The organism is Mesorhizobium sp. P2_B11 (assembly GCF_056404855.1).
In genome coordinates, this window is sequence record NZ_JBFUDF010000011.1 from 1 (window position 1) to 56894 (window position 56894).

Below are 56894 nucleotides of genomic sequence, written 5' to 3' on the forward strand. Positions count from 1 at the left end.
CTTCAGCTCGGCCTTCGGCGCCGACGGCGCCGGCACGCTGACCTATGCGCTCGGCATAACGGCGGGCGCGACCGGCCTCGTCGACACCGCGACCAATGAGGCGGTTGTCCTCTCGCTCACTGGCGGCGTCGTTGAAGGCCGCACCGCCACCACCAACCTCCTCGTGTTCACCGTCTCCGTCAGCGCTGGGGGCAGCGTCACCCTCGATCAGATCCGGGCGGTGGTCCACCCGACAGCCGACCCCGATGAAAGCAAGACCCTGGCCGCCGACACTCTGGTCCAGCTCACCGCGACCATCACCGACAAGGACGGCGACCACCAGGCGGCCACCCTCAACATCGGCCAGAACCTCAACTTCAAGGACGACGGTCCGAACATCTCCACCACCGGCGTCGAGCCGACGCTGACCGTCGACGAGACGGTTCTTGCGACCAACGACACCAAGAGCTTCGCCGCAAACTTCAGCTCGGCCTTCGGCGCCGACGGCGCCGGCACGCTGACCTATGCGCTCGGCATAACGGCGGGCGCGACCGGCCTCGTCGACACCGCGACCAATGAGGCGGTTGTCCTCTCGCTCACTGGCGGCGTCGTTGAAGGCCGCACCGCCACCACCAACCTCCTCGTGTTCACCGTCTCCGTCAGCGCTGGGGGCAGCGTCACCCTCGATCAAATCCGGGCGGTGGTCCATCCGACAGCCGACCCCGATGAAAACAAGACTCTCTCCGCCGACACTCTGGTCCAGCTCACCGCGACCATCACCGACAAGGACGGCGACCACCAGGCGGCCACCCTCAACATCGGCCAGAACCTCAACTTTAGGGATGACGGGCCGTCGATCTCCACCACCGGCACGGAGCCGACGCTGACCGTCGACGAAACTGTGCTAGGCCCCGACGCTACGCAGAGTTTCTCGGCCAACTTCAGCCCGGTGTTCGGCGCCGACGGCGCCGGCACGGTGACCTATGCGCTGACCTTCAATGCCGGCGTAACCGGGCTCGTCGATACGCTGACCGGTGAGGCGGTCGTGCTGTCGCTCAATGGTGTCGTCCTCGAGGGCCGCACCGCCACCACCAACGCCCTCGTCTTCACGGCCTCCGTCAATTCGGCGGGCAGTGTCACCCTCGACCAGCTCCGGGCGGTGGTGCATCCGAACGCCAGCGACCCGGACGACACCAAGACTCTCTCCGCCGACAGCCTGGTCCAGCTCACCGCGACAGTCACCGACAAGGACGGCGACCACCAGTCGGCCACCCTCAACATCGGCACGAACCTCATCTTCAAGGACGACGGGCCGACGATCACGGTGCCCTTCGACGGTGACCCCATTGCCGGAGGTATCCAGAACGAGACTCTGGCCAACACGGTCAACGCAACGGGCACGGGAGCATTTGGGTACGACATCGGTGCGGATGCTCGCCCGAACGCATTCTACGACGCCACGCACTCTGACTTCGTCGACCAGAATGGAGCGCTTGCCGGTGTCCAGATCGGGCTCACCGGCACGGTCGACAACCCACAGAACCCGAACATCACCAATGCGGTGGCAACCCTCACGGCTGAAACCAATACATCCGCGTCGTTCAACTTCTCGTTCCATTACGACGCGGATCCGATCACGGCTGGCGTGCAGGACTCTACGGCGGGCGGTACCCTGGTCTTCGACAAGGCTGCCGACACCTACACCTTCACCCTGACCGACGTGATCGAAGGGTTCAGCTTCGACGTGCTGCACACCGCCGGGTTGGTCGCCAAGGAACCCACCGGCAACACCGGACACCCGCTGATCGTGGCGGAGCAGCTGACGCCGAACGGCGATCCGGATCCGTTCTTCGTGCAGTTCACCGCGAACTCGAAAACCAGCTCCATCGGGTTTGGCTTCAACTCTACCGGCGACGGAGCGGTCGCCGCCGGCCCGGACACTGCGTTCACGCAGGGTGCCCACGACATGATCACCAACCTCAACGAAGACTGGGTGTCTGCAACCCAGGCGACAAACGGGGTCGCCGGCGATACCATCCAGAAGGGTGAAGCCCTGACCTTGCGCTTCTTCCAGGAGAACATCCTCGGCGATGTCAACCCGGGTGCCCCCGGTGGTGGCACCGAGAAGCTTGACCCAACCGCGAAGGCCAGTGGTGTCGTTGTCAAGTTCGACGGCATCGGCAACAGCGAAGACCTGATCCTGATCCTCGACCTGAAGGATGCCAACGGGAACGAGGTGACGAGGGCGGTCAACGTGCAGAACTCGGACCTGATCAAAGGCAACGCCAATATTCCCGCCCCGTACAACACCGAGTTCACACTCGATAACAACGATGCCTTGCTCATCCTCGAACAGAACGACTACACGGTCGCCGGCGAGACCTACCAGATCCAGGGCATCCAGATCATGCAGAGCGCCAATGGGTTGACGGGCAACGCCATCAACCTGAATGGCGCCATCGGAGCCAATGGCGGCAGCAGTGCCACCAGCAACCTGACGGCTTGGGACCCGACCGACAACGATGTCCTGAAGATCGTGGACATCGGGTTTGTGCAGCAGACCAGTGGGACGATCGACGCCCACCTCAACTTCGCCTTCGAGGTGGCGGACGCGGACGCGGACCAGACAGCGACGCAGCACATACTTGTCGACGTAGCCTGACACTTGACCAACGGGGGCAGCAGCCATTGCTGCCCCCGTACCGCTCCCGCGATCTGTTGCACGGAGATGTCGTCCCGATGATGAAAAACAGACAACAGCCGCCTGCCCTGCAGGTGGTGATGAAAGAGGCCAGACGCGCCATCCGGCCGCTTATCTGGTTCAGCGGCGGCATCAACGTGCTGATGCTGACCGGGGCGCTCTATATGCTGCAGGTCTACCACCGCGTGTTGTCCAGCCACAGCCTGGAGACACTGGTGATGCTGTCGCTGATGGCGGCAGGGGCACTCGCGGCAATGGCGGGACTGGAGGTGGTGCGCGGGCGCCTGCTGGCGACCGTCGGATCGTGGATGAACGCGCGGCTGGCACCGGTTCTCCTGACGGCATCGGTGGAATATGCCGCCTCGGCGCCTGGTCAGGCCAACGCCCGGCCGCTGCGCGACCTGGATCAGGTCCGGAATTTCTTCACCAGCCCGAGCATCTTCCCGATCCTCGACGCGCCTTGGGCGCCGTTGTTTTTCGCCGCCATTTTCGTCATGCACCCCTGGCTGGGCTGGCTGGCGCTGTGCGGCGGAATCGTCCTGTTCGCATTGGCGTTGCTCAACGAATACCTCACGCGCAAGCCGTTGACCGAGGCCGCAAGCGCCCAGTCGCGGGCATACGCGCAGGCCGAGGCGGCGATCCGCAACGCCGAGGTCGTACAGGCGATGGGCATGTTGAAGCCACTGATGGAGGGCTGGAAGGCGCAGCAGGACGAGGCAAACAAAGGACAGGTTCTTGCCGCCAACCGTGGCGGCGTCATCGCTGCCATCGCGCGTTGTCACCGGCTGGCCCTGCAGATGGCCATACTGGGTCTTGGTGCCTATCTGGTCCTTCGCAACGAGGCTTCACCTGGTATCATGATCTCCGCCTCGATCCTGATGGGTCGCGCATTGTCGCCGGTCGAGCAGGCGATCGGCACATGGAAGGCGACGGTCGGAGCGCGTGCCGCTTACAAGCGCCTCACCGCGGTCGCCGGGCAGCACCGGGAGGCCACAGCGGTTATGCCGCTGCCACGACCGAAAGGCAGGTTCGAGGCCGACAACCTTGTGCTGGCCCGCCAGGGTGGCGAGCCCATCCTGAAAGGGATCAGCTTCCGGCTCAATCCGGGTGAGGCAATGGCGTTGATCGGCCCGAGCGGGGCCGGCAAGACAAGCCTGGCGCGCATACTGGCGGGCGCCTGGCGGCCGTCCGGGGGGCGTGCGCTGCTGGACGGCATGGACGTTGCCCAATGGGCGGCGGAGGATCGGGGTCACCATGTCGGTTACCTGCCGCAGGACATCGAACTCTTCGCCGGTACCGTCGCCGAAAACATCTGCCGCTTCGCGACACTCAATCCGGCGGCCTTCAACAACGTGGTCAAGGCCGCGCAGTTGGCGGGCGTTCACGAACTGATCAAGGGGCTGCCGAAGGGTTACGCCACCGAGATCGGCGAATCCGGTGCGGTGCTGTCAGGCGGGCAGCGCCAGCGCATCGGCCTGGCGCGGGCACTTTACGGCGATCCGCCGCTCATCATCCTGGACGAGCCCAATTCCAACCTCGACCGCGAAGGTGAGGACGCATTGATCGCAGCGCTTGGCGCGGTCAAGGCAGCGGGCGCGACGGTTATCCTGATAGCGCACCGACCAAACATCATGGAGAAAGTTGACAAGATACTGGTGCTCAACCGGGGCCAGCAAGACCTCTACGGTTCGCGCGACCATGTCTTCAACGAACTCGCCGCGCGCATCCGCCAGGTCAATCAAATACCGGCGACCCCGGCGCCAGAGATCTCCACCACCGTGATCGGCGTCAGCAATGGTCCAATTCCCTCATCAAAGCGTACGTCGCGTCCATTGGGCACGACTGTCGTGGCGAACCAGGCATGAAAACGAGAACCGATATGAACGTCGTGCCGTTACCCGTCCCGCCGCCCTCCCTGATGGAACCGGTACCCTTGCATCTTGCGGGCGTCACATGCACCGGTTTCGCGATCATGGTCCTGTTCTTCGGCGTCGCCGGGGGTTGGGCGGCGCTGGCGCCATTGGACAGCGCCGCCGTGGCGCCTGGCGTTGTCAAGGTCGCCGGCGATCGCAAGCTCATCCAGCACCTCGAGGGCGGCATCATCGCGGAGCTGAACGCCGCCAACGGTGATATCGTCGAGGCCGGCAAGGTCCTCGTCCGGCTCGACGACACACAGGCAAGGGCGCAGCTTGACCTGATCCAGAACCGGATAGCGACGCGTGACGCGTTGGCCGCGCGGCTGCGGGCCGAGCGTGACGACAGGGCCGAGATCGCGTTTGACCCGGTGTTGCTCGCAAACCCCGCCACAGCGGCAAAGGACGCGGTGGCCGCGCAGCGTGACGTGTTCGCGGCGAAGCACCACAATCTGAAGGACGAGCGGGAAATTCTCAGCCAGCGCCGTCAGCAGACCGAGGAAGAGATAACGGGACTGGAGCAGCTTATCGTCACCAAGGACAAGCAGATCGAGGCTATCGAGGGGGAAACCAAAGACCTTGAGAGGCTACTCAAAAAGGGGCTGACCACCCGCGAGCGGAACCTGTTGCTCAGACGACAACAGCAGGAGCTCGAGGGCGAGCGCGCCACCAACATCGCCGCAATCGCTCGTGCCAGAAGCGCCATGGCCGAGATCGACATGCAAATCCTGAACCTCGGCACTGTACGGCTGAATGAGGCCGTCGATGAGTTGACCAAGGTCGAGGCGGAGTTGTTTGACCTCAGACAGGGGGAGCGCGCCGCCAGGGACGTGCTTACCCGCACCGATGTCGTCGCACCGGTTGACGGCATCGTCATGGATCTGAAGGTCCACACGGCGGGCGGTGTCGTGAAACCCGGCGAGACGTTGATGACAGTCGTGCCGCTCGGGCAACAACTCGTGGTCGAGGCCATGGTCAAACCAGAGGATGTCGAGACGATCACCGCCGGTCAGCCCGCGCGCGTCAGCTTCCCGGCCTTCGCACGCTACAACCTGCCGCCGCTCGACGGCGTCGTGGAGATCGTGTCGGCCGACCGCATGGTGGACGAGCGCAGCGGGGCACCGTATTTCGCCGCGACCGTGTTGATCGACGAGAGCGAGCTCGCCAAGCTGGAAGGCCGCAAGCTGCTGCCCGGTATGTCGAGCGAGGCGATGATCCGGACGGGTGCTCGCACCGTGCTTGCGTACCTCGCCGAGCCGATCACGCAGAACTTCCGCCGGGCAATGCGGGAAAAATAGTCAGGCCGCTCTGCTGGCCCACAACGCCCCGCGCTCGAAGATGGTGCGCATTTGCGGCACGGAAAACTCATCCGCCGTGTGGCCGAGCGCGCTGAAGAAGACGCGGCCCTTGCCATAGCGGCGCTTCCAGACCACAGGCATGACGACGCCGTCGACGAAGTCGAGATGCTCGCCGCCAAACGTCGTCGTCGCCAGCACTTCGTTGCTCGGGTCGACATGCATGTAGTATTGCTCGGAATGGTAGGCGAAGCTGTCGATGCCCCTGACGATCGGATCGTCGCTGGTGATGTCGACACGGTAGTCGATGATGTCGCCGGGATGGGCGACCCATTGGCCGCCGGTCATGAAGTGATAATTCGTCTCGTTGCGGAAGCTGTCGCCCATGGTGCCGTGGAAGCCGGCAAGGCCGGATCCGCCGTTGACGGCGGCCACGAGGTTCTGCAACTCCGGCTTTTCGATCGTCGACATGGTGACCACCGGGACGATCAGATCGACTTTCGAAAGCTGCGGGTCGGCAAGCGCGGAGGTGCCCTCTTCTATCCGCACCTCGAAGCCATGCCCGGTCAATATCTCGCCGACGACAGCCGCGCTGCGGGCCGGCGTGTGACCTTCCCAGCCACCCCAGAAAATCAATGCCGTCTTGCCCATGCTCGTCTCTCCTTTGGTCGGCAATATTGATAGGCAAGCGAAACGCTTTTGTCTTCCCTTCCACGAGGGCCATTTCTGGTCGGGAAATCACGATCTGGCGATGAATTCCGTGGATGAGGAACGATTGGCCGCGCCTGGCGTCTTGTTTCAAGGCCGGGCTGCACTCAAATCAGCTGTCTTCATATTGCGCAGACATCGGTCCGACCCGCCGCACCACGGGAACGCCTTTGGGGAGACCGCCCTATGAGCTTCGCCCACACGACCGTCGCCGCCTATCTGGAAGTCATCACCATCAACCTCGTGCTGTCGGGCGACAATGTCGTGGTGATCGGCATGGCGGCTGCAGGCCTGGCCAAAGCGTTGCGGCAGAAGGCGATCGTGGCCGGCATCGCCGCGGCCGCGGTGATCCGCGTCGTCTTTGCCGTGATCGCGGTGCAGCTGCTGGAAATCCCTGGGATCATGCTGGTCGGCGGCATGCTTTTGTTCTGGGTGTGCTGGAACATGTTCCAGGAATTGCGGTCAGCCGGCGGCGATGAAGACAGCGATGCCGACGCTGACCCTGCCGCGACTACGCTTGCGGCGGTGCGGCCGGCCAAGGCGTTGCGCACGGCGATCCTGCAGATCGTGGTCGCCGACGTCTCGATGTCGCTGGACAATGTGCTGGCCGTGGCGGGCGCCGCCGCCCATGACATGAATGCGCTGGTGTTCGGCCTCATCCTGTCGGTGGTGCTGATGGCGGCCGCCTCGACATTGGTGGCGGCGCTGCTTGCCAGATACCGCTGGATCGGATGGCTCGGCCTGGCGATCATCGTCTATGTCGCCGGCAACATGATGCTGGACGGCGTCGAGCAGGTGAGAACGGTCGACTACCACGCGCTGCTTTCGCCGGCTGCGAGCTAGACCGTGCTGACGATCAGGCGATGTCGAAAATCCGTCCGGGGTTGAGGATGTTGTGCGGATCGAACGCCGCCTTGAGGCGGCGCATGGCCGATATTTCGGCGTCGCTGCGCACGAGGTTCAGCCATTTCTTCTTGTCGAGGCCGATGCCGTGTTCGGCCGAGACGGAGCCACCGCATGCGGCCACGCCGCGATAGATGATCTCATAGGCGGCCGCCGGCTCCCTGGTGTCGACCTGATAGTGCAGATTGCCGTCGCCAAGGTGGCCGAAGACGTAGATCTCGGCGCTGCCGTCCCTGGCGCGGATCGCCGCTTCGGCGTCGCGCAGGAAAGTTGCCATCGTTGTCAGCGGAATGGAGATGTCGACGCCGATCAGGCCTTCGATCGCAAACAGGAAGCGGTTGGCCTCCTCGCGCACGTCCCAAAGCGCGCGGAATTCGCGCGGCGACTGCGAGACGACCACGTCGTCGACGATGCCGTCCTCGACAGCCTGCATCAGCACCGCCGCGAAACGCTCGCCGTCCAGTTCGGTTTGGTTGCCCTGGATCTCGGCCAGGACATAGACGGGCGCGCCGGCAGGCAGCGGCGCCGGCGCGGCCATGCCGGCAATCATGGCGCCGTAGAGCGGCGAGAAATTCACCTCATAGGCCGACAGCAAGGGACCGAGGCGCTGCTTGAGCAGCCCGAGCAGCGCAATGGCCGCATCCAGGGAACCAAGCGCGCAGAAGGCGGCGACCTCGGTGGCCGGCTTCGGGTGCAGCCGCAGGCAGGCGCGCGTGACCACGCCGAGCGTGCCTTCGCTGCCAATGAACAGCTGGTTGAGATCGTATCCTGAATTGTCCTTGGCCAGCCCGCGCAGGGAGGTCAGGATCGATCCGTCGGCAAGCACCGCCTCCAGCCCGAGAACCTGGGCGCGGTACATGCCGTAGCGCAGCACGCGGATGCCACCGGCATTGGTGGCGATGTTGCCGCCGACCGTCGCCGTGCCGCGCGCGCCGATGTCGACGCCGAACATCAGGCCGGCCGCATCGGCGGCTTCCTGCACCAGTTGCAGCGGCGCGCCGGCTTCGGCGATGATGGTTGCCGCCTGGCGGTCGAGAGCCTCGACCGCGGTCATGCGCTCCAGCGACAGCACCGCTTCCCCCGGCTGCACGCGCGCGGCGCCGGCCAGTCCGGTGCGGCCGCCATGGACGACCAGCTTCTGGCCAAAGCCGCCGCACAGGCGCAGGATTTCGGCGACTTCGCCGGCGCTGCGCGGACGCAAGAGAAGTTCGGGCCGGCCTCCGCCCTTGCCGGAGAGATCGTCGCCATAGCGCGGATCGACGGCATCTCCGGTGACAATCGCGGCGGCGTCGAGCGACTGACAAAGCTGGGAAAGAAGCTGATCGATCTGTTGTGTCACGGTGCCTGGACCATTTCAGTGCTGATGTGACCCGGGACTTTGATGCGGGACAATTTTCTCGTCAATTGATTAAATTTACGCACGGTATAATTTGTCATTACGCGTTGAAACCACTGACGTTTCCTGTAAATTTCGCCTGAGGTTGCCTGGCGCCGCGCCGGCTCCAGGACCGTGGGCAGCGCCAAGGGATGACCGAAGGTTCTGGCGCCCGCCAGGCGAGGGATTGAATGCCTATGACGCACAAGACGATGGAGGATTTCGCCCGCTCCTGCGGCGTCTCCAGGCCGACGCTGTCGAAATATTTCGACGATCCGACCAGCGTCAAACCGGCGACGCGCAAGCGCATCGAAGAGGCGCTGCGCTCGTCCGACTACCAGCCCAATCTGTTTGCCCGCAACCTGAACCGCAAGCGTACCCGCAGCATCGGCATCGTCGTGCCGACGGTGGCCGATCCCTTCTATTCCGAGATGGTTAGCCGCATCGAGCTCAGGCTGCGCGACGAAGGCTACTGGCCGGTCGTCATTTCCTCGCACGGTTCGCGCGAGCTCGAAGTCGAGGCGACGCGCACCATCCTGTCGCTGAAAGTCTCCGGCGCGCTGATTGCGCCGCTCGGCTTTCGCTCGGACCGCAGCACGCTGGAGAAGCTGACGCAGACAATGCCGGTCGTCTATTTCGACACCTATCTCGAAGGCAGCGCGCCCTTCGTCGGCAACAACAACGCCCAGAGCGTCTCGACCATCGTCGACTATCTCTGCCGCTCCGGCGACGCGCCGGTCTATTTCGATATCCCGCACGTCAACCACAATTCGCCGGAGCGGCTGAACAGCTATCTCGGCGCCATGCAGCGGCTGGGCCAGGAGCCGGTCGTCATCGGCAATACGAGCGACTACACATGGGATTTCGAGCGCATCGGCTATGAGCAGATGGAACAGATGCTTGGAGCTGGCGGCCAGCCGGGCAAGACCGGGGGTCTGCCGGGCAAGACCATACTGTGCGCCAATGACCGCCTGGCCTTCGGCGTGATGGCGGCCGCCTTCGCGCAGGGCAAGAAGGTGGGGCGCAAGGCCGATTGCGACCTGCGCGTCGCCGCTCATGACGACCATCCGCTGAGCCGCTACACCTGCCCCGCTCTGACCACCATCGCACAGGATTTTGCCGCCATGGCGGGGCGCAGCGTCGAGACGTTGCTCGCCCTGCTCAACGAAGACACTGCGAGCGTCGCGCCGAAGGTCAGCCTCGACGCCGCCTTGGTGATGCGTCAGTCGGCCTGAACATTTTCAAAGGCGGGATCGAAGCCGCGCCATGCGGCGATCGCGATGATGGCGTTAGCGGCGATGTCGTCACGGACGAACCTTCTATCGGGCAAGCAGGGTTGCCGCTTCCTCCTCGCCAAGCAAAGGCGGCTGGTCGACCGTGCCGTTGACGGCAACCGAGCCCCGGCTTTCGCCCGAAGCCAGGATCGCCTCCATGATCTCCAGCACATGCAGCGCCAGCTCGCCCGAAGCGCGCGGCTTTCTGCCGGTGGCCAGCGCGCGCGCCAGATCGGCAACGCCGAGCATGCGGTAGTTGGCGCGATCGGGCGCGGCATAGGGCCAGTTGCGGGCGCCGTAGAGTTCGCTTTCGCTGGCGAAATCGGCCCAGTCTGTGCCACGCGCCGACAGCGAGACGGTGCCGCCGAACGTGTCTGGGTCAGGCAACCTCAGCGAGCCTTCGGTGCCGTGTAGTTCGATCGGATGGTTGGAGTGTTTGAACACATCCCAGGAGGCGCCGAAGGTGACGGTGGCGCCGGAGCGAAACTCGAGCAGCGACAATATGTTGGTGGGCGTGCCGACCTTGAAGGTCGTGTTCTTGAATGGACCCTCGGCGGTGATCAGCCGCTCCTCCTGGCCGCGCGTCGCCATTGCCATGACGCGCTCGATCGGGCCGAGCAGATTGACCAGCATGGTCAGGTAGTAGGGGCCCATGTCGAAGACCGGGCCGCCGCCGGGCTGGTAATAGAATTGCGGATTTGGATGCCAATGCTCCATGCCGCGCCCCATCATGAAGGCAGTGCCGGTCACCGGTTTGCCGATGGCGCCGTCATCCATCAGCCGGCGTGCCCGCCGGCCGGCAGCACCGAGGAAGGTATCCGGCGCCGAGCCGATCAGCAGCCCGCGCTTTGCCGCTTCGGCGACAAGGCGGCGGCCGTCCGCGGCCGAGGTCGCCAGCGGCTTTTCTGTGAAGACATGCTTGCCCGCCGAAAGCGCCGAAAACGAGACATCGAAATGCGCCGACGGGATGGTCAGGTTGAGCACAAGGTCGATCTCGGGATCGGCCAGCAGCGCATCGACGCTGACCGCCCGGATGCCGTATTCGCGGCCGCGCAGCGCCGCCAGCTCGGTGGAAATATCGGCGCAGGCACGCAGCTCGACCTCGCCGAAAAGTGCTGCATTGCGCAGATAGGTCATCGAGATGTTGCCGCATCCGACAACCCCGATACCGAGCTTGATCTTTGATTTTGCTTGCATTTTCGGTCTCACCTCGCAACGCCATCATACACTGGCTGTCCCGTTGCACCAGCAGCCGGCTCCGTTCGAAAACCGCTATACCGTATTTTAAAAGTTGACGCGCGTAAAATTTTTATAGAACATGTGGGAAAGCTGGCGAGACATTGGGAGGCTGCCAGCCCGGGAGGAGAAAATGACTGGTATGAAAGAACGGCCGACCGCCAGCTCGAAGCCCGTGGGTCATGCGCGCATTGGATCTTTCCGTCGCGGTCAGCGACCGAGACGGGTTCAGGCGTAGATCACCTTGGCCCCGGTCTTCTCGAGCTCTCTGCGTATTGGACCGGGCAGGCCGTCGTCGGTGATCACCACGTCGACGGCCGACAGCGAAAATGCCTTGGAGGTCCCGCTGACGCCCCATTTGCTCGAATCGGCGAGGAGGACAACGCGCCGGGCCATGCGAACGAGGATTCGCTTCGTTCGCGCCATGTCTTCGTTCACGTCGACCACATCCAGTGACGAGTCTATCGCATGCGCTCCAACAAAGACCTGATGCGCGACCAAGCCGCCGAGAGCCGTATCGGCATCGGTGATCAGCGTGCTCACCGTGTCGGGATAGACCCGGCCGCCGATCATATGAACATCGAGCCCGGGACGATGCATAAGATGCTGCACGATATTCATGGCCGTGGCCGCGACCACGACATTGCTGAGCGGCGGTAGCTGCATGGCAACCTGCATCAAAGTCGAGCCGCCGTCGAAGATGACCGATTGGTTGTCCTCGAACAGCTCTACCGCCGCCCGGGCGATGCGCTTCTTTGCCTCGAGGTTCGTTTGCATCCGCCGGGCGAACGCGGCCGAGGTCGAATCGGTGGTCCGGGTCACCGCCCCTCCACGGGTCTTGGTCAGCAGTCCTTTGCGGTCCAGTATCTCGAGGTCGGAACGCACCGTGACTTCCGACACGCCAAACTCGTCCGACAGGTCCTTGATGCGAACCTGTCCGCTGCGCTGCACCTCACCCAGGATCGATTGGCGTCTTTGCTCCGACAACATTGCCCTGCCCTTGCCTCCTTGCGCCAAGCAACCGCTTTGGCCTCGGCTCACCTTACCAAAAATAGGCGATTTCGAAAGATTTCGAAAGATTGTTTTTCGTGTTTCTTTCGGAAACACTGGATTCAGGGTTTTGAAATCAAACGATAAGGGAATTTTGCACTCATGAGCCTGGGAACCAAAGTGCGTCTGGCGCGCCTCTTCTCGCATCCATCGGGGAACCTTTTTGGCGGCGCGGTCGACCATTTCGTCGGCTATGGCGACGTGCGCAAAGGCGGCCTTGCCGACCTGCCCGGTGCGCTTGCACGTGTCATGGCGGGCAAGCCCGACTATGTCAGCATCCAGCCTGGCACCGCGCGCCATCTGTGGCCGCAATATGCGGGCAGAGCTTCCCTGGTGATTCAGGCGGGCTGCTTCACTCCCGACGATCGCATCAGCGAGTTGATCGCAACGCCCGAGGACGCGGTGCGCGCGGGCGCCGATGCGTTGGCCGTTGCCATTCCGGTGCGCGGCGCGACCGAGGGCAAATACATACGCTGGCTGACCGATTCGGTGAATGCGGCGGCCCGCTACGGCATGCCCGTGGTGGCGCATATCTACCCTCGCGATTTCACCGACGGCGTAAAAATCGTCTTCACTCCCGACGAGATCGCCTATGCGGCGCGCATCGGCTACGAGTCCGGCGTCGACGTGATCAAGATCGGCTACACGGGAGATTTCGAGTCGTTCCGAGAGACCGTCCGGACCTGCCCGGTGCCGGTTGTGATCGCGGGTGGCCCCAAAACCGATACGCTGCTCGGCGCGCTTCAGCAGACGGCGGACGCCATCCGTGCCGGCGCACGCGGCGCCGTGGTCGGCCGCAATCTCTGGGGGCATGGCGATCCGCAGAAAGCAGCGCTTGCCTTCCGGGGCGTCATCCATGACGGCCTTTCGGCGCAAGACGCCCTGGCGAAGGCGGGTGCCTGAACGATGCCGACCGTCCCTTCAATCCTCGGCTTCGGCGCGATCGCGATAGACGACATCGTCTATGTCGATCAGCCGTTGTCGGCGGGCAAGGGGAAGGTTCTGCAAAGCGCCCGAGCCTTCGGGGGAAATGTCGCGACGGCGCTGGTCGCCGTCGCGCGGCTCGGCGGAAGCGCCGGGTTCATCGGATGGCTGGGCAGTGCCGCGGACGACGCCATGCAGCTCGATCTCGTGGCGAGCGGTATTGAAACCGCATTCGCGCCGCGCCATCCCGACGCGCGCCCGGTGCGCTCGCGGATCACCGTCGGCTCGGACGGGGAGCGCTTCATTGCGTATGACGACGATGCGATGCTGGGCACCGCGCCGGACTTTCCGGACGATATCCTAAGCCGCGCGACCGTCCTGATCGTCGATGGCTATGCGATCCGGTCGCTGGATGTCGTGGCTCGGGCTCGCGATCTCGGCCTGGCGATCCTCGGCGATATCGAATGGAGCAGCGGCGCAGCCACGGAGCGGCTGATGGCGCTCTGCGACCATCTGATCCTTCCGCTCGGCTTTGCTCGGACGGCCACAGGGTGTCGATCGCCCGCCGAGATGCTCGATGCATTGTGGTTGCCGTCGCGGTCCGCCGTGGTTCTGACCGATGGCGGCAAGGGCGTCTATTATCGTGGACGCGACGAGACAGGGCTTTGGCACCTGCCCCCGCACCGGGTTGTCGTCGTCGACTCGACCGGCGCCGGTGACTGCTTTCATGGCGCCTATGCCCATGCGTTGACGCGCGGAGCCGATACCGCCGGGCGGGTGGCATTCGCTGCAGCGGCGGCGGCCCTTTCGATAACGGGGCGTGGCGGGCGCGAGGCGCTTCCGACCGCAGACCAGGTCACGGAACTCCTGGCGTCGACGAACGCGCCGTCGGCAGTCGAACTGAAATATGCGCAACTCGATACCGGAACATAGCCCGACCCATCCGAGGATATATTTCGCAGGTGAACATAAGCCGAGGACAACCATAAAAATCAGTGGCTTAGACTTGTGGAGGAGAGGAATATGGCAGAAGTCGTTCTTGAGAATATCTGCAAGACATACGGGAACAATTTTCACGCAATCGACCAATTGAACCTGTCGGTCAGGGACGGCGAGTTCTTGATTCTCGTCGGGCCTTCCGGCTGCGGCAAATCCACAGCGTTGCGGATGATCGCGGGATTGGAGGACATCACCAGCGGCAGCCTTCGGATCGGCGGTACCGACGTCGTCGACATGCCGCCCAAGGACCGCGACATCGCGATGGTCTTCCAGAGCTACGCGCTCTACCCGCATATGACGGTGTTCGAAAACATCGCCTTTTCGATGCGGCTGGCAGGCAAGCCAAAGGCCGAACGCAAGAAGCGCGTGGACGAGATCGCCAAAACCCTTCAGCTGACTTCTTTGCTGGACAGCAAACCCGCGAACCTTTCAGGCGGACAGCGTCAACGGGTTGCCATGGGCCGCGCCATGGTGCGTGAGCCGGCCGCCTTTCTCATGGACGAACCCCTTTCCAATCTGGATGCGAAACTGCGTGTGCAAATGCGCGCCGAAATCACCAGCCTGCAAAAGCAGCTCGGGGTCACGACCATATACGTGACCCACGACCAAATCGAAGCGATGACGATGGGGGACAGGGTCGCGGTGTTGAAAGGCGGCGTGCTGCAGCAGGTCGACACACCCAAGAGGCTCTATGAATCGCCGGTGAACGCCTTCGTTGCCGGCTTCATCGGCTCTCCTTCGATGAACCTTTTCGAGGCGACCCTGACCGGCGACGAACTGATGTCAGGCACCTTCGCCGTCCGGCTGCAGGATGCAGCCTTCGTGCGCAGGCCGGGCTTGCGGTCGTATGCGGGGCGCAAGGTCGTGTTCGGGATCCGGCCGGAGGATCTTTATGACAGCAGCCTCGAATCCGGTCGCAAGTATCAGACGATACCCGCAAAGGTGACTTCGATCGAAGAACTCGGCTCTGAACAGATCGTCCACCTGAACATCGACGCGGTCCGGGTGGACTCCGGCGATCCGGACGCGGTGGACGATTTCGGCCTGGCATCGAACGCGGTGGCCAGATTCGAGCCGATCAGCGCCGTCCGCTCCGGCTTGGAAATCCGGTTGGCCGTGGATGATGCCAAGTTCCATTTCTTCGATCCCGAAACGCATCTGGCGATCTGAAGATCTGCGGAAGACCGCGGGCGGGAGCGAGGTGCCTGCGGAAGAGACTGAAAAGAGGCTTCTGAACAAAACAGGCGATCGTCCGCATCGTGCGGTCGATCTTGAAGAAGGAGGAGAAAGTGATGTTTCGGATACAACCCGCGATGCTGAAAATGGCCGCGGCCGCATGGTTGCTTGGCGCAACCAGCGCCATGGCGGACACGACGCTGGAATTTACCCAATGGTGGGAGCCTGAATTGCCGGCCGGATCGCTCAGGGCAATCATGAATGACTTCGAGGCTGCAAACCCCGGAATCAAAGTGACGCTGGTCAGCGGCCCCTATGCGACCACGCGAGACCAGATCTCGGTTGGTGCCGCAACTGGAACGCTTAGCGACGTCGTCGGTCTCGACGGCGCATGGGTGAACAATCTGAACGCGCAGGGTGCGCTGGCCGACATGAACCCGATGATGGATGCGAGCAAGTTCGACAAAGCCCAAGTCGCGGACATCATCAAGGTGGACGGCAAGGCGGTGATGTTTCCCGTCGCTTCCTTCGTCTATCCTGTCTTCGTCAATTTGGACCTCGCCGCCCAAGCAGGCGTGACCAAGCTGCCGTCGACCCGTGCGGAGTTTCTCGAAGCCGCCAAGAAGATGACCCATGCCGACAAGAACCAGTATGGCTGGGTGCTGCCGCTGTCGCTGCAAACGCCGTCCGGCGTCCAGAACGATATGATGTCGTGGGTCTGGGCATCGGGTCAGTCGATGATGGCGGACGGCAAGCCCGCTCTCGAGGGCAAGCCCGTGGTGGACATGCTCACCTTCGTCAAATCGCTCAATGACGCGGGCACCATCTCGCCCGGCATCGCCACCAAGACCGAACAGGAAAAGGTCGAGGAATTCGTCAACGACCGGGTCGGGATGATGATCGACTCGCTCGCGCATGTGAACCTCATCCGCAAGCGCAATCCGAACTTGAACTTCGACCTCATCCCGGTCCCGGTCGTGGAGGGCTATACGGGCAAGCGCGGCCTTCCCTATGCCTCCTGGGGCATCGGTATCTCTGCTGCCTCGAAACATCAGGAAGAGGCCTGGAAACTCGTCCAGTACCTGATGAGTGAAAAGGTGAACGCCAAGCTCGTGTCGCTAGCAAACGCCTTCCCGGGCAACGTCAACGCCAAGCCCGATTTCGTGACCTCGGACAAGGCTTTTGGCAAGGCTTTTGAAATCTTCAAGACCGGTTATCTCGCCAATGAGTTCACGGGCCTGCCGGTGGCTGAAGACCTGATGACCCAGTTCGACGTGCAAGCCCAGAAGATGCTCGCCGGCGAGCAGTCTCCGGAACAGGCGGCCGCCGCCGCCCAGAAGGGCTGGATGGCGAAATTCTGATCGACCTGTTTACGATCTTCGACCGGGGGGCCTGACTTCGGCCAGGCCTCCCGGCAACAATGCACCGGCAACGCGAGTGTTTGCGAAGCTCACCTTCTCTTGAAGGCGTATCCCAAGGTTGGCACATGACCCGGCAAAAGCGCTCCCACCACAGACTGAAACGAGCGGTCGCACCCTACCTCTATCTGTCGCCCTCGCTGCTCATAATCGGGCTTCTGATGCTGCTGCCGATGGTGACGGTGATTGGCTATTCGTTCCAGAACAGCGCGGTGCTGCGTCGCGACCCGTCCTTTGCCGGACTGAAACACTACCAGGCGATCTTCAACGATCCGGTGTTCTGGGCATCGCTGTGGCACACGCTCTACTTCACATGCATGAGTGTCATTTTCCACATGACCATCGGCATGATCTTCGCGCTCATGCTGAACAGCGACCGCATCAATCCGATGCTGCGCAATATTCTGCGCGTGCTCTACATACTGCCCTGGCTGTTCACCGCGGTGATCATCGCAGTGATCTGGCGCCTGCTGCTCGAGCCGAACGGCGTCGTGAACAGCATTCTCCTGCAATTGGGCATCATCGGTTCCAAGGTCGAATGGTTTTCCTCGCCCGAGACCGCGCTGCACGCCGTCACCTTCGCCAATATCTGGGCGGGCTATCCGCTTTTCATGGTCAGCCTGCTCGCAGGCTTGCAGGGCATTCCCAAGGATTTCTACGAGGCCGCCGACATCGACGGAGCGAAGGCCTACCAGAAGCTGATCTTCATCACCATTCCGCAGCTGATGCCGATCATCATCAGCATCTCGCTGCTCGACTTCATCTGGACCATGCAGGTCTTTCCATTGATCTGGATAACGACGGGGGGCGGTCCGATCTACTCGACCGAGGTGCTAAGCACCTACACCTACAAGCTGGCGTTTTCGAGCTACAACCTGTCTCAGGCGTCGGCGAGCGCTGTGGTCATCCTGCTGATCTCTCTCGGCCTGACGCTGTTCTACATCCGCTATCAAAAGGCTCGGTAGTCACCATGAGGAAAAGGCACTCGCCGAAGGACAGGCTGATCACCGTCGCGCTGCATGCCGCGCTTGCCGCGGGGCTGTTTTTCGCGGCCTTCCCAATCTACTGGATGCTGAGCAGCTCGTTCAAATCGAACACCGAGATCTTTGCCCTGCCGCCAACCATCCTGCCGAAGGCCTTCACACTGGAAGCCTATGCGGCCATCCTTGGCGACCCGGTAAAGCTGCGCTTCTTCTTCAACAGCTACTTCGTGGCCGGAGCGGTGACCGTGCTGACGGTGCTGATCGCCTTGCTGGCGGCCTATGGGTTCAGCCGTTTCAATTTCCGCGGCAAGGGCAGCCTCAACACAATCATCATCAGCACGCAGACGATTCCGCCGATCACGCTTTTGATCCCCTTCTTCGGGCTTGTCGTCTCGTATGGGATCTTCGACACCTACGTCGCACTTATCCTGACTTACCTGGTGTTTACGCTGCCTTATGCGATCCTGCTGATGACGGGATATCTTAACACCTTGCCCCGCGATCTCGATGAAGCGGTGGCTGTCGACGGCGGCACCAGCTGGACCGCACTCTGGCGGGTGATCGTCCCGATTTCGCTGCCTGGTATCGTGGCGACGTCGGTCTACACCTTCCTGTTGTGCTGGAACGAATTTCTCTTTGCGCTGACGCTGACGAAGTCGACGTCCATGCGCACCGTCCCGATCGGCATCCAGCTGTTGATGGGGCAACACGCCTTCGAATGGAACCAGATGATGGCGATGAGCGTGCTCGGCTCGCTCCCGCTCTTGATCATCTACCTCGTTGCCCAGAGGTTCTTCCTCGCCGGCATGACCGCAGGCTCGGTCAAGTAGGATATCAAGGAATGAAAGGATGAACGTGAAAGACCTCAAAGTCGGTTGCCAGACCTTCACCTGGGAAATGCTCGGAGACCGTTTTGCCGGCGGCCCCGACGATCTGTTGAAAGCGATCGCCGATGGCGGCTATGCCGGCATCGAGATCACCGACACGATGATCGGCCACTATGGCAACTGTCCCGCGGAATTCGCCGCGGCGTTGAAGGCGACCGGCCTGACGCTGGTCTCCTTCGCCTTCGGCTCGAAGAGTGGTTTTACGCTGAAGGACAAGATCGACACCGACCTGGAGACCGCGCAGCGCTGGATCGATTTCGCCGCCGCCTTCCCCGGCGCGCTGGTGTCGATGGGTTCGGCCACGGTCGTCTCCGACGGGCCGCGCGATGACAAGTTTTCCATTGCCGCCGAGGTCTACAACAGAGCTGGTGAACTCGGCCGCAAGGCTGGCGTCCAGGTCGCGGTGCATCCGAGCTCACATCACAACACGCTGCTGTTCGACCGCGCCGACTATGACCGCATCTTCGCGTTGCTCGATGCCTCGCTGGTCGGCTGGGTGCCCGACACCGGCCACATCTTGCGTGGGCACAAGGACATGGCCGATACGCTCACCACCTATCGCGAGCGCATCCGCTATGTGCATCTGAAGGATGTCGACGCTAATGGCACATGGGCGATGCTCGGCAAGGGCGTCTGCGATACGGCGAAGGTGATCGAGATCGCCGGCGCTGCCCCCAATTTCAATGGCTGGCTGGTGCTGGAGGAGGAGTCCGAGACTGCGGCCGCCGATCCGGCCAAGGCGGTCAAGACCAACCGCCAGACCATGCGCGGCTACGGAGCCTGAAACGATGACCACGAGCAAATCCCTCTCCGGCCCCGCCGCAATCGCCGCCTTGCCGCGCAACCGTCTCATCGGCGAGTTCTCGCTGTGGTCGGCCGACCTCGCCAATATGGAGCGCGATTTGAAGCGCATCGAGGCCCACGCCGACATCCACCACATTGACGTCGCCGACGCCCGTTTCACCCCGGGCTTCCTGTTCTTCCCGGATCTGGTGGCGCGCATTGCCAAGCTGACGGCCAAGCCTATCCATGTGCATCTGATGGTCGAGGCCGAGATCGTCGAAGAACAGACGCGCCAGTTCATCGAGGCCGGCGCCGACCTGATCAGTGTGCATGCTGAAAACGGTGAAGCCGGCCTGCGCGCCGTGCGGCTGGCGCATGAGCTCGGCGCCGAGGCCGGCGTGGTGCTGCGGCTGGAAACGCCGGTCGCGTCCGTCACGCCTTTCCTTGCCGAAGTGGCGTTCGTGACGCTGCTCGGCACCTCCATCGGCGTCAAGGGCCAGGGCCTGTCGGAACAAGCCTGCCCGCGCCTGGTCGAGGCGCGCGCGCTGATGCGCAAAGCCGGTCGCGAAGCTGACATCGTACTCGCCGCGGATGGCGGCATACGCCACGAGACGGTGCCGCTGCTGCGCGCCGCAGGTGCGGAAACCGTGGTGTTGGGCTCGCTCGCCTTCGGCGATCCCGACCTTGCCCGGCGCATGGCTTGGCTGCACGGGCTGGAGGTCGCGGCCTGATGAAAAACCTTGCGCTGGCCTTCGATCTCGGCGGCACGGCGCTGCGTGGCGCGCTGGTCGAAAGCGACGGCCGTATCGTCGCTCATGCCTCGGCGCCGACGCTTGCCGGCGCGGGATCGGAGGCGGTGATCGGCCAGATCATTGCGCTCGCCGGCGATCTCATAGCGCAACAGCCGCAGTCTGAAATTGCCGGCATCGGCGTCGGCGCGCCAGGCCCACTCGACCCCAAGGCGGGGATCGTGATTGCGCCGCCGACACTGGCCGGCTGGCACGACGTGCCGCTGATCGACATTCTGGGGCAGCATTTCGGCCTGCCGGTGCGGCTGGAGAACGACGCCAATGCGGCAGCGCTCGGCGAGTGGCGCTTCGGCGCCGGACGCGGCAGCGGCTCGCTGGTGTTCGTCACGGTGTCGACCGGCATTGGTGGTGGCGTCGTCGCCGACGGCCACATCTATCACGGCCGGCGCGGGCTGGCGGCAGAGATCGGCCACATGACCATCACCGGCGAAGGCGACCGCTGTTTTTGCGGCGCCATCGGCTGCTTCGAGGCCGTCGCTTCGGGAACCGCGCTCGGACGTCGCGCCACGCGGCTGACCGCAGCGGGCGATGGCTCGCTGCTGCGGCGGCTTGCCGCCGATGGCGACGTGTCGGCCAGGCATGTTGTCGAGGCAGCCCAGGCCGGCGACGCCAACGCTCTCGAGCTGATCGAGGCGGAAGCGAGATGGTTGGGCATCGGCTTCACCAATCTCTTGCATCTCTATTCGCCCGACCTGATCGTCATGGGCGGCGGCCTTTCCAATGGCTTCGACCTGCTGGCGCCGTCGATCAGAACGGTCGTCCAGCAGCGGGCGATGCCGGCCTATCGCGACGTGCCGATCGTGCGCGCTGAACTTGGCGATCGCGCCGGGCTGATCGGCGCCGCCAGCCTGATCCTGTGGGAAGGCGAACCGGGTTTGCCTGTGGCGATGGCGCAGGACGACAAGGACAGCGGCGCAACCGCCGATGCCAGGGAGGCAAGCCATGGCTGAGCTCAAACTGCGCGGGGCGCGCAAATCCGCTGGCGCCGCTGCCTGGAGCCTAGATCCTTCACTGCGTTCGCGGATATTCTAGCTGCATGGCCACGAAGTCGGTCGTGCGGGCGCCGTAGCGGGCCGAGATGTCTCGAAGCGTCTGGTCCAGCGCCTGCACTGGCCGCGCGTCGGCAGCGTTCGGCGCCAGGCGCTCCGTCGGCCAGGTAGCCGCAATCTGGTCAGGTAAGATGCGGATGCCGTCACGGCTGACGATCGCGCCGTCGGCAAATGTCACGGCGCCGGAGCGATAGGTTCGTGACCAGGCATCCGCCACCAGTGCCAGCGATACCTCGTCCATGCCTGATGTCAGCTTGATACCGAGCTGTTCGTGATTGAAAAAGGCCAGCGTGTTGCCGATCGCGGTCAACGCGAAAGGCCGGGTGAACCTGAAGGCGCCGCTGTCGTGGCGGGCATCCCAATGCACCAGGCCAAGATCGCGGGAAACGGCTTCGGCTTTGGCGCGGCCGCCGATCGCCTCGATCAACGTCAGCATCATCGGCATCGACGCGGTGATCCCGGTTGTCGTCGCGATGCCTTGATCGACGACGAAGCGCCGGTCGGCGACATAGCGGATCGTCGGGTGTTTTTGGCGCAATTCGCTCAGCGAATACCAATGCGTGGTCGCCCGCTTGCCATCGAGCAATCCGCTGGCGCCGACGACCTTGGCGCCTGCGCATACACCGATGACGATGGCGCCTTTGGCTGCCTGGCTCCTGATCCATTTCATCACGTCGGGGTCGTCATCGCGCATCATGGCGGGAACGATGACGTAGTCGGCGCCTTCGGGATGCTCGGCGTCGAACGCCGCTGTCGTCGCGTCGGGCTCGACCTCCAGAGCCGGATGCAGTTTCATCGGTCCCGGCTGCGTTGCCAGCGCGACGACATCGGCGACGTCGGCGCGCCGCAATATGCCGTAGGGCATCAGATAGTCGGTGGTCTCGGTTCCGTCATTGATGCCGATGATCGCGATGAGCGGGCGTCGGCGCCTGGCCGGCTTCAGCGCGGCAAGCGTGGCTTCGGTCTCCCTGGCGTCGATGGCCGGCTGGACTGTGGCCAGAGATTCCGAGGGCAGCGACAGCAGCCATGCGGCGCCAGCGGCCGCGACAATCAGCACGATGCCCAGACAGATCCACAGCATGATGCGCAGCCTCATCGCCCCCATCCTTCCGATCTAAATGCTTGACCGTGAGCCTAGCTCCATTAGGCTTTGTCCGAAATGACGTAGATCGGGCAAAAACTGCCATGCGTAGGGCTATCGGCATCATCATCCATCCAGGATTCCAGCTGCTGGACGCAGCCGGTCCGGCAGCGGCGTTCGAACTGGCGGAACATTTCTGCCCCGGCAGCTATGCGCTCGAGATGCTGGCGCCTGGCGGCGGCGAGATCGAAAGCTCGTCCGGAATGCGGCTTGCAGCCCGACCGCTGTCTGTTGCGCCACCGCTCGACACCGCGGTGATTTCGGGCGGCGAGATCATACGCTCGCGGTCTGCGGCCGAGGCGATCGTCGCCTGGCTGCGGCACGCGAGCCCCCGCCGCACGGCAAGCGTGTGTACGGGCGCCTATCTGCTGGCTGAAGCCGGGCTCCTGGATGGCCGGCGCGCCACCACCCATTGGTGGAGCACCAGTGATTTCGCCCGCCGCTATCCGAACGTGAAGCTCGACGGCGAGCGCATCTTCATCCGCGATGACGGCATCTGGACTTCGGCCGGGATTTCAGCCGGCATCGATCTGGCGCTGGCGCTGATCGAGGATGATCTCGGTCCGGCAATCGCGCGGCGCACGGCCCAGCAGCTTGTCGTCCATCAGCGCCGGCCGGGCGGCCAGTCGCAGTTCTCGGCGCTGGTCGATCTCGGCGGGCGGTCGGGACGTTTTGTCGAGCTGGTCGAATGGATGCGAACCAAGCTCGCCGAGCCATTGACCGTGGAGCGTCTTGCCGACCAGGCCGCCATGAGCCCTAGACATTTTGCCCGCGCCTTCACGGCGGAGACCGGCATCACGCCCGCCAAGGCTGTCGAGCTGCTGCGCCTGGAAACCGCGCGGATGGCGGTGGAGACCAGCCACACGCCACTCGATCGCATCGCCGACGAAAGCGGCTTCGGCGATGCGGGGCGGATGCGCCGCGCCTTCCTGAGGAGTTTCGGCCAGCCGCCGCAGGCGCTCCGGCGCGCCGCGGTCCGAAGCTGAAGCGATAGCGCCAAACGACGGATTTGGCCGGCCGACTGCTATTCCCGCTCCGCTATTTCCCGCAATGGTGGTCGTTGACCTTGTTCAACGCATTCGCGTCCGGCCCGACCCGGTTGTAGGAGCAGGCGCCGGCGGCCGTGGTGGTCAGCATGGTGTCATAGTAGCGCGGGCCGCCGAACAGGTCGTACAAGAGGTCTCCATGGGCGGGAACGTAGCGTTGCTCAGGTTCGGGCTGGCGATGGCGGTGCTTTTCCTTGGCGATGGCCGCGCTGGACAGGCTGCAGCCGACAGCGAGGACGAGCGCGCAGGTCGCAAAGATCTTGGTGGTCATCGGCAACACCCTTCTGTTCGGAATCGCAGCATAGCCAAAAGCGCCGGCCGAACAAAGGTTCCCTTTTTCAGCGTTGCCGGCTGGCGCCGAAATCAGCCCGCGCTGCGCGCCCGCCGCCTTTCGGCCGCCACCAGCAGGTCGACGAAGGCACGCACCTTGGCCGGCCTGAATCGCGCCGGCGGGAAGACGGCATGCATGCCGCCGGACGGCAAGCTCCAGTCCGCGAACAGCCGCACCAGCCGCCCCCGCGTGATGTCGTCGGCAACGCTGTAATCCGGGAAGATACCGAGCCCGATGCCGGCCAGCACGCAGGACAGCACGCCCGGTGTCTTGTCGCAGGTAACGACGGGATTGAGTTCAGTCAGCACCGTCTCGCCGCCCCTCGAGAACACCCACTGGCCGATGCCGCGCAATTGGGCATTGGCGACCCATGGCAGCGATTTCGCTTGGCCAGGACTGACGTCACGCGGCAGCCTCCCGGCGAGCTCCGGGCTGGCGACGACGAATTGTTCATGGCTTCCCAACCGCCGCGCCAGATTGCTGGAATCGGCCAGCCAGCCGACGCGGATGCCAAGGTCTATCTGCTCGTCGACCAGATTGCTGACAGCATCGTCGAAGATCGTTTCGACCCGCATTTTTGGATATTTTCTGAGATAGGCGGCGATGGTCGGCGCCACGACCTTCTCGCCATAGTCGAGCGGCGCCGTCAGCCGCAGCATCCCTGTCGGCTGCGCAGCCCGTTGCGAGATGTCGCCATAGGCGGCTTCCGCATCGCGCAGGATGATTGCGGTCCGCTCATAGAACAGGCGCCCTTCCTCGGTCGTCGTCACGCGCCGCGTCGTGCGCCGCAGCAGCGTTGCACCAAGCTCCTCCTCGAGCTTGGCGACCTGATGGCTGACCACCGCCTTGGCGACATCGAGCCGGTCCGCGGCGGCGGTGAAGGATCCGGTCTCCACCACGGTGGCGAAGTAGACGAGCCGGTTGAGGTTGAGAAGTTCGGTCATGTCAATTGTCTGATTTGATCAGACAGTTTGTATGATTGATCACTGTTTTTCGCAAGCGGCCGGGCTGCCATCTATTGCTCGACCCAAGACGAAAGGAACCTCTCATGAAAATCGCACTCATCGGCGCGTCCGGCCAGGTCGGCTCGCGTCTCCTGAAAGAGCTTTCCGACCGAGGCCACACGATCACCGCCGTCGCCCGCAACCCGGACAAGATCGCCGCGCTGCCGGGCGTGACCGCCAAGAAGGGTGACGTCTTTGACCGGGACGGCCTTGCCGCGCTGATCAAGGGGCATGACGCGGTGATCTCGTCCGTGCATTTCCTCGACAGCGATCCGGACACGCTGATCGCCGCGGTGCGTGCTTCCGGCGTCAAGCGCTACCTCGTTGTCGGTGGCGCCGGCAGCCTTGAGGTCGCGCCGGGCAAGCGCCTGGTCGATACACCGACCTTCCCGGCAATCTACAAGGCCGAGGCGCAGAAGGGCGCCGACTTCCTCGACACGCTGCGGACGGTCGATGACCTCGACTGGACCTTGCTGTCGCCGTCGGCACTGTTCGTTGCCGGCGAGCGGACCGGCAAATACCGGATCGGCAAGGACACGCTGCTGACGTCCGACAAGGGCAGCAGCATTTCCTTTGAGGACTATGCCATCGTCATGAGCGACGAAATCGAAAAGCCGGCGCATATCCGCCAGCGCTTCACCGTCGGTTACTGATCAGGCTTATCTGCACAATGACGACAAAAGTGCCATCGGAGCCTCCGATGGCACTATCGTTTTCTTCCGTTTCCACTCCTGCCGCCGGCCTGCGAAGTCTCGCCCGAAACGGTTCAGGATCGGAACGGACATGGCAGACACGGATAACGCGAAATCAAAGATCGTCATCGTTGGCGGCAGCTCCGGGATGGGGCTGGCGCTGACAAAGCGCTGCCTGGACTCAGGCGCCGAAGTCGTCATTGTCGGACGCAGCGAAGACAGACTGGAGCGCGCCCGCGAGGCGTTGCATAACCCAGCCGGTTTGAGCGCCATCGCGGCCGATATCGCTGATGAGGATCAGGTCGCTGACCTGTTCGCGCGGGTCGGCCGGCTCGACCATATCGTCAGCACCGCGGCTGACATTGAAGGCGCCTATGAATTGCTGCCCGCGGTCGACCTGAAGGCCGCGCAGCGGGTCGTCGAAAGCAAATTTTATGGACCGCTACTGCTGGCCAAGCATGGCGCACCGCAGCTTTCAGCCAATGGCTCCATCACCTTCACCTCCGGCATCGCCGCCTACCGGCCGGTGGCGCGCGGCTCGGTCGTAGCGGCCGTCAACGCGGCGCTGGAAGGGCTGGTGCGGGCACTGGCGGTCGAACTGGCGCCGATCCGCGTCAACGCCGTTTCGCCCGGCTGGGTCGACACGCCGATCTGGACGTTCGTGGCCGGCGACAGGAAGGATGAGACGCTCGATGCCATGGCCAAGCGGCTGCCGGTCGGGCGCATCGGTCAACCCGACGATATCGCCGACGCCATCGCCTTCCTGATGGGCAACGGCTTTACGACAGGGACGATACTGCATGTCGAGGGTGGTCACCGGCTGATCTGACCGGCGCGAACGTCTTACTCGCTGCCGCCAACAGCAGCTTCAGCGCCGGCGGCTGCACGCGCCGGCGGCGCCAGATCATCACCAGTGACGCTGTGCGGGTGGAACCCGGCCACGGCAGTTCGACGACCTCGCCGCGATCGAGCGCGTCGGCGACCGCCAGCCGCGGCACCAGGCCCATGCCGACACCCTTCGCCACAAGGCTCGCAATGGCGCCGATGCTGCCGACTTCCGCGGCAAGTTTTGGTGCGGCAACACCTGTCTCGGCGAAGGCCCTGTCGAACAGATGCCGGTAGACGCACCCGGTTTCCGTCACCACGAAACGCATCGCGGCGAGACCGCCCTGCCTCGCCGCAGCGGCGTTTTCGGCGGACGCGACAAGGACCAGCGGCTCGGCCGATATCGTGCGCCTGGCCAGGCGTTCATCGAGCCCGCCCCTGTTGAAAACGCCCTTGTCGAAACAGAAGGCGACGTCGATCTCGCCGTCTTCCAGCTGGCGCAGCAGAGCATCGCTGCCGGCGATTTTCAGCCGCAGACCGATCTGTGGTTGGTCGTCTCGAAAGGCCGCCAGCCATTGCGGAAGTTTGACAGCGGCAATCGTCTCCAGCGCGCCGATCGTAACAGTTGTGGCGGTCGCTCCCGTCGTTGCCTCGACGGCAATTCGCGCCTCGTCCGCCAGTTGCAGGATCTCTTCGGCATAGGGTTTCAGCGCCTCGCCGGAAGCCGTCAGGTCGAGTCCCTGCCGCGAGCGGGTGAAGAGCGTCACGCCGAGTTCGCTTTCCAGCGACTGGATCTGGTCGCTGACGCTCGACTGCGCCAGATGAACCTCCCGCGCAGCGCGGGTGATGTTGCGGTGCCTCGCCACGGCGAGGAATGTCTTGAGCAATCTTGGATGCATTGCCGTTTCCGGACTCGTTTGTCTCGGACATTTCGGGTCTTGCTGGTCCTTTTGCAACCACTGACGCCAGCGTCGCCGGAGTGCAGCCGAGCGAAGGGCCAGAATTTCGCGGCCATTGCGCGGCGAGTTTTTGCTTGTGAACGCGCCGGCGGCTTGTAGCTTTGTGTGAGCCGGGTCCAACAGAGGCAGTTCGGGGGAATGATCGCCAGCAAGATTGTCCGGGATACGGCATGCCTTTGAAAGCTGCCGCCCATATCGAGGCGATGGCGGCCTTTGCGCTGGCGAATTTCGGCGGCTATGACCGGGCGACGCTCGCCCAGAACGAAAGCGCTTTCCCACCAAGCCCCAAAGCGATCGCCGCCGGCCAGGACGCGATTGCGCGCAGCCATCTCTATCCCGATCCGGACTGGACCGTGTTGCGCGAAACGATCGCGCAAGCCTATGGCGTTGAGTGCGAGGCGATCCTGTGCGGCGCGGGTTCGATGGACCTGATCGCCTGCACCATCGCGGCCTTCGCCGGTCCCGGCGACGAGGTGCTGGCCACCGCCTATGCCTATAATTTCGCGGCCTCCGCCGCCTCGCGTGTCGGTGCCGTCTATGTCAAGGCGGCGGAGCACGACTTCATCGTTTCCGTCGACAGCATTCTGGCCGCCGTCACGCCGGCAACGCGGATCGTCTTCGTCTGCAATCCCGGCAATCCGACCGGCACCCGCATCCGCAATGCCGAACTTTTGCGCCTGCGCGCCGCCTTGCCCGGCGACATTCTGCTGGTCATCGACCAGGCCTATGGCGAGTTCGACGACCAGGATCCTCAAGCCATCTTTGCGCTCGTCGCGCGTGGCGACACCGTCGTGTTGCGCACGCTTTCCAAAGCCTATGGCCTGGCCGGCGCGCGCGTCGGCTGGGGGTTGTTTCCGCTTCAGGTCGCGGTCGAAATTCGCAAGCTGCAGAACTCGAACCAGGTCACCACCGCGAGCCTCGCAATGGCGGTCGCTGCCGTGCAGGACCAGGCCCATATGCGCGAGACGGTGGCGCGCACCGCCGCGATCCGCGACGGCTTCGCGCAGGATCTGAGAGCGGCAGGCTACGGCGTTCCCGAAAGCCGGACCAATTTTGTGCTGATCCGCTTTCCTGATGCAGCGACTGCTGCGGCTGCCGACGCCGCCTTGCGCGACGCAGGCATCATCGTGCGCAGCCTCGGCGGCTACGGCCTGACCGACTGCCTGCGCGCAACGGTTGGCCCGCAAGAGATGATGGACCAAGCGCTGCGCATCCTAACCGACCAGCGCGGCGGTTGATTTAGCGATCACGAGGAGACTTCAGCGATGTCCTATGTCCCGGCCCGTGACTTCATCGGCTATGGCGAAAAACCGCCGGCAGCCGCGTGGCCCGGCGGCGCCAAGCTGGCGCTCAACATCGTCGTCAACTACGAGGAAGGCGCTGAATACAGCATCGACGAGGGCGACGGTGTTTCCGAGACGATCCTGTCGGATCTTGCCGTGTCGCCGGCGGTGCCCGGCCTGCGCAACCGCAACATGGAATCGCTCTACGAATACGGCTCGCGCGTCGGCGTCTGGCGGCTCGCCTCGCTGTTTCGGGACAAGGGCATCGTGCCGACCTTCTACGTCGTCGGGCGAGCGCTGGAACTCAACCCGGCCGCCGGCAAGGCGATCGCCGAGCTCGGCAGCGACATCGTCTGCCATGGCTGGCGCTGGATCGACTACGCGCCGCTGAGCGAGGCGGAGGAGCGCAATCACATCGCCATGACCGTCGATACGGTGCAGCGGCTCACCGGCATTCGTCCGCTCGGCTGGTACACCGGCCGGCCCAGCCTCAACACCAGGCGGCTGGTGGCCGAGCATGGCGGCTTCCTGTTCGACTGCGACGACTACAATGACGACCTGCCCTATTTCGTCGAGGTCGATGGCAAGCGGCATCTGGTGGTGCCGCATTCCTTCGACAACAATGACAGCCGTTTCTCCCGCGGTTCGGGACTGGAGACCGGCAGCCAGTTCTTCGACTATGTCAGCGACGGGGTGGACTGGCTGCTGGCCGAGGGACAGACGACACCGCGCATGATGACGGTGTCGCTGCACTGCCGGCTCGCGGCGCGGCCCGGCCGCATGGTTGGCCTCGCCCGCTTCCTCGACAAGATCAAGGCCAATCCGGACATCTGGATCTGCCGCCGCTCCGATCTCGCCCAGCATTGGCTGGATCGGTTCAGCGGCTGAGCCGCCGAACGCCAGTCCAATCGCCTACCTATGCCCGCAGCCGTTTGCCCTGGGGATCGAAGGGCGGCTCGCTCAACAGCACCGCCTCATGCGGCCTGCCGAGGATCGCTACCGACACCTTGTCGCCTGCCTTGGCGGAGCCGGCCTTGACGTAGCCGAGCGCCAGCGACTGCTCGACGAAATAGCCATACGCGCCTGACGAGACCTGGCCGATCGGCGTGCCGTCCGGCAGGAAGATCGGCTCGCCGCCGGTGGCGTCGGCATCCTTTGCCGCGATCGACAGCATGATCAGTTGGTCGCGCGCCGGCTTTTCGGCGATGGCCGCATAGGCGTCGCGGTTGAGGAAATCGCCCTTGTCCATCTTGACCAGGCGGTCGAACTTGACCTCCTGCGGCCAATATTCGGGCGAGTATTCGCGGCTCCAGCTGCCATAGCCTTTTTCGACACGCAGCGACATCAGCGCGCGCGAGCCGACCGGGCCGGCGCCGACTTCGCTGCCGGCCTTGAGCAGCGCGCCATAGAGCGCGACCTGGTCGGCGACCGGGCAATAGAGCTCCCAGCCGAGATCACCGGTGAAGGAGACACGCAACGCAACGACATCGACGCCGCCGACCGTGATCCGCTTCGAGCGCATGAAGGGAAAGGTCTCGCTCGACAGATCGGCATTGGTCAGCCGCTGCAGCAATTCGCGCGATTTTGGGCCGGCGACGTTGAAGCCGCCCATCTCCTCGGTGCGCGAGCGGAAGCTCGTGCCTTCCGGCAACGGAACGGCCTTGAAGAACCTCTGGTGGAAGCGCTCGGCCATGCCGGAACCGAACACCATGAATTCGTCTTGGCCAAGCTTGGTCACGGTGAAGTCGCCGGCGATGCCGCCGCGCTTGCCGATCAGCGGCGTCAGACAAGAGCGGCCGATTTCGGCCGGCATGCGGTTCGCAAACAGCGCGTTGAGCCAGGCTTCGGCACCCGGCCCTTTCACTTCATATTTGGCGAAATTCGAAACGTCGATGATGCCGGCATGTTCGCGCAGCATGCGCGCTTCGCGGCCGACCGGACCCCACCAGTTCTGCCTGGTGAAACCATTGGTTTCCTCGCGCGGCTCGCCCTCGGCGGCGAACCACAGCGGATGCTCCCAACCGAAATTGAGGCCGAAGACAGCGCCCATCTGCTTTTGCATCTCGTAGGCCGGGCGAGTGCGCACCGGGCGGCCGGCGGCGCGCTCCTCATTGGGGAAATGGATCTTGAAACGGTGGCTGTACTGGTCCTGCACGCGGGCCTTGGTGAAGGCCTTGCCGGCCCAGTGGCCGAAGCGCGCCATGTCCCAGGCGAACATGTCGAGCGACGGCTCGCCCTCGATCATCCATTCGGCCGCCAGCTTGCCCATGCCGCCCGATTGCGAGAAGCCGGGAATGATGCCGTTGCAGCAGAAATAGTTCTGCAATTCCGGCACCGGGCCAAACAGCACGGCGCTGTCGGGCGACCAGATCATCGGGCCGTTGATGACGCGCTTGACGCCCGCCTTGCCGACCGCCGGCACACGCGCGATGGCGCGCATCATATTGTCCTCGATGCGGTCGAGATCGTCGGGAAACAGTTCATGGCCGAAGTCGAGCGGGGTGCCATCCTCGGCCCAGAACTTCATGTTGCGCTCATAGGCGCCGATGAGCAGGCCGAGGCCTTCCTGGCGCAGATAATACTCGCCGTCGCGGTCGGCGACCGAAGGCAGGCGGCGACCCATGGCCGCGATTTCGGGGATGGTCTCGGTGACGAAGTACTGATGCTCGGTCGGGATCAACGGCAATTTCAGGCCGGCCATGGCGGCGACCTCGCGGCCCCACAGGCCGGCGGCATTGACCACCCATTGCGTGCGGATCTCGCCTTTGGGCGTGCGCACGATCCAGCTGCCGTCGGCTTGAGCTTCCGTGGCGATGACCGGGGTGAAGCGATGGATCTCGGCGCCGCGCTGGCGCGCGCCCGCGGCGTAGGCCGCGGTGACACCGGACGGATCGACATTGCCGCCTTCGGGCTCGTACATGATGCAGCGTATGCCGTCGAAATCGACCAGCGGGTGCAGCCGCTCCGCCTCGTCGCGCGCGACCTCATAGAAATTCATCTTGTAGCGCCGCGCCTTGGCTTCCTGCAGCCGCAGCTGGTGCTCGCGTGCCTCGGTCTGGGCGAGATAAAGCGAGCCCGGCTGGAAGATGCCGCAGCCCTGCCCTGTCTCGGTCTCCAGCTCCTTGTAGAGCGCCATCGTGTAGTGCTGCAGGCGGCTGATGTTGGTCGAGTCATGCAGGCCATGAATGTTGGCGGCGGCGTGCCAGGTCGAACCGGAGGTCAGCTCGTCGCGCTCCAAGAGGACGACATCGGACCAGCCATGCTTGGCCAGATGATAAAGGATCGAGCAGCCGATCAGGCCGCCGCCGATGACAACGGCTTGTGCATGGGTACGCATATCGAGATTTCTTCCCTTTGTGTTCGGCGACTTGTCGTGTTCCAGATCAATGAATTCGCATCCGTCGCCTTGGCGAATTCCAGGGGGCGACCGGGCCGCCCCCTGGATGCTTACGGTTCAGGCCTTGTCGAGCCAGACCTTGTCCAGTTGCAGTTCGAATGTCTGATGCATTTTGAGGTTTTTCACATAGCTGGCGTGATGGCGGTAGAGCGAGCGCCAGAATGACTGAACCAGAACGCCGGAATCCTGCAGGATGAACTCGACATCCTTCATCAGCTCCTTGCGCTTGGCCGTATCGGCGATGGCGAGCGCTGCATTGAGCTTCTTGTCGAACTCGGGATTGGCATAGGCCGTTTCGTTCCAGGCTTCGCCGCTGCGATAGGCCAGCGCCAGCACCTGGACACCCAGCGGACGCATGCCCCATTCGGTGGTCGACCACGGATATTTCGTCCAGTCGTTCCAGAACGAGGTGCCGGGAATGATCGTCCGTTTCACCTTAAAACCAGCCTCGCGCATCTGCGCGGCAACGACGTCGGCGGGATCCTTCACATAGTCCGAGTCATAGGAGATCAACTCGAACTCGTGGTCTAACTGGCCGGCCTCGGTCATCAGCGCCTTGGCCTTGGCGAGATCGCGCGAGACTTTCGGCAGCTCGTAATATTCGGGATGGATCGGGCAGACATGATGGTTTTCGGCGACCTGGCCGAGACCGCTATAGCCGAGCTTCAGCACGGTCTCGTTGTCGACGGCGAGCTGGATGGCGTTGCGCACCCGCTTGTCGTCATAGGGTTTGTTGCTGACATTGGTGCGCAGCACGATGGTTCCGGCGGTGACGACGGATTCCTTGACCAGGCCCATGCCGTCATAGAGGTCCACCGTGCCGCCGACGGTCTGGTAGTTGCAGTCGATCTCGCCGGCTTCGAAGGCGCTGGCGATGGCGGGGTTGGAGGCGTCGGTGCCGTAGTCGGTCCAGTCGACGCCGTCGAGATAGATTTCACCGCCAAACCAGGTGAAGTCCTTGCGGCGCCGAACCGAGGCCGAGTCCCCGACCTTGTAGGAGATGAGTTCATATGGACCGGTGCCGGGCGTCTTGGTCATGTCGGCGCCGTTCTTGTCGAAGTCGCGGTGGACGATGATGGCCGGATAGTCGGCGAAACCGGGGATGATGGTGACATCGGACTGGCCACATTTCAGCTTCACCGTGTGGTCGTCGACCTTCGTGATGGCGCCGGCGATCGCCTTCTTGGTGGCAGGATCGATCAGCGTGGCCATGCGGCCGGCCATCGAATTGCCTTCGGCCGCCTTGTCGCACCAACGCTCGATGTTGAAGACGATGTCGTCGGCGTTGAGCTCGTCGCCGTTAGACCATTTCACGCCCTTGCGCACATGCAGCGTGTATTCGGTGGCGTCGTCGCTGACCTCCCAGCTCTCGATGAGATGGCCCTCGAAGGTGAAGTCCTGGGTGTAGCGGATCATGTAGTCGTTGCACTGGCGCAGCACATTGGCCATCTCCGACCAGTCCCATGTGCGCGGATCCTTCATGTCCTTGATGATCATCTGCATCTTCAGGATGCCGCCCTTCTTGCCGGGCTCCATCGTTGCAGCTTCGGCCGGCGTGGGAAGGCCGGCCATTGCATAGGCGAACGCCGTGGAGGCGCCCATCGCGCTCGCCATGGCGAGGAATTCGCGGCGGTCCATCCTGCCGCTTCGGACTTCATCTGCGTAGCTTTCGATGACCGCCGGGACGCGGTCACCGTTGCTCCTGAAAAGTGCCATTGTTGCTTCTCCGGTTTGGGCTTTCCGCCCGTTCATTCCCCATTACGCAGGGAATGTTAGAGGCGATGCAAAAATCCCGGAAGGGCTTGAGAGCTCACAAACCGCTGAAAACCGGCCCGTGAGGCCTAATAAAACGATGCCATTGGCGTCTCAAATTTTTTCGCGTGCGGCCGCCCCTATGTCGGCGACCACTCCTCAGGCGCTGTCTTCCTGCGCCCTCGCCACGATCCATTCGCGCACCGTGCGGGCGATGTTGCCCTTGGAGACATGGGTCTCGGTCAGGTAGTAATTCCAGGGGCTGGGCGGCCGGACCGGAAACGGTTCGACGAGCAGTCCGCGCCGCAGATACGCGTGGGCGAGCGAGCGCTGGGTGGCGACCAGACCCGCGCCCATGGCGGCGAGTTCAAGCGCGATGTTGGACGCATTCGTCGACAGGCCCTTGTCGAAATCCTGCATGTCGACGCCAAGCGCGGTGGCAACGACCTGCCAGTATTCCTGGCGGCCGTGCACAAAGATCCGGTCCACCTTGAGGATATCCTCCGGCACTTTGACGGCGTGCTCGCCTTCGAGCAGCGCAGGCGCGCACAGCAACACCAGCTCGTCGTTCCAGAGGGGAATGGCGGCGGGCGGGCGATCGTCGAAGCGGCGCGTCGAAATGGTGATGTCGGCGACCTGTTCGCTGAGATCTTCCCAGATCGTGCCGTGCAGCACGATCTCGATTTCGGGATGCTTCTTGCGGAAGGCGGCCATGCAGCCGGCCAACCAGTTCTCCGCCAGGCTCATCGGGCAGGAGACGACCACGGTGCGGTTGCGCGACGACGTCACGATCGCCTCCGTCGCCTGGTCGATCTGGTCCAGCGCCTGGCGCAGGGTCGGCAGAAACGCCTCGCCCATCTCTGTCAGCTTGAGGCTGCGCGGATAGCGGATGAACAATTGCCGGCCGATGTAATGTTCGAGCGAGCGGACATGCGTGCTGACCGCGGCCTGCGTGTAGCCAAGCTCCTTGGCGGCCATGGTGAAACTGAGATGCCGGGCCGAGCTTTCGAACGACCTGATATAGTTCAAAGGCGGGGGTGGCTTCATCTCCGGCTCCTGCGCTGTGCCAGAATAGGTAGACCATGGAGCCGCCGGCGTTCAATTGCACGCAAGCGACATGGCATAGATATTTTTGGTCAAAGCCGCTGAACTAATTGCGTGAATGCACGATGAACCCAAATTAATGATGGCGTGACGACAGAGGGAGTGGAGCAAGTGGCTGTGTCGCCCCATCGCCGTGAAGGGCCGGACGCAAGCGCTGAGACTGCCTTGCGCCTGGCCGACTTCGTGTTACGCCGGCCGGCATCGGTTTTCCCTCAGGCGGTGCTGGAGCAGGCCCGCTACCTCTTGCTCGACACGATCGGAATAGCGATTGCCGCGGGGCCGATGGAGGCCGGACGGATCGCCAGGGATACCGCGACCCTCCTCTACAATTCGAGCGACCCCAGGCATTCCGCCCGCATGCTCTTCGACGGCCGCCGCGCTTCCCTGGCGGGTGCCGCCTATGCCTGCGCGACGCAGATCGACAATCTCGATGGCCATGACGGGTATAGCCCGACCAAGGGTCATATCGGTGTGGTGGTGGTGCCGGCGCTGGCGGCGCTGGCCGAACAGCTTCCGGAGCTTAGCGGTCCGGAGGCGCTGGCAGCCCTCACCGTCGGCTACGAAGTCGCCGGCCGCGCCGGCATTGCACTGCATGCGACGGTTTCGGACTACCACACGTCGGGCGCGTGGAATGCGCTGGGCGTCGCTGCAGTGGCGGCGCGCTTGCGCCGGCTGAACGACGGACAGTTGCGCGAGGCGCTGGGCATTGCCGAGTATCACGGCCCGCGCAGCCAGATGATGCGCGAGATCGCCACGCCGACGATGCTGCACGACGGCTCGGGCATCGGCGCGCTGACGGGCCTGTCGGCGGCGGTGCTGGCCGAACGCGGCTTCACCGGTGCGCCGGCGATCACCGTCGAGGCGCCCGAAGTCGCAGTGCATTGGCAGGATCTCGGCAGCTTCTGGCAGGCGCTGAACCAATATGTGAAGCCCTATCCGATCTGCCGCTGGGCGCATGCGGCGATCGATGCGACGCGCGGACTGGTGCTTTCACATCATCTGACGCCGGCCGATATCGGCCATATCAAGGTCAACAGTTTCCACTATGCCGCGACGCTGTTCGACGGCATGCCCGACACGACGTCGAAGGCGCAATACAGCCTGCGCTTTGCGGTTGCGACCTTCATCCTGAATGGCCGTATCGGGCTGGAGCATATTTCCGGCGCCGGACTGGAGGATGCTGCCGTTGCCGAGATGCTCACCCGCATCAGCGTGTCGGAACAGGAGCGCCACAGCGTCCGCTTCCCCGAGGGACGCTGGGCCGATGTCGCCATCACCACCACCGATGGTCGGATGCTGACTTCGGGCGACGTCCATGCGCGTGGCGGACCGGAAGCGCCGCTGATGCCAAATGAGATCGAGGCCAAGTATCTGGAGTTCGCGTCACCGGTGCTCGGACAGGGTCGGGCCATGGCGATCCGCGACGCCATCCTGTCGCTCACCGATCCCGACAGCCGCTTTTCCGATCTCTCTGCGCTGCTCTACGATCCTCCGGTGATCAGCAATATCCTCCAGCGGCCGGCGTGGTAGACTGACATGCCGCTCAGGCTGCTGAAATACGGTCTCAGCCGGGACTATCCGGTCAGCGAGGACATTCCCGCCACGCCGGAACTCAAGCCATCCTACGATGTCGTCATCATCGGCGGCGGCGGCCACGGCCTGTCCTGCGCGCATCACCTGGCGAAGTACCACGGCATCACCAGCGTCGCGGTGCTCGAGAAGGGCTATCTCGCCGGCGGCAATACGGCGCGCAACACCACGACGATCCGCTCCAACTACATCACGCCACAAGGCATCGCCTTCTACAAGGAAGGCGTGGCGCTGTTCGAGACGCTGTCGCAGGAACTCGACTTCAACGTCATGTTCTCGCAGCGCGGCCAGCTGACGCTTGCGCATACCGAAGCGACGCTGCGCAGCTTCCATTCGCGCGCCGAGATGGGCAAGCATCTCGGCACCCGCACCGAAGTAGTCGACCAGAAGACGGTCCAGGAAATGGTGCCGTCGCTCAACATGGATTTTGGCGGCGCGCTCGAGATCGTCGGCGGGCTCTGGCATGCCGATGGCGGCACGGCGCGGCATGACGCAGTGGCCTGGGGCTACGCCGCGCAGGCGTCGCGGCGCGGTGTCGAGATCCACCAGCGCACCGAGGTGCAAGGGTTTGAGGTCACCGGCGACAGGGTCCAGGCGGTGAAGACAAACCGCGGCCGCATTGCCTGCGGCCAGGTTCTGATCGCCACCGGCGGCATGAACTACGACGTCGCGCTGATGGCCGGCGTCGAACTGCCGATCCGCTGCTATCCGCTGCAGGCGATGGTCACGCAGCCGCTGAAGCCGTGGCTGAACACACTGGTCTCCTCGGTGTCGCTGCATACCTATCTCGTGCAGTCCTCGCGCGGCGAGGTGGTGATCGGCGGCGGCTCCGATCCCTACCAGCTCTATTCGACACGCTCGACGCTGGACATGAAGGAGCACCTGGCCGAAGGCGCGGTGCATCTCTTCCCGTTCCTGCAAGGTGTGYGGTTGCTCAGGCAATGGGCGGGCATTACCGACATGACGCCGGACTACAGCCCGATCATGGGCGCCAGCCCGCTCGACAATCTGTGGCTCGATTGCGGCTGGGGCACCTGGGGCTTCAAGGCAACGCCGGTTGCCGGCAAGCGTATGGCCGAGGCCATCGCCACCGGCCGCGTGCCTGATATCCTCAAGCCGTTCGCGCTCGAGCGCTTCGAGACCTTCCAGCTGCTCAACGAAATGGGCGCGACGGCAGCGAGCCATTGACGATGAAGATCCTGACCTGCCCGATGAACGGCCCGCGCAACATTGACGAGTTCCAGTCCTTTGGGCCGGTGCGCGACGAGTTGGATCCTGAGCGGACCGCCGATGCCGACTGGTCGCGGCATCTGTTCCGCGCCGAGAACCGCAGAGGCGTCGTGGTCGAGTGGTGGCGGCATGTGCCGAGCAATTACTTCTTCCTCGCCGAGCGCGATCTCGTCAGCAACGAGATCATCCGCACTTTCGACGCCTCGCAGCGCAGCGGTCAGTCATGAGCCGCCTGCCCGCCCCTTTCGGTACCCGCATCGACCGGACGCGTCCGCTGCGTTTCAGATTCGAAGGCAAGAGCTTCGAGGCCTATGCCGGCGACTGCATCGCCAGTGCGCTCGCCGCCTCTGGGCAATGGATGCTGTCGCGCTCGTTCAAATACCACCGCCCGCGCGGCGTTTTCAGCATGAACGGCGCCGAGGCCAACACGCTGGTGCAACTGCCTTCTGAGCCGAATGTCGCCGCCGACCGGACACCGGTCAGCGAAGGGCTGCAGGTCAGCGCGCAGAACGTCAACGGCTCGCTGGCGCGTGACCGCGACGCCATCATCGACAGGTTTGGGCGCTTCCTGCCGGTCGGATTCTACTACCGCACCTTCATGGGGCCGCGCCGCGACAGCTGGCTGAAATTCTGGGAACCGATCATTCGCCGCAAGGCGGGGCTCGGCGTGGTCGACACCAAGGCAGCACACCGGCATTTCGACAAATCGCATCTGCACTGCGACGTGTTGGTCGTCGGCGCCGGTCCGGCCGGACTGAATGCGGCGATTACCGCTGCCGAAGCGGGTGCGGATGTCGTACTCTGCGATGAGAACCCCGAGATCGGCGGATCACTGACCTATGGTCGCCATGACCCGGCGGTGCTTGCGGGTGTGACGGCGCGGCTCAAGACGCTTCCCAATCTCCGCGTGATGATCGGCACGGTTTGCAATGGCTGGTACGAGGACAATTGGCTGCCGCTGATAAAGGGCGACCGGCTCTATCGCACACGGGCGCGCGAGGTGATCCTTGCCACCGGCGCGATCGGACAGCCCGCCATCTTCCGCAACAACGATCTGCCGGGGATCATGCTGGGCAGTGCCGCGCAGCGGCTGATCCGCCACTATGGCGTGCGCCCCGGACAAAAGGCCGTGGTGTTGACCGGCGGTGACGAGGGCTATGCCGTTGCGCTCGACCTGGTCGAGGCCGGCGTCTCGGTCATGCTGGTCACCGATCCGCGATCCGGCGGCCTGCCCGGCCCGCTCGAAGCCGAACTGCACGGCAAGGGCGTGGCGATCCAGAAGGCCGTGACGGTTGAAGCCGCCGAAGGCAAAAGTGGACACCTTGCTCGCGTTCGCGTCGGTGGCCGCTGGGTAGAATGCGACCTGCTGACGATCTCCGCTGGCGAGGTGCCGGCGTGGCAACTGCCTTGTCAGGCAGGCGCCAAGGTTGGGTACGATGACGTCACCGGATCGATGACGCTCACACTGGCGAAAGGGCCCGTACAGCTTGCCGGCTCCGTCGCCGGTGACCATGGCCTTGAAGGTGCTGTTGCCGGCGGCCGTCGCGCGGCTGCGCTGGCGTTGCAGCGGCTTGGCCATGCGGTCGTACAAGACACAGTCCTCGGCAAGATCAAACCATCCTGCCCGGTCCATGTGCAGGCGATCGCGGCCGATGCGAAAGGCCGCGATTTCGTCGACTTCGATGAAGATCTGCAGGTCAAGGATCTGCACAACGCGATCAAGGACGGCTATCGCGAGATCGAGCTGGTCAAGCGCTTCACCACGGTCGGCATGGGACCGAGCCAGGGCCGCCATTCGGCGCTGGCGACGGCGCGGATCGTCGCCGAGGCCACCGACCGGACAGTGGCCGAAGTTGGCATCACCACAGCACGGCCGCCGGTTGGCCCGGAGACGATCGGCGTGCTTGCCGGCCATCACGAGGTGCTGGAACGGCGCACCGCGCTGCATGCCAGGCATCTCGCGCTCAACGCGGTGATGAAGCCGGTCGGCGCCTGGTGGCGGCCGTATTTCTATGGCGATGCCAGAAATGCGCAAAAGGCGATCCGCGACGAGATCATGGCGGTGCGCGAGGGTGTCGGCCTGCTCGACGTTTCGACGCTCGGCAAGCTGGAACTGCGCGGACCGGATGCCGGCGAGTTCCTCGACCGGCTCTACACAATGGCGCATGCCAACCAGCCGGTCGGACGCGTACGCTATTGCCTGATGCTCAACGAAATGGGCTCGGTGGTCGATGACGGCGTCGCTTACCGCATGGCCGATGATCGGTTCTATGTGACGGCCACGACGGGTGCGGTCGCACGCGTCTATGCCGACATGCTGTTCTGGAACGCACAGTGGCGGCTCAAGGTCGATGTGCTCAACCTCACCGGCGCGTTCTCCGGCTTGAACGTCACCGGTCCCAAGGCTCGTTCGGTGCTTGAAGCCCTGGAAAGCAACATCGATTTCAGCCGCGAGGCCTTTCCCTATCTCAGTGGCCGCGCAGGCGTCGTCGCCGGCGTGCCGGTGCGGGTGATGCGGATCGGCTTCACCGGCGAACTCAGCTTCGAATTGCATTGCCCGTCCAGCCTCGCGCCGGCGCTGTGGGATGCGGTGATGGAAGCCGGCAAGCCACATGGCCTCACGCCCTACGGATTGGAAGCGTCACGCATCCTGCGGCTGGAGAAAGGTCACATACTGATCGGCCAGGACACGGACGCGATCACCACACCGGACGAGCTCGGTTTCGGCTGGGCGGTGTCGAAGAAGAAACCGTTCTTCGTCGGCAAGCGCTCCATCGAAATGCGCGCGAGGCTCGGCCAGTCGCGCAAGCTGGTCGGGTTGCAATTTCCGGCCGGCGCCAAAAACATACCCGGCGAGAGCTGCCTGGTGCTGCGTGGCAATGATCCCGTCGGCCAGATCACCTCGATCGGCTTTTCGCCGACGCTCGGCTGTTCCATTGCGCTCGCCTATGTCCACGCCGACGATGCCGCACAGGGAAGCCGGGTGACGGTGAAGTGCCGCGATGGCGCGCTGGTCGAAGTCCCGGTCGTCGGGCACGCTTTCTTTGACCCGACCAATGCGCGGCAGGAGATGTAGATGGCGGGCCTCGACGCACAGCCGATCTTTCCCTTCGAGCCTGGTGGCGCGGCGCATGGTACGGCGTTGCCTTCCGGCGCTGTTGCGCTGACCTATCTCACCGTCAGCCCACGCTTCGGTCTCAAAGGTGGCGGGAGCGCTGCCTGGCTCACCGCGCATGGCGTTGCCTTGCCCGCGATCAACCGCATCGGCAGCCATCGCGCCCTGCGCGTGCTGCGCCTCGGCAATGAGGATATCCTGCTGCTTGGCGAAGATGCCGGCGACGCGCTGGCCGAACTCCGGAGTGCCTGGGAAGGCGACAGCGGACCGAAGGGCTATCCGTCCTGGCGCGAGGAAGGCTGGGCGTGGATGCGGCTTTCCGGTCCCGCAATTGCCGAAGCGATGAGCCAGCTCTGCGCACTCGATCTGCGCGCCGACAAATTCAGTGCCGAAGAGATCGCGCAGACGCGTGTCGGCCATATCGAAGCGGTTGCCTTCCGCGCGCCGGGCGGTTTCGATGTACTGTTCGACATCACCGCGTCGGCATACTTCGCCCGGACCGTCTCGTCGGTGGCCAGGCACGGCACGCAACATCAGGCATAGAGGATATCAATGACCCGCCCGCAAGGAACCATCGCCCCGATCCTGACGCCGTTCGAGAACGATGGCCGTATCGCTCGCGACCTCTGGATCTCGCACGCCAAATGGGTGCTGGACCAGGGGGCGCATTACCTGTCGCCGTTCGGCACCACGGGCGAGGCGCTGTCGCTCTCTCTCGATGAACGCATGCAGGCGCTGGAATGGCTGGTCGAGGCCGGCATCTCGCCCACCCGGATGATGCCCGGAACCGGCGTCACCGCGCTGCCCGAAACCGTCGAGCTGTCGAAGCATGCGGTCGGCCTCGGCTGCGCCGGCGTGATGGTGCTGCCATCGTTCTTCTACACCGCCGCCGGCGACAACGGCCAGGCGCGCTACTACAGCGAGCTGATCGAGCGGGTGGGTAACCCAGCGCTCAGGATGATCCTCTACCACATTCCGCAGAACTCCGGCGTGCCGGTGAGCCCGGCTTTGACCGCCCGGCTGAGCGCGGCGTTTCCCGAAACGGTGGTCGCCTACAAGGACAGCGCCGGCGACTGGAACAACACGGCGGCGGTGATCGCTGCAGCACCTGCGGTCGCGGTGTTCCCGAGCTCGGAAGCCCAGCTGACCAAGGGCCTCGCCAGTGGTGCTGCGGGCTGTATCTCGGCGACCGTCAATCTCAACGCCGCCGCCATCCGGGCGCTTTACGACGCAACCGTTGCAGGCAAGGACGTCACCGAGGCGGATGCCGCGGTGAAGGCGTTCCGCAAGATCATCCAGGATGCCGGCCTGATCCCGGCGATGAAGGCGGTGCTGGCGGTTCGCTCCGGCGACAAGCGCTGGCTGAACCTGCGCGCGCCGCATGAGAATGCGACGCTGGAACACGGCAAGACGCTGCTTGCCGCGCTCGGTCCTGCAGCCGACCACATTGGCCGCGGCTGAGGCGCAGGACATGTCGGCTCACCCCATCGTCATCCTGCACACCGACCGGCCGGCGGCAGCGATGGCGGTGCTCGGGGAGACGCATCCCGACCTCATCGTCCACGCCTGTGATACCTATGCTGCCTTGCCCGGCCTGATCGAGCAGATAGCCGCGGAGGTGGTCTACACCGTTCGCTTCGACGGCACGCCGCGCTTTCCCCGCCAGGCGCTTGTCGAAAGCGCCACCGTGAAGTGGGTGTCGGTCGGTGGGTCCGGCACGGATCATCTTGGACGTTGGGACCCGGCGCGCGTCACGGTGACCAATTCGGCCGGCGTCGCCGCCGGCATGCTGGCGGAATATGCGCTCGGCGCCATGCTGTCCTTCTCGCTCGATTTGCGCGGCTTCCGCCGCCGCCAGCAGGCGCGCCAGTGGGGCGGCGGCCGCGTCGAGCCGATCGAAGGCAAGACAGTTCTCGTCATCGGCCTCGGCAAGACCGGCGCGGCCGTCGCCGGGCGCGCCAAGGCGATGGGCATGCAAACACTCGGCATCCGCGCCCGGCCGAAGCCGATGCCCAGCCTCGACGAAGTGCACGACCCGGATGCCCTGCTTGCTCTGCTCGGTCGCGCCGACTTCATCGTCTGTTGCGTGCCGCTGCTGGCCAGCACGCGCGGCCTGCTCGGCAAGGCGGCCTTCGCGGCGATGAAGCCGTCGGCGGTGCTCATCGATATCTCGCGCGGCGGTGTGGTTGAGGAGACCGCGTTGCTCGAAGCCCTCGACAGCAAGGGAATCAAGGGTGCAGCGCTCGATGTCTTTACGACGGAGCCGCTTCCGGCGGACCACCCTTTATGGGGCTACGACAACGTCGCCATCACCCCGCACTGCGCGGCCGTCTACGAAGGCTGGGACATCAAATCGGTGCGGATGTTCGCCGACAATCTGAAGCGCTACCGCAGCGGCCAGACGCTGGAAAACACAGTCAATCCAGAGCGCGGCTACTAAGCAAATTCAGGAAAAGTGTGAAGCGGTTTTCCGTCCGGAATTGCGTAACAACAAAGAGAGCCGAGGGGAACAAAGAAATGACGCAGGACAGGCGCGGCGGGGGGCGCAGATCGAAGATCGGACGCAGCGGCGGCGGCATCGCGCAGCTGCCCTGGCAGCATGTCGAGAACCCCTATCCGCCGATGCAGCTGCTGGACGAGGATCGAATGCAGCGTTTGCACGACACCTCGATGCGCATCCTGTCGGAACTCGGCATTCGCGTCATGAGCGACAAGGTGATGGATCTGTTCGCGGCCGCCGGCGCCATTGTCGACCGCGAGGAAAAGACCATCAGGATCGACGAGAGCCTGGTTACCGAAGCGCTGCGGGCGGTTCCGTCCTCCTTCACGCTGACCAGCCGCAATCCGCAAAAGCAGGTCCATCTCGGCGGCAATTCGCTGGTGTTCGGCCTGGTTGCCGGCCCACCCAATGTGCATGACCGCATCAATGGTCGCCGCCAGGGCAATCTGCCCGACTACCAGAACTTCATCCGGCTGGCGCACCACTTCAACGCCATCCACATCATCGGCAACCAGGTGGTGGCGCCGATGGAATTGCCGGCCAATGCGCGCCACCTCGACACCTATTACGCCAATCTGACGCTGAGCGATCTCTCCTTCCACTGCACGGCAATCGGCCGCGGCCGGGCGATGGACGGCATCAACATGATGGCGATCGCGCGCGGCATCAGCGTCGAGGAGATGCGGGCATCGCCCGGCGTCACGACGATCATCTCGATCAACTCGCCGCGCCTGTTCGACGACGCCATGGCCGAGGGCCTGATCGCCATGGCCGAACACGGCCAGCCGGTGACGGTCACACCGTTCACGCTGATGGGCGCGATGACGCCGGTGACGCTGGCGGCCGCGCTTTGCCAGCAGAACGCCGAAGCACTGTTCGGCGTGGTGCTGACGCAGCTGGTCAATCCGGGCACGCCGGTGATGTATGGCGCCTTCACCTCCAATGTCGACATGAAGTCGGGTGCACCGGCCTTCGGCACGCCGGAGAACGCCAAGGCCAACATCATCGCCGGGCAATTGGCGCGGCGCTACAATCTGCCCTACCGCACCTCCAATGCGAATGCCTCCAACGTCGTCGATCTGCAGGCCGCTTACGAAACCGAGATGGCGACCTGGGGCGCCGTGCTCGGCGGCGCCAATCTGATCTATCACGCGGCCGGCTGGCTCGAAGGCGGGCTGACGGCGTCCTACGAAAAGCTCGTGCTCGATGTCGAGATCCTGCAGAACATGATGGAGTTCCTGCGGCCGCTGCCGTTTCAGGAGGACGATCTCGGCTTCGAGGCGATCAAGTCGGTGCCGGCCGGCGGCCATTTCTTCGGCGCCGAGCATACGATGTCGCGCTACACCACCGCCTTCTACCAGCCGATGCTGTCCAACTGGCAGAACCATGGCGCCTGGGAGGAAGCCGGCGGCAAGGATGCGCTGGAGCGCGCCACCGAACTCTGGCAGCAGGCGCTGCACGATTACGAGGAACCGGTGATGGATCCCGCGATCCGCGAGGAGCTCGACGCCTATGTCGCGCGCCGCCGCGAGGAGATCGCGGCCAATCCGGACGGCTGACCCGGTGCCATACGATCTCGTCATCCGCCATGCGACGCTGATCTGCGGCGACGGTTCGGATCGTTTCGAGGCCGATCTCGCCATAGACGGCGACAGGATCGCCGCCATCGGCGATCTGGCCGATGCGCAAGGCAGGCAGGAGATCGACGCCGCCGGCAAGATCGTCGCCCCGGGTTTCATCGACGTGCACACGCATGATGACGGCGCGCTGCTGGCGCCCGACGGCATGGTGCCTAAGATCAGCCAGGGCGTGACGACGGTGATCGCCGGCAATTGCGGCATCAGCCTTGCGCCGCTGTTGCTGGACCGCGCACCGCCGCCGCCTTTCACGCTGGTCGGCGGCCAGGAGAACTTTCGCTTCGACCGTTTTGCCGACTATGTCGCTGAGCTGAAAGAGCGCGGCATCGCCACCAACGCCGCTTTGCTCGTCGGCCACACCACCTTGCGCCAGCGCTGCATGCCGGTGACGGACCGGCCGGCCAACGAGATGGAGACGGCGGCGATGCAGGAGGCGGTCGCTGAGGCGATGGCCGAGGGCGCGTTCGGGCTCAGCACCGGTCTCGACTATCCGCCGGCTGTGAAATCCTCGACTGAGGAAGTGAAGGCGCTGGCAGCGACGGCGGCAAGCCTCGGCGGGCCGTACGTCACCCACACGCGCAATTATTTCGAGACGATGGACGAGGCGATCGAGGAAGCCATCGACATTGCCGACCATGCCGGCGGCAAGCTGTTCATCTCGCACCATCAATGCACCGGTCGCGCCAATTTCGGCAAGAGTCGCCCTTCGCTGAAACGCATCGACCAGGCGCGCGAGACGATGGACATCGGCATGGATGTCTATCCCTATGCCGCGAGCTCGACCGTGCTTCGCCTGGAGCGCTGCGACACCGGACTGAAAATCCTCATCACCTGGTCCGACCCGCATCCCGAAATGGCGCGGCGCGAGATGGCCGACATTGCGCGGGAATGGAACTGCAGCGAGCGCGAGGCGGGTGAGCGCGTGCTGCCGGCAGGCGCGGTCTATTTTCAGCTCGACGAGACGGATGTCCAAAATATCATCGCGCATCCGCGCACGATGATCGGTTCGGACGGCCTGCCGCACGACATCCACCCACATCCGCGGCTGTGGGGCACGTTTCCGCGCGTGCTCGGCCACTATGCCAGGGATGTCGGCCTGTTCAGCCTGGAAGAGGCCGTGTTCCGGATGACCGGTCTGCCGGCGCGGGAGTTTGGCATCGCGCAGCGCGGCACGCTGGCGGTCGGCAATTTCGCCGATCTGACGATCTTCGATCCGCAGACAATCATCGACACCGCGACCTTCGAAGAGCCGCGCCGGCCTGCCGCCGGCATCGCGCATGTCTTTGTCAACGGTGTTTCCGTTTGGAGCGGCGGCAGAGCGACCGGGGCGTTGCCGGGTGCGGTGCTCAAACCCGCTGCTTCAAAACCGGTCGTCAGCGGCGCATGCGGCTGCGGTGCGGATCACAGCGCTTCGTAGAGGCCGTCGACCGTCTCCAGTGTGTAGACGAATTCGACCGGCCTTGTGTAGCGCCAACTCTCAAAACTATGGCCGGCGAGCGCCTTCACAGCCTCAGGCATGCGCAGGATGCCGCCGCCATAGAGACGGTTGGCCATGTCGAGCATGCCGGTGCGGTGCATGGCCTCGCTCATCGAGCCGCAGGCGTCCTTGACCAGCCAGACGCGAAAGCCCTGATAGACCGCATCGAACACGCTTTCGGTGACACAGCTGTCGGTGAGCACGCCGGTGATAACAAGGTTTTCGATTTTGAGATCGGCCAGCCGCTGCGAAAGGTCGGTGCGGCGAAAGGCGCTCGGCCAGTGCTTGTGGATGACGATGTCGCTGGGCAGCGCCGCCACTTCGGCGCAGATGTCGGCGCCCTCGCTGCCGGCCACCGCCGAGCGGAACTCCTCGGTCAGGATCTCCTCCTGCCTGGCGTAACCGTCGCGCTCCTCCGGCTTGACCCAGGCCTGCGCGTGGATGACCGGAATGCCGGCGGCGTGCGCGGCTTCGATCAGGCGGGCCGCATTGGCAAGCACCGCATCGTAGCCGACGACCGGCCAGGCTGCGCCGGGGCGATATTCGTTCTGCAGATCGATGACGAGCAAGGCGGCGTGGTTCATGGCTGGTCCTTGTCGAAATCGGTGACGAAGCGCAGGAGCAGACGGATCGCCTGATCGAGGTCGGCGATCTCCATCGCCTCATGCGGATTGTGGCTGCCATTTTCGTTGCGCACGAACAGCATGGCGGTTGGAATGTTGGCGCTGGCGAAGGTGGCGGCGTCGTGCCCTGCCCCGCTCGGCACATGCGGCGCCGGCATCCGCAGATCGGTGGCAGCGCGATCCAGTCTCGCGATCAAAGCTTGCGACATGGTCGCAGGCTCCCAGGTGAAACGCGGTCCGGCTTCGAAGGTGACGCCGCGCTTTGTGCCAACCTCGGCGAAGAGCGCGTGCAGCCGCGCCTCGATCCGCTCAAGGACAGCCGCCGCGGCGCTACGCACGTCGAGGGTGAAACCGAGTTCGCCGAGCACGCGACTGCCACCATGCTGCGTGGGGTCGGATTGCACGCGACCGAAGGTGATGGTGGCGTGGTGGCCGTCGTGCTCCAGCGCGTCCCATTCCGCTTCGAGGCCGGCGACAAGATCGGCAAAACCAAGCACGCTGTCGTGCCGGGCAAAGCGCGGCTCGGCGCCGGAATGGGCGTAGGCGCCGAAGCATTTGGCATCGACATAGCGGAAGCCGCCGGCAATGCCGGTGACAATGCCGACCGGCACGCCGGCGGCGACCAGGCGCGGTCCCTGCTCGATATGCACTTCGACGAAAGCGGCGATGCGGTCGGCGGCGATCCCCGGCACACCGCGCCGCACGGCGTCGGGATCAAAGCCTTCCTCGCGCATGTGATCGGCAAGGCTGCGGCCGCTGTCGGAACGCTTCGCATCGAGCGCTTGCGGCTCAAGCAGGCCGAGTGCCGCCTGGCTGCCGGGATAGGACAGCGGGAACCACACCGCCTCCTCCGCGCGCGTCACCAGCACGATCAGATCGCGCTGCAACTGGACACCTTGCCCGACCAACTCGGCCATCACCGCCAGCCCCGCCACGACACCGGCGGCGCCGTCGAAATTGCCGCCGTGCGGCACGCTGTCGAGATGCGAGCCGATGACGATCGCCGGCAGAGCCGGGTCGCGACCTCTCAGCGTCAGATAGAGATTGCCGGCGGCATCGACTCGCGCGATGGCGCCGAGTTTTTCCGCTTCCTCGCGCATGAGATCATGGGCAAAGCGCTCGCCGGGTCCGTAGGCTGTGCGGGTGACGCCCGGCGCATCGGTGGTGGCTTGCGCCAGCGTCTCCAGCAGGCGGCCAGCCAGGATGCCACCGGCCGTCAGTGAGGCATCGCTCATGAGGCAACCCGCGTGGATCGAGGTACGCGCAGCCGGTGCGGCGTGAGGTCCGCCAGCGACACGCCTTGCCGCGCGACATCATCCGGCATGCCGCCGCCGGCGATCAGGCTGGCGCAGACGCGCGAGAGTGCGGGCGAGGTCTTGATCCCATAGCCGCCCTGCCCGACCAGCCAGATGAAATCCGGCACCTCATCATCCGGGCCGACGACGGGCGAACCATCGGCGACAAACGTCCTGAGGCCGGCCCAGGAACGCGACACGCGTTGCACCTCGATGGTGGTGGCTTTTTCCAGACGCTCGGCGCCGATGGCGACATCGATGTCCTCGGCATAGGCGTCCATCGGCTCCGATGGCGTCGCATCGGCCGGCGAGACGAAGAGCTGCCCGGCATCCGGCTTGAAGTAGAATTCGGCGCCGACATCGTTGACCAGCGGCCAGTCCGCTATGTCGACGCCGGCGGGCGCCGGGATGTTGAAGGCGGTGCGGCGCTTCGGCAGCAGGCCGACCGGACGCACGCCGGCCATGACAGCGATCTCGTCGCCCCAGGCGCCGGCGGCATTGACGATCCGCGCTGCGAGGAAGGTTCCGGCCGATGTTTCCACCCGCCATTGGCCGCCTTGCCGGTCGATGGCTTTGACGCCGGCATTGGTGACGATCCGTGCGCCACGCGCACGGGCGCCTCGCAGAAAGCCCTGGTGCAGGCCGTTGACATCGATGTCCATCGAATGCGGTTCGATATAGGCGCCGGCGAGATAGTCGGCGCGCAGCACCGGAACACGACTGATCGCCTCGGCAGGGGTCATGGTGACGATGGAGGGAACCAGCGCCTGGGCGGCCTCCAGATCCTGCGCCAAAAGGTCGAGCTGATCGGCGCGCGCCACGGTGATCATGCCGCGCTTGCTGAGCAGCGGATAGTCGGAAAAGCCGGCCGGCGGTTCGGTCAGGAACGACCGGCTGGCCAGCACGATCCTGCGGATGACGCCGTTGCCGTAGTTTTCGGTAAAGCTTGCCGCCGAACGGCCGGTGGTGTGGTAGCCGCAATGGCTTTCCCGCTCAAGCAGCACCACCTTTGCGGAGCGGGAAATCTCGAAGGCGGCGCCGGCACCGGCCATGCCGCCGCCAATGACGATCACATCGGTTTCTTCAGGCACACTCATGGACATCCATCCCTAGCCATGGCTGTTTCGTTCAGGCGCGGCACAGCACGCGGTTCACCCAACCGCCCGCGTTTGGCTCGGTCGCGGGCGCCGCGGCCCTCGGCGAGGTTGTCGGCCAGCGTGTTCTGCCGGGCGCAATCGTCCAGGGCAAGATCGGTCACGACAGGCACCGGCTTGCCGGCAATCTCGATGCCTTTCAGCCGCGCCCAGACCGCGCGGCGCTTGCGCGTCTGGTGCGATTGCAACTCGCCGAGTTCGGCAAAGCTGCTCTCGCGCTTGATCGCCAGCGCACCGGCGGCGACCGCCGCATCGAACAGTTCGAGGCCACGCGGGGTGCGCACGATGATGCCGTTGAGGGCTTCGTCATCGACCGCCGGCCCGCCATTCAGCCAGGCATCGGACGCGACGATGTCGGCGACCTGGCCGATGGCGTCGGGACAGATCTTGCAGCGCGGCTGGATCATCCATTTGTCCTCGTCTTCCCACAGCTGCCGGTAGCTGAGCTGGAAGGCGCGGCCGTCCCTGGTCTCGATCCGGTTTGGGCCGGGATTGCCGTAACCGCGGTAGCGGAACAGCGCGAGCTCTCCTTCGGCGAGGCCGAAGCGTTGCAGCACCTGCTCGGATTTCGACAGGTCCGAAGCACCGCCGCAGACGAAAGCGAGCGCATAGCTCATATATTTGTCGACGCGCGGATCGTGCCGCGCCAGATTGCGCACGGCGGTGATGTCGCAAGGCTTGGCGATCAGTGCGAAAGGTTCGCTGCGTGCGAGCATTTCAGTGAAATCCTCGAGTGGCGCGACCGGACCGTAGCGAGAGCCGGCGCCTTCGAGAACCGAGGCGGCGTCAAAACTCAGGCGCCGCTCGCTGCGCATCGGCGCGGTCCGAGATGTCGAGACGTGCAGGACGAAGTTGACGCGGCCGGAGGTCAGCAGGAACTGGCCGAGTGCCGTCAGCACACCGCCGCTCGATGCCTGGAAGCGCACAGTCGGGTCGCCGGCATAGCCGAGGCTGACCCGCTCGGCCGGCCCCCACACCGTGTCTGTCAGCGTTGCGGCATCTGTCTGCGCCTGCGGTGGCCCGGCGATGCGCGTTCCTGGGCAGACGGCGTTGATCCGCGTCAGGGTCGAATGGCTGAGCGCCTTGCGGGCGACCGGCCGCAGGCGCCCTTCCGGCGTCATGACCATCTCGACTTCTGCCGGACCGGCGAGCGACCGGCAAAGCCCGCAACCGATGCACAGCCCGTTCTCGACGATCTCATCGATCGATAGCGGCGGCGCGATGGACGCGGCGGATGGAACGCGACCGAGGTCAGACATGGGAACCGGCAGGCTCGCTGATGAGGCGGTACTGATCCGGGCGACGGTAGAGCGCGAAGTCGAAATTCACCTTCCGGCAGGTGGCGATGAGATCGAGATCGGCGCGATGGATTATGACCTCGTCGCCGAGCGAAATCGCCTGCGCCGCGATCTCGCCGGTCGGTGCGATGATGCAGGAGCCGCCGATCAGCGCCTGGCCGTCTTCAAGGCCGGCCTTGGCGGCAGCGGCCACCCAGAGCGTGTTCTGGTAGGCGCCGGCCTGCATCGGCAGATGGTTGTGGAACATTCTGAGATGCGCCAGCGCCGGCGCCTCGTCGAGCAGCAGCGGCGTGTTGTAGCCGAGCACCGCCACCTCCGCGCCGTTGAGGCAGAGCATGCGATAGGTCTCCGGCCAGCGGCGGTCGTTGCAGATCGCCATGCCGACACGGACGCCGCGATAGTCGAAGACCGGAAAGCCGAGATTGCCCGGTTCGAAATAGCGCCGCTCCAGATGCGTGGTGGTGCCTTCCTCCGGCTCGGCCGAGCCCGGCACATGCATCTTGCGGTAGCGGCCGACGAAGTGCCCGTCCGGGCCGACGAGGTCCATGGTGTTGAAATGGCGCGTGCGGCCATCTTCCTGCGCGAGTTCGCAATAGCCGAGCGCAAAGCCGATCTTGAGGCGCGCGGCGGCATCGTAGAGGCGCTGCGTCTCTGGCCCCGGCATCGCGCTTTCGAAGAACGCGTCGATCTCGGCCTGATCGTCGATGCGCCAGCGCGGGAAGAAGGTGGTCAGCGCCATCTCGGGAAAGACGGCGATCTCAGCGCCGGCGGCGGCGGATTGCTCCAGCAAATGGACGAGGCGACCGACGGTTTCGGCACGCGTTGCGCTGCGCTGGATCGGCCCGGTCTGGCAGACCGCAATGGTCAGGCATCGAGCCATGGCGTCGTCTCCTCGACTGGTTTTCCCGAGCGGGCCGGGTCGGCGGCGCTGCGCTCGACGAATTGTCCGAAGCCCGGCTTTGCCTTCAGCACGCCATCGGCGATCACCGGCACGCCGCGCACCAGGACGGTGGTCGGCTTGCCGGTCACGCTCCTGCCCTCATAGGGCGTGAAGTCGACGCGCGAATGCAAAGCGGCGTGGCCGAGCGTCCAGGTCGCTTCGGGATCCCACAACGCCAGGTCGGCATCGAGGCCGACCGCTATGCGGCCTTTGCGATCGGCGAGGCCATAGATCGCGGCGGCATTGCGCGAGGTGAGATCGAGATAGCGCTCGAGCGTCAGGCGACCGGTCAAAAGCCCCTCAGAGAACAGCAGCGGCAGACGGGTCTCGATGCCGGGAATGCCGCTCAGCGTGGTGGTGAAACCGGGCGTCTGCGACCTGCCGATCTTGTCGGCGAAGTAATAGGGCGAATGGTCGGACGACCAGAGATCGATGCCGCCATCGATCAGCGCCTGCCACAGATGTTCGTGGCTGCGCGGCGAACGCGGCGGCGGCGAGAAGACGAAACGCGCCGCGTCGAGTGCCGGGCGGTCGAGATCGGTGCCACTGATGAAGAGATATTGCGGGCAGGTCTCGGCGATGGCGTCGACACCGCGCGTCTTCGCGCGTGCCACCTCTTCGGCCGACTGCCAGGACGAGACATGAACGATGGTCATGCGCGCGCCGGTCATTTCGGCGAAGGCGAGCGCGCGATGTGTTGCCTCGCGCTCCATGGTCTCGCTGTGGGCGACGACATGGTAGCGTATGTCGGTGCGGCCGAGATCGATCAGCCGCTGGCGCGTGCGCCTGATCGCGGCATCATTCTCGGCATGGACCATGACGATCCAGCCCAGCGTATGCGCCGTGTCGAGCACCTTGAAGAACAGGTCGTCGTCGACGGCAAAGCCCTGATAGGTCATGAACAGTTTCACCGAGGCGATGCCGCGGCCGGCAAGCGCGGTAAGCTGCCGCTCGACATCGGCGCCGGTGCCCATCGTCACCACGGCATGCAGCCCGTAGTCGATCACCGCACGGCCCGCGGCGCGATCGAGCGCCCGATCGATGGCGCCGACGGTCGACATATCCGGACCTGGCATGCCGAACGGGACGATGCAGGTGGTGCCGCCAAAGGCGGCCGAGATGGAGCCGGACTCGAAATCGTCGGCATTGCCCGCCCCACCCCACACGGGCTGGTCGAGGTGGCAATGGGCGTCGATTCCGCCCGGCATGACCCAGCGTTTGCTGGCGTCGATCAGCGTGTGGCCGGAAAGGCCGGTGCCGATGGCTGCGATGCGACCGTCATCGATGGCGACATCGCACTCAGCCCAACCGTCGTCGAGCGCAACGCGTCCGCCTGTGATGACCAGTTCATGCATCCGGTTTGCCCACCCCAATCGGCCTCAGCCGACAGCCGCCGTCACCATGATCTCGACGCGATACTGGTCGCCGGCAAGGCGCGCCTCCACCGTGGCCCGCACCGGCATGGCGCTGCGGTCGATCCAGGCGTCCCAGGCCGTGTTCATCATCTCAAAATCGGCGATGTCGCGCAGCCAGATCTGGGCGCTGAGGATTTTGCTCTTGTCGCTGCCGGCCTTGGCCAGAAGGGCATCGATCTTGGCCAGGATCTGCTTGGTTTGCGAGGTGGTGTCGCCGGAGAGGTCGTCCGCCGTCAGGCCCGCGACATAGACGGTGCCGTTGTAGCGCAGCACCCGGCAAAAGCGTTGGCCGTTTTCAAGACGCTCGATCGTCATGGAATTCCTCCCTGCTGCTTTCGATCAGGCAGCTCGCGATGTCGGTGACTTGCCTATGGTATGGACGGCACAAAACCGCTGTAAAGCCCTGCCGGCGGCCCAGATGCCGCTTTCCATCATCGGCATGGCCAAAAAAATCAAAGCCATAGCCGTATCTATCTTCGTTTGCAGCAATTGCTGCCGCGTGTAGCCTCTCGCTCAGGGTGGCGTCGGTGTCGGCGCGGCCAGGGGAGCAGCGCAGCCATGAGGTCGATCGCCCAATCCGCGATGCGGCTATGGCAAAACGCCGAGCGCTCGCGCGCCTTGCTGCCGATCATGACCGGTATCTGTCTCGCCTGCATCGGCAGCGCCATGCTGACCACCGCCGTCTCGCTTCACCTCGGCAAGCCCGGCATTTCGCCTGATGTCGTCCAGATCGTGCTTACCGCCTATCCCGTCGGTTTTTTCGTCGGCTGCCTGGTGACGCGCCCGGCGGTCGCCCATTACGGCCATGAGCGCACCTTCATGGGTGTCCTTGTGCTGGCGCTGCTGGCTGCAGCGGGTTTCGTCTTCACCGATTTCCTGCCGAGCTGGATCTGCTTTCGCCTGCTCGGCGGGTTGTCGATGGCGTCGCTGTTCGTCGTCTGCGAGAGCTGGATCAACCTCTATGCCGAGCAGCACAATCGCGGCGCGATGTTCTCGATCTACATGCTGACGACGGCGATCGCGGTGCTGCTCGGACAACTCCTCGTCGCGCTGGTCGGACCGCAATCGCCGCATCTGTTCCCGGTCGCTGCGGCGACGGTGCTGCTGGCGCTGGTGTCCAAATTCATCGGCGGGCGCTGGCCCGCCTTGCCTGCCTCTCCTGCGGAGCCGGATCATGCGAATGCGCCCGTCAAACGCCTCGGCCCACTGGCGCTGTTCCGGCTGGCCCCGGTGACGGTGGTCGCCATCTTCCAGGGCGGCATCACCAACATGAACATCTTCGTGCTGACGCCGATCTACGGCACCCAGATCGGGCTGTCAGCGGGGACAACGGTCGGGCTCGTCACCACCGTCAGCATTGCCGGCATGCTGGCGCAGACGCCCGTCGGCTGGCTGTCGGACCGGTTTGAAAGGCGGCTCATCCTGCTGGCGCAAGGCCTGCTGTCGGTCGTGCTGTGCGCCACAATCGCCTGGCTCGGCAATTTCTCCGAGCCGCTGCTGTTCGTGCTGTTCTTCCTCTACGGCGCCACGGCGCTGACGATCTATCCCGTAGCGATGGCGTTCGGCGCCTCGCAGTTGCACAGCCGGCACATGGTCGGCGCCTCCGGCACGCTGCTCTTGCTCTATTCGATCGGCAATGTGGCGACTCCAGGCGTTTCCGCCGGCCTGATGGCGCATATGGGCGCGCCGGCGATGTTCCTGCTGCTGGGCGGCGGCGCGGTGCTGGTGACGCTTGCCGCCTGCTACAATCTGCTGCGCCGACCGGTCTCGGCGAAGATCGTGCAGACCGTCGAGGAGCGCGTTTGATGACGACCGCCATGAGCCGACTGCAAGACAACGTCATCCTGATCGCGGGCGCGGCAAGCGGCATCGGTGCGGCGATCGCCAAGCGGTGCATAGCCGAGGGCGCCAAGGTGGTCTGCGCCGACTACGATCTCGAACCTGCAAGCCAGCTTGCTGACACACTTGGCCCTTCGGCTGCCGCCTACCAATGCGACGTGACAGATAGCGGTTCCGCTCAAGCCGCCGTCGAATTTGCGCGACTGAAATTCGGCAGACTGGATGGGCTGGTGCACAATGCCGCCGCACCGTCGACCAGCGCCACCGTCGTCGATCTCGACGAGAGCGCATGGCGGCGCGAGATCGATGTCGGCCTGACCGGCGCCTTCCTGATGAGCAAGTTCTCGGTGCCGCTGATCGCGGCAAGCGGCGGCGGCTCGGTCGTGTTCATCGGCTCGCAGTTCGGTCGCGTCGCTACCACCAGGGCTGTCGCCTATTGCGCCGCCAAGGCCGGGCTCATCCACCTCGCCAAGGCCATGGCGGTCGACCACGCGCCTGAGAAGGTGCGCGTCAACAGCCTGTCGCCGGGCGCGGTGGCGACGACGCGGCTGCTGCGCCGCTTCAGAGATTTCGAGGCGGCCAATGCCACGCTCGGACCGGCGCATCTGCTTGGCCGGATCGGCGAGCCGGAGGAGATCGCGGCGGCAGCGGCCTTCTTGCTGTCATCGGACGCATCCTTCGTCACCGGCTCGGACATGCTCGTGGATGGCGGCTATGCGACGCGCTGAATTCTTCCGATCGATTTCAAAGGAGTTCCCATGACGCTTCTCGTCACCGGCGGCACCGGCTTTGTCATGAGCGTGGTTGCGCGTGAATGGCTGGATCGCGACCCCCACGCCCGCGCCGTGATCCTCGACCGCTCAGGGCTTGATGCGATCGCGGAAAAATTCTTCGCGCCGGTGCGCGATCGTCTTACCGTGCTCACCGCCGACATACTGGATCCCACGCAATGGGCGGCGACGCTCGACGCGCATGGCATCACCGCAATCGTCCATGGCGCGACGGTGACGCCAAACTCGCGGCCGAGCGACCCAAGCCAGCCGCCCGAAGCCAACGATCCGGCTACCATCGTCGACGTCAATCTGATGGGCACGGTGCGGATGCTGGAATGGGCGCGCAGCCGCCCCGGCATCAAGCGCTTCGTCTATGTCAGCTCGGGTTCGGTCTATCGCCACAACGGGCCGGACTGGAGCGGCGAGCCGCTACCCGAGGATGGCTATGTCGCGCCGCTGACGCTCTACGGCATCTCGAAATTCGCCGCCGAAATGGTCACCAACCGCTATGCCGATCTGTTCGGCCTGTCGGCCATCTCGGTCAGGCTGTCGTCGGTCTACGGGCCGATGGACCGCGTCACCGGCAGCCGCAATGTGCGCCATTTGCCGAACCGCATCGCGCATATGGCGCTCAGCAACGAAACGATCCGGCCGAACAGCCTCGAGCCGCTCGGCGACTATGTGCTGTCGAGCGACGTCGCCAAGGCGATCATGGCGCTGCTCGATGCCGGGACCTTGCGCTACCGCCACTACAATATCGGCAGCGGCGGCACGCAGACGGTCGGCGACTTCGTCGGCTGGGCCGCCGAGCGCTTCCCCGGCCTGAAGAGCGCAGTCAGCCCGCAAGAGACGGCGAACATTACCATGAACGCGGCGCTGAAGACGGGCATGTGGGGCGAATACGATCTTGCGCGTATCGAGCGCGATACGGACTGGCGGCCGACGCCGGCGAGGCAGGCTTTCCACGATTACATCGACTGGATCGCCGCCAACGAAGTTTGAGGAGCAGAGC

At 64.4% G+C, this 56894-nt stretch carries 50 protein-coding genes; 32 read left to right on the plus strand and 18 right to left on the minus strand.

Going from position 1 to position 56894, the window contains the following annotated elements:
- From AC1DYJ_RS28690 to AC1DYJ_RS28700, 3 genes are all read left to right on the plus strand, one after another.
- Positions 1-2641 (plus strand): DUF5801 repeats-in-toxin domain-containing protein (locus AC1DYJ_RS28690; RefSeq protein WP_477426323.1); only part of this gene is annotated, 2641 nt, incomplete at its 5' end.
- 80 nt (positions 2642-2721) lie between these two features.
- The gene (locus AC1DYJ_RS28695; protein WP_477287492.1) at positions 2722-4545 is read left to right on the plus strand and encodes a type I secretion system permease/ATPase; all 1824 of its coding nucleotides are present in this window, start codon (positions 2722-2724) and stop codon (positions 4543-4545) included.
- Positions 4542-5891: an HlyD family type I secretion periplasmic adaptor subunit gene (locus AC1DYJ_RS28700; protein WP_477287287.1), complete on the plus strand. Its 1350-nt coding sequence runs from the start codon at positions 4542-4544 to the stop codon at positions 5889-5891. The genes AC1DYJ_RS28695 and AC1DYJ_RS28700 overlap by 4 nt, the downstream gene beginning before the upstream one ends.
- On the opposite strand, the gene AC1DYJ_RS28705 is transcribed toward AC1DYJ_RS28700, so the two are convergent.
- Positions 5892-6539: a ThuA domain-containing protein gene (locus AC1DYJ_RS28705; protein ID WP_477287289.1), complete on the minus strand. Its 648-nt coding sequence runs from the start codon at positions 6537-6539 to the stop codon at positions 5892-5894.
- Between the two features lie 243 nt (positions 6540-6782).
- Between AC1DYJ_RS28705 and AC1DYJ_RS28710 the strand changes: the two genes are divergently transcribed.
- Entirely contained in the window at positions 6783-7439 is a 657-nt protein-coding gene (locus AC1DYJ_RS28710; protein WP_477287291.1) for a YjbE family putative metal transport protein, read from the plus strand.
- 13 nt (positions 7440-7452) lie between these two features.
- Here the strand turns inward: AC1DYJ_RS28710 and AC1DYJ_RS28715 are convergent, their stop codons facing one another.
- Complete coding sequence (locus AC1DYJ_RS28715; protein WP_477287293.1) at positions 7453-8838, minus strand: FAD-binding oxidoreductase; 1386 nt, start codon at positions 8836-8838, stop codon at positions 7453-7455.
- A gap of 227 nt (positions 8839-9065) precedes the next feature.
- Between AC1DYJ_RS28715 and AC1DYJ_RS28720 the strand changes: the two genes are divergently transcribed.
- Positions 9066-10109, plus strand: coding sequence for a LacI family DNA-binding transcriptional regulator (locus AC1DYJ_RS28720; protein WP_477287295.1), 1044 nt, complete (start codon positions 9066-9068; stop codon positions 10107-10109).
- A gap of 84 nt (positions 10110-10193) precedes the next feature.
- Here the strand turns inward: AC1DYJ_RS28720 and AC1DYJ_RS28725 are convergent, their stop codons facing one another.
- Together AC1DYJ_RS28725 and AC1DYJ_RS28730 are read right to left on the minus strand one after the other, a co-directional pair.
- Positions 10194-11345 (minus strand): Gfo/Idh/MocA family protein, encoded by a 1152-nt coding sequence (locus AC1DYJ_RS28725; protein WP_477287297.1) that lies wholly within the window; start codon positions 11343-11345, stop codon positions 10194-10196.
- Between the two features lie 267 nt (positions 11346-11612).
- Positions 11613-12374, minus strand: a complete 762-nt coding sequence (locus AC1DYJ_RS28730) for a DeoR/GlpR family DNA-binding transcription regulator (protein WP_477287299.1) — start codon at positions 12372-12374, stop codon at positions 11613-11615.
- Between the two features lie 162 nt (positions 12375-12536).
- Here AC1DYJ_RS28730 and AC1DYJ_RS28735 point away from each other — a divergent pair, with 162 nt between their 5' ends.
- The 9 genes from AC1DYJ_RS28735 to AC1DYJ_RS28775 all read left to right on the plus strand — a co-directional run bounded on the left by AC1DYJ_RS28735 (position 12537) and on the right by AC1DYJ_RS28775 (position 21363).
- Positions 12537-13337 carry an aldolase gene (locus AC1DYJ_RS28735; protein WP_477287301.1) on the plus strand — a complete coding sequence of 267 codons (801 nt, stop codon included), beginning with the start codon at positions 12537-12539 and terminating at the stop codon, positions 13335-13337.
- Positions 13338-13340: 3 nt separating this feature from the next.
- Positions 13341-14291: a PfkB family carbohydrate kinase gene (locus AC1DYJ_RS28740; protein WP_477287303.1), complete on the plus strand. Its 951-nt coding sequence runs from the start codon at positions 13341-13343 to the stop codon at positions 14289-14291.
- Between the two features lie 90 nt (positions 14292-14381).
- The gene (locus tag AC1DYJ_RS28745) at positions 14382-15527 is read left to right on the plus strand and encodes an ABC transporter ATP-binding protein (RefSeq protein WP_477287305.1); all 1146 of its coding nucleotides are present in this window, start codon (positions 14382-14384) and stop codon (positions 15525-15527) included.
- A 122-nt stretch (positions 15528-15649) separates the two neighbouring features.
- Positions 15650-16894, plus strand: coding sequence for an ABC transporter substrate-binding protein (locus AC1DYJ_RS28750; protein WP_477287307.1), 1245 nt, complete (start codon positions 15650-15652; stop codon positions 16892-16894).
- Between the two features lie 125 nt (positions 16895-17019).
- Positions 17020-17916, plus strand: coding sequence for a carbohydrate ABC transporter permease (locus AC1DYJ_RS28755; protein WP_477287309.1), 897 nt, complete (start codon positions 17020-17022; stop codon positions 17914-17916).
- A gap of 5 nt (positions 17917-17921) precedes the next feature.
- Entirely contained in the window at positions 17922-18764 is an 843-nt protein-coding gene (locus tag AC1DYJ_RS28760; protein ID WP_477287311.1) for a carbohydrate ABC transporter permease, read from the plus strand.
- A 19-nt stretch (positions 18765-18783) separates the two neighbouring features.
- Positions 18784-19605: a sugar phosphate isomerase/epimerase family protein gene (locus AC1DYJ_RS28765; RefSeq protein WP_477426325.1), complete on the plus strand. Its 822-nt coding sequence runs from the start codon at positions 18784-18786 to the stop codon at positions 19603-19605.
- A gap of 4 nt (positions 19606-19609) precedes the next feature.
- Positions 19610-20335: a ribulose-phosphate 3-epimerase gene (locus tag AC1DYJ_RS28770; protein WP_477287315.1), complete on the plus strand. Its 726-nt coding sequence runs from the start codon at positions 19610-19612 to the stop codon at positions 20333-20335.
- Positions 20335-21363: an ROK family protein gene (locus AC1DYJ_RS28775; RefSeq protein ID WP_477287317.1), complete on the plus strand. Its 1029-nt coding sequence runs from the start codon at positions 20335-20337 to the stop codon at positions 21361-21363. Before AC1DYJ_RS28770 ends, AC1DYJ_RS28775 begins: the two co-directional genes overlap by 1 nt.
- A gap of 58 nt (positions 21364-21421) precedes the next feature.
- On the opposite strand, the gene AC1DYJ_RS28780 is transcribed toward AC1DYJ_RS28775, so the two are convergent.
- The gene (locus tag AC1DYJ_RS28780) at positions 21422-22558 is read right to left on the minus strand and encodes a DJ-1/PfpI family protein (RefSeq protein WP_477426326.1); all 1137 of its coding nucleotides are present in this window, start codon (positions 22556-22558) and stop codon (positions 21422-21424) included.
- 89 nt (positions 22559-22647) lie between these two features.
- Between AC1DYJ_RS28780 and AC1DYJ_RS28785 the strand changes: the two genes are divergently transcribed.
- Complete coding sequence (locus AC1DYJ_RS28785) at positions 22648-23589, plus strand: GlxA family transcriptional regulator (RefSeq protein ID WP_477287321.1); 942 nt, start codon at positions 22648-22650, stop codon at positions 23587-23589.
- 52 nt (positions 23590-23641) lie between these two features.
- On the opposite strand, the gene AC1DYJ_RS28790 is transcribed toward AC1DYJ_RS28785, so the two are convergent.
- Both AC1DYJ_RS28790 and AC1DYJ_RS28795 read right to left on the minus strand, forming a co-directional pair.
- On the minus strand, positions 23642-23920 hold the full coding sequence (locus AC1DYJ_RS28790) for a hypothetical protein (RefSeq protein WP_477287323.1): 279 nt from the start codon (positions 23918-23920) through the stop codon (positions 23642-23644).
- A gap of 92 nt (positions 23921-24012) precedes the next feature.
- Positions 24013-24924 carry a LysR family transcriptional regulator gene (locus tag AC1DYJ_RS28795; protein ID WP_477287325.1) on the minus strand — a complete coding sequence of 304 codons (912 nt, stop codon included), beginning with the start codon at positions 24922-24924 and terminating at the stop codon, positions 24013-24015.
- Positions 24925-25028: 104 nt separating this feature from the next.
- Here AC1DYJ_RS28795 and AC1DYJ_RS28800 point away from each other — a divergent pair, with 104 nt between their 5' ends.
- The gene (locus AC1DYJ_RS28800) at positions 25029-25637 is read left to right on the plus strand and encodes an NAD(P)-dependent oxidoreductase (RefSeq protein ID WP_477287327.1); all 609 of its coding nucleotides are present in this window, start codon (positions 25029-25031) and stop codon (positions 25635-25637) included.
- A 130-nt stretch (positions 25638-25767) separates the two neighbouring features.
- Positions 25768-26505, plus strand: coding sequence for an SDR family oxidoreductase (locus tag AC1DYJ_RS28805; protein WP_477287329.1), 738 nt, complete (start codon positions 25768-25770; stop codon positions 26503-26505).
- On the opposite strand, the gene AC1DYJ_RS28810 is transcribed toward AC1DYJ_RS28805, so the two are convergent.
- On the minus strand, positions 26456-27400 hold the full coding sequence (locus AC1DYJ_RS28810) for a LysR family transcriptional regulator (protein ID WP_477287331.1): 945 nt from the start codon (positions 27398-27400) through the stop codon (positions 26456-26458). The genes AC1DYJ_RS28805 and AC1DYJ_RS28810 overlap by 50 nt on opposite strands.
- Before the next feature lie 230 nt (positions 27401-27630).
- On the opposite strand from AC1DYJ_RS28810, the gene AC1DYJ_RS28815 reads away from it, so the two are divergent.
- Both AC1DYJ_RS28815 and AC1DYJ_RS28820 read left to right on the plus strand, forming a co-directional pair.
- The gene (locus AC1DYJ_RS28815; RefSeq protein ID WP_477287333.1) at positions 27631-28698 is read left to right on the plus strand and encodes a pyridoxal phosphate-dependent aminotransferase; all 1068 of its coding nucleotides are present in this window, start codon (positions 27631-27633) and stop codon (positions 28696-28698) included.
- A 27-nt stretch (positions 28699-28725) separates the two neighbouring features.
- Complete coding sequence (locus AC1DYJ_RS28820) at positions 28726-29631, plus strand: allantoinase PuuE (protein ID WP_477287335.1); 906 nt, start codon at positions 28726-28728, stop codon at positions 29629-29631.
- 28 nt (positions 29632-29659) lie between these two features.
- On the opposite strand, the gene AC1DYJ_RS28825 is transcribed toward AC1DYJ_RS28820, so the two are convergent.
- The 3 genes from AC1DYJ_RS28825 to AC1DYJ_RS28835 all read right to left on the minus strand — a co-directional run bounded on the left by AC1DYJ_RS28825 (position 29660) and on the right by AC1DYJ_RS28835 (position 34939).
- Entirely contained in the window at positions 29660-32080 is a 2421-nt protein-coding gene (locus AC1DYJ_RS28825; RefSeq protein ID WP_477287337.1) for a GcvT family protein, read from the minus strand.
- Between the two features lie 117 nt (positions 32081-32197).
- Positions 32198-33856 carry an ABC transporter substrate-binding protein gene (locus AC1DYJ_RS28830; protein WP_477287339.1) on the minus strand — a complete coding sequence of 553 codons (1659 nt, stop codon included), beginning with the start codon at positions 33854-33856 and terminating at the stop codon, positions 32198-32200.
- Positions 33857-34051: 195 nt separating this feature from the next.
- Positions 34052-34939: a LysR substrate-binding domain-containing protein gene (locus AC1DYJ_RS28835; protein WP_477287341.1), complete on the minus strand. Its 888-nt coding sequence runs from the start codon at positions 34937-34939 to the stop codon at positions 34052-34054.
- A gap of 168 nt (positions 34940-35107) precedes the next feature.
- On the opposite strand from AC1DYJ_RS28835, the gene AC1DYJ_RS28840 reads away from it, so the two are divergent.
- The 9 genes from AC1DYJ_RS28840 to AC1DYJ_RS28880 all read left to right on the plus strand — a co-directional run bounded on the left by AC1DYJ_RS28840 (position 35108) and on the right by AC1DYJ_RS28880 (position 46485).
- Positions 35108-36526, plus strand: coding sequence for an MmgE/PrpD family protein (locus AC1DYJ_RS28840; protein WP_477287343.1), 1419 nt, complete (start codon positions 35108-35110; stop codon positions 36524-36526).
- 6 nt (positions 36527-36532) lie between these two features.
- Positions 36533-37774, plus strand: a complete 1242-nt coding sequence (locus AC1DYJ_RS28845; protein ID WP_477426328.1) for an FAD-dependent oxidoreductase — start codon at positions 36533-36535, stop codon at positions 37772-37774.
- Positions 37775-37776: 2 nt separating this feature from the next.
- The gene (locus AC1DYJ_RS28850; RefSeq protein WP_477287347.1) at positions 37777-38043 is read left to right on the plus strand and encodes a sarcosine oxidase subunit delta; all 267 of its coding nucleotides are present in this window, start codon (positions 37777-37779) and stop codon (positions 38041-38043) included.
- Positions 38040-40892: a 2Fe-2S iron-sulfur cluster-binding protein gene (locus AC1DYJ_RS28855; protein ID WP_477287349.1), complete on the plus strand. Its 2853-nt coding sequence runs from the start codon at positions 38040-38042 to the stop codon at positions 40890-40892. The genes AC1DYJ_RS28850 and AC1DYJ_RS28855 overlap by 4 nt, the downstream gene beginning before the upstream one ends.
- Positions 40893-41474 (plus strand): hypothetical protein, encoded by a 582-nt coding sequence (locus AC1DYJ_RS28860; RefSeq protein WP_477287351.1) that lies wholly within the window; start codon positions 40893-40895, stop codon positions 41472-41474.
- Between the two features lie 9 nt (positions 41475-41483).
- Entirely contained in the window at positions 41484-42392 is a 909-nt protein-coding gene (locus AC1DYJ_RS28865) for a dihydrodipicolinate synthase family protein (protein WP_477287353.1), read from the plus strand.
- Positions 42393-42402: 10 nt separating this feature from the next.
- Positions 42403-43371 carry a D-2-hydroxyacid dehydrogenase gene (locus AC1DYJ_RS28870; protein WP_477287355.1) on the plus strand — a complete coding sequence of 323 codons (969 nt, stop codon included), beginning with the start codon at positions 42403-42405 and terminating at the stop codon, positions 43369-43371.
- Between the two features lie 77 nt (positions 43372-43448).
- Complete coding sequence (locus tag AC1DYJ_RS28875) at positions 43449-44990, plus strand: trimethylamine methyltransferase family protein (protein ID WP_477287357.1); 1542 nt, start codon at positions 43449-43451, stop codon at positions 44988-44990.
- A gap of 4 nt (positions 44991-44994) precedes the next feature.
- Positions 44995-46485 carry an N-acyl-D-amino-acid deacylase family protein gene (locus tag AC1DYJ_RS28880; RefSeq protein WP_477287359.1) on the plus strand — a complete coding sequence of 497 codons (1491 nt, stop codon included), beginning with the start codon at positions 44995-44997 and terminating at the stop codon, positions 46483-46485.
- On the opposite strand, the gene AC1DYJ_RS28885 is transcribed toward AC1DYJ_RS28880, so the two are convergent.
- The 7 genes from AC1DYJ_RS28885 to AC1DYJ_RS28915 are packed head-to-tail and all read right to left on the minus strand — an operon-like array spanning position 46470 to position 53585.
- Positions 46470-47129 carry a cysteine hydrolase family protein gene (locus tag AC1DYJ_RS28885; protein ID WP_477287361.1) on the minus strand — a complete coding sequence of 220 codons (660 nt, stop codon included), beginning with the start codon at positions 47127-47129 and terminating at the stop codon, positions 46470-46472. The genes AC1DYJ_RS28880 and AC1DYJ_RS28885 overlap by 16 nt on opposite strands.
- Positions 47126-48403 carry a Zn-dependent hydrolase gene (locus AC1DYJ_RS28890; protein ID WP_477287363.1) on the minus strand — a complete coding sequence of 426 codons (1278 nt, stop codon included), beginning with the start codon at positions 48401-48403 and terminating at the stop codon, positions 47126-47128. Before AC1DYJ_RS28890 ends, AC1DYJ_RS28885 begins: the two co-directional genes overlap by 4 nt.
- Complete coding sequence (locus AC1DYJ_RS28895; RefSeq protein ID WP_477426330.1) at positions 48400-49560, minus strand: NAD(P)/FAD-dependent oxidoreductase; 1161 nt, start codon at positions 49558-49560, stop codon at positions 48400-48402. Before AC1DYJ_RS28895 ends, AC1DYJ_RS28890 begins: the two co-directional genes overlap by 4 nt.
- A complete protein-coding gene (locus tag AC1DYJ_RS28900; protein ID WP_477287367.1) occupies positions 49557-50876 on the minus strand; it encodes a Coenzyme F420 hydrogenase/dehydrogenase, beta subunit C-terminal domain in 1320 nt (439 codons plus the stop codon). The genes AC1DYJ_RS28895 and AC1DYJ_RS28900 overlap by 4 nt, the downstream gene beginning before the upstream one ends.
- The gene (locus AC1DYJ_RS28905; protein ID WP_477287369.1) at positions 50869-51795 is read right to left on the minus strand and encodes a nitrilase-related carbon-nitrogen hydrolase; all 927 of its coding nucleotides are present in this window, start codon (positions 51793-51795) and stop codon (positions 50869-50871) included. The genes AC1DYJ_RS28900 and AC1DYJ_RS28905 overlap by 8 nt, the downstream gene beginning before the upstream one ends.
- The gene (hydA, locus tag AC1DYJ_RS28910; protein WP_477287372.1) at positions 51780-53210 is read right to left on the minus strand and encodes a dihydropyrimidinase; all 1431 of its coding nucleotides are present in this window, start codon (positions 53208-53210) and stop codon (positions 51780-51782) included. The genes AC1DYJ_RS28905 and hydA overlap by 16 nt, the downstream gene beginning before the upstream one ends.
- Before the next feature lie 24 nt (positions 53211-53234).
- Complete coding sequence (locus AC1DYJ_RS28915; RefSeq protein WP_181061031.1) at positions 53235-53585, minus strand: RidA family protein; 351 nt, start codon at positions 53583-53585, stop codon at positions 53235-53237.
- On the opposite strand from AC1DYJ_RS28915, the gene AC1DYJ_RS28920 reads away from it, so the two are divergent.
- Genes AC1DYJ_RS28920 through AC1DYJ_RS28935 form a run of 4 tightly spaced genes read left to right on the plus strand, consistent with a single transcriptional unit; the run spans position 53584 to position 56884 of the window.
- Entirely contained in the window at positions 53584-53775 is a 192-nt protein-coding gene (locus tag AC1DYJ_RS28920; protein WP_477287374.1) for a hypothetical protein, read from the plus strand. The genes AC1DYJ_RS28915 and AC1DYJ_RS28920 overlap by 2 nt on opposite strands.
- 53 nt (positions 53776-53828) lie before the next feature.
- The gene (locus AC1DYJ_RS28925; RefSeq protein ID WP_477287375.1) at positions 53829-55076 is read left to right on the plus strand and encodes an MFS transporter; all 1248 of its coding nucleotides are present in this window, start codon (positions 53829-53831) and stop codon (positions 55074-55076) included.
- 11 nt (positions 55077-55087) lie between these two features.
- Positions 55088-55837: an SDR family NAD(P)-dependent oxidoreductase gene (locus tag AC1DYJ_RS28930; RefSeq protein WP_477287377.1), complete on the plus strand. Its 750-nt coding sequence runs from the start codon at positions 55088-55090 to the stop codon at positions 55835-55837.
- A gap of 30 nt (positions 55838-55867) precedes the next feature.
- On the plus strand, positions 55868-56884 hold the full coding sequence (locus AC1DYJ_RS28935; RefSeq protein ID WP_477287379.1) for an NAD-dependent epimerase/dehydratase family protein: 1017 nt from the start codon (positions 55868-55870) through the stop codon (positions 56882-56884).
- Positions 56885-56894: the final 10 nt, after the last annotated feature.

Excerpts from the sequence above, each read along its gene's own strand:
- AC1DYJ_RS28695 (WP_477287492.1), top strand. The coding sequence starts at position 2,722 with ATGAAAAACAGACAACAGCCGCCTGCCCTGCAGGTGGTGATGAAAGAG.
- AC1DYJ_RS28825 (WP_477287337.1), bottom strand. The coding sequence starts at position 32,080 with ATGCGTACCCATGCACAAGCCGTTGTCATCGGCGGCGGCCTGATCGGC.
- AC1DYJ_RS28810 (WP_477287331.1), bottom strand. The coding sequence starts at position 27,400 with ATGCATCCAAGATTGCTCAAGACATTCCTCGCCGTGGCGAGGCACCGC.
- AC1DYJ_RS28730 (WP_477287299.1), bottom strand. The coding sequence starts at position 12,374 with ATGTTGTCGGAGCAAAGACGCCAATCGATCCTGGGTGAGGTGCAGCGC.
- AC1DYJ_RS28800 (WP_477287327.1), top strand. The coding sequence starts at position 25,029 with ATGAAAATCGCACTCATCGGCGCGTCCGGCCAGGTCGGCTCGCGTCTC.
- AC1DYJ_RS28860 (WP_477287351.1), top strand. The coding sequence starts at position 40,893 with ATGGCGGGCCTCGACGCACAGCCGATCTTTCCCTTCGAGCCTGGTGGC.
- AC1DYJ_RS28935 (WP_477287379.1), top strand. The coding sequence starts at position 55,868 with ATGACGCTTCTCGTCACCGGCGGCACCGGCTTTGTCATGAGCGTGGTT.
- AC1DYJ_RS28905 (WP_477287369.1), bottom strand. The coding sequence starts at position 51,795 with ATGGCTCGATGCCTGACCATTGCGGTCTGCCAGACCGGGCCGATCCAG.
- AC1DYJ_RS28820 (WP_477287335.1), top strand. The coding sequence starts at position 28,726 with ATGTCCTATGTCCCGGCCCGTGACTTCATCGGCTATGGCGAAAAACCG.
- AC1DYJ_RS28735 (WP_477287301.1), top strand. The coding sequence starts at position 12,537 with ATGAGCCTGGGAACCAAAGTGCGTCTGGCGCGCCTCTTCTCGCATCCA.
- AC1DYJ_RS28920 (WP_477287374.1), top strand. The coding sequence starts at position 53,584 with ATGGAATTCCTCCCTGCTGCTTTCGATCAGGCAGCTCGCGATGTCGGT.
- AC1DYJ_RS28855 (WP_477287349.1), top strand. The coding sequence starts at position 38,040 with ATGAGCCGCCTGCCCGCCCCTTTCGGTACCCGCATCGACCGGACGCGT.
- AC1DYJ_RS28765 (WP_477426325.1), top strand. The coding sequence starts at position 18,784 with ATGAACGTGAAAGACCTCAAAGTCGGTTGCCAGACCTTCACCTGGGAA.
- AC1DYJ_RS28835 (WP_477287341.1), bottom strand. The coding sequence starts at position 34,939 with ATGAAGCCACCCCCGCCTTTGAACTATATCAGGTCGTTCGAAAGCTCG.
- AC1DYJ_RS28890 (WP_477287363.1), bottom strand. The coding sequence starts at position 48,403 with ATGAGCGATGCCTCACTGACGGCCGGTGGCATCCTGGCTGGCCGCCTG.
- AC1DYJ_RS28785 (WP_477287321.1), top strand. The coding sequence starts at position 22,648 with ATGCGTAGGGCTATCGGCATCATCATCCATCCAGGATTCCAGCTGCTG.
- AC1DYJ_RS28870 (WP_477287355.1), top strand. The coding sequence starts at position 42,403 with ATGTCGGCTCACCCCATCGTCATCCTGCACACCGACCGGCCGGCGGCA.
- AC1DYJ_RS28740 (WP_477287303.1), top strand. The coding sequence starts at position 13,341 with ATGCCGACCGTCCCTTCAATCCTCGGCTTCGGCGCGATCGCGATAGAC.
- hydA (WP_477287372.1), bottom strand. The coding sequence starts at position 53,210 with ATGCATGAACTGGTCATCACAGGCGGACGCGTTGCGCTCGACGACGGT.
- AC1DYJ_RS28805 (WP_477287329.1), top strand. The coding sequence starts at position 25,768 with ATGGCAGACACGGATAACGCGAAATCAAAGATCGTCATCGTTGGCGGC.
- AC1DYJ_RS28770 (WP_477287315.1), top strand. The coding sequence starts at position 19,610 with ATGACCACGAGCAAATCCCTCTCCGGCCCCGCCGCAATCGCCGCCTTG.
- AC1DYJ_RS28775 (WP_477287317.1), top strand. The coding sequence starts at position 20,335 with ATGAAAAACCTTGCGCTGGCCTTCGATCTCGGCGGCACGGCGCTGCGT.
- AC1DYJ_RS28745 (WP_477287305.1), top strand. The coding sequence starts at position 14,382 with ATGGCAGAAGTCGTTCTTGAGAATATCTGCAAGACATACGGGAACAAT.
- AC1DYJ_RS28850 (WP_477287347.1), top strand. The coding sequence starts at position 37,777 with ATGAAGATCCTGACCTGCCCGATGAACGGCCCGCGCAACATTGACGAG.
- AC1DYJ_RS28705 (WP_477287289.1), bottom strand. The coding sequence starts at position 6,539 with ATGGGCAAGACGGCATTGATTTTCTGGGGTGGCTGGGAAGGTCACACG.
- AC1DYJ_RS28865 (WP_477287353.1), top strand. The coding sequence starts at position 41,484 with ATGACCCGCCCGCAAGGAACCATCGCCCCGATCCTGACGCCGTTCGAG.
- AC1DYJ_RS28930 (WP_477287377.1), top strand. The coding sequence starts at position 55,088 with ATGAGCCGACTGCAAGACAACGTCATCCTGATCGCGGGCGCGGCAAGC.
- AC1DYJ_RS28725 (WP_477287297.1), bottom strand. The coding sequence starts at position 11,345 with ATGCAAGCAAAATCAAAGATCAAGCTCGGTATCGGGGTTGTCGGATGC.
- AC1DYJ_RS28750 (WP_477287307.1), top strand. The coding sequence starts at position 15,650 with ATGTTTCGGATACAACCCGCGATGCTGAAAATGGCCGCGGCCGCATGG.
- AC1DYJ_RS28915 (WP_181061031.1), bottom strand. The coding sequence starts at position 53,585 with ATGACGATCGAGCGTCTTGAAAACGGCCAACGCTTTTGCCGGGTGCTG.
- AC1DYJ_RS28830 (WP_477287339.1), bottom strand. The coding sequence starts at position 33,856 with ATGGCACTTTTCAGGAGCAACGGTGACCGCGTCCCGGCGGTCATCGAA.
- AC1DYJ_RS28815 (WP_477287333.1), top strand. The coding sequence starts at position 27,631 with ATGCCTTTGAAAGCTGCCGCCCATATCGAGGCGATGGCGGCCTTTGCG.
- AC1DYJ_RS28780 (WP_477426326.1), bottom strand. The coding sequence starts at position 22,558 with ATGAGGCTGCGCATCATGCTGTGGATCTGTCTGGGCATCGTGCTGATT.
- AC1DYJ_RS28925 (WP_477287375.1), top strand. The coding sequence starts at position 53,829 with ATGAGGTCGATCGCCCAATCCGCGATGCGGCTATGGCAAAACGCCGAG.
- AC1DYJ_RS28755 (WP_477287309.1), top strand. The coding sequence starts at position 17,020 with ATGACCCGGCAAAAGCGCTCCCACCACAGACTGAAACGAGCGGTCGCA.
- AC1DYJ_RS28760 (WP_477287311.1), top strand. The coding sequence starts at position 17,922 with ATGAGGAAAAGGCACTCGCCGAAGGACAGGCTGATCACCGTCGCGCTG.
- AC1DYJ_RS28710 (WP_477287291.1), top strand. The coding sequence starts at position 6,783 with ATGAGCTTCGCCCACACGACCGTCGCCGCCTATCTGGAAGTCATCACC.
- AC1DYJ_RS28875 (WP_477287357.1), top strand. The coding sequence starts at position 43,449 with ATGACGCAGGACAGGCGCGGCGGGGGGCGCAGATCGAAGATCGGACGC.
- AC1DYJ_RS28700 (WP_477287287.1), top strand. The coding sequence starts at position 4,542 with ATGAAAACGAGAACCGATATGAACGTCGTGCCGTTACCCGTCCCGCCG.
- AC1DYJ_RS28895 (WP_477426330.1), bottom strand. The coding sequence starts at position 49,560 with ATGAGTGTGCCTGAAGAAACCGATGTGATCGTCATTGGCGGCGGCATG.
- AC1DYJ_RS28885 (WP_477287361.1), bottom strand. The coding sequence starts at position 47,129 with ATGAACCACGCCGCCTTGCTCGTCATCGATCTGCAGAACGAATATCGC.
- AC1DYJ_RS28900 (WP_477287367.1), bottom strand. The coding sequence starts at position 50,876 with ATGTCTGACCTCGGTCGCGTTCCATCCGCCGCGTCCATCGCGCCGCCG.
- AC1DYJ_RS28790 (WP_477287323.1), bottom strand. The coding sequence starts at position 23,920 with ATGACCACCAAGATCTTTGCGACCTGCGCGCTCGTCCTCGCTGTCGGC.
- AC1DYJ_RS28795 (WP_477287325.1), bottom strand. The coding sequence starts at position 24,924 with ATGACCGAACTTCTCAACCTCAACCGGCTCGTCTACTTCGCCACCGTG.
- AC1DYJ_RS28720 (WP_477287295.1), top strand. The coding sequence starts at position 9,066 with ATGCCTATGACGCACAAGACGATGGAGGATTTCGCCCGCTCCTGCGGC.